General features: G+C 30.5%; 44 protein-coding genes and 1 other RNA gene (2 of these 45 running past the window's edge). 24 read left to right on the plus strand and 21 right to left on the minus strand.

The window, feature by feature from the left end; translation table 11 throughout:
• Both FVE77_RS10350 and FVE77_RS10355 read left to right on the plus strand, forming a co-directional pair.
• Nucleotides 1-2,405, plus strand: the 3' portion of a protein-coding gene (locus FVE77_RS10350) for an acetate and sugar kinases/Hsc70/actin family protein (RefSeq protein WP_026746793.1). 259 nt of this gene lie to the left of the window's left edge; the window shows 2,405 of its 2,664 coding nt (coding positions 260-2,664); the start codon falls outside the window, past its left edge; its stop codon occupies nt 2,403-2,405.
• Nucleotides 2,406-2,420: 15 nt separating this feature from the next.
• Nucleotides 2,421-3,656 (plus strand): efflux RND transporter periplasmic adaptor subunit, encoded by a 1,236-nt coding sequence (locus FVE77_RS10355; RefSeq protein ID WP_026746792.1) that lies wholly within the window; start codon nt 2,421-2,423, stop codon nt 3,654-3,656.
• Between the two features lie 67 nt (nt 3,657-3,723).
• On the opposite strand, the gene FVE77_RS10360 is transcribed toward FVE77_RS10355, so the two are convergent.
• The 9 genes from FVE77_RS10360 to FVE77_RS10400 all read right to left on the minus strand — a co-directional run bounded on the left by FVE77_RS10360 (nt 3,724) and on the right by FVE77_RS10400 (nt 15,492).
• Nucleotides 3,724-4,875, minus strand: coding sequence for a CapA family protein (locus FVE77_RS10360; RefSeq protein ID WP_026746791.1), 1,152 nt, complete (start codon nt 4,873-4,875; stop codon nt 3,724-3,726).
• 137 nt (nt 4,876-5,012) lie between these two features.
• The gene (locus tag FVE77_RS12705; protein WP_408610401.1) at nt 5,013-5,192 is read right to left on the minus strand and encodes a hypothetical protein; all 180 of its coding nucleotides are present in this window, start codon (nt 5,190-5,192) and stop codon (nt 5,013-5,015) included.
• A 149-nt stretch (nt 5,193-5,341) separates the two neighbouring features.
• Nucleotides 5,342-7,606 (minus strand): glycogen/starch/alpha-glucan family phosphorylase, encoded by a 2,265-nt coding sequence (gene glgP / locus FVE77_RS10365; protein ID WP_026746789.1) that lies wholly within the window; start codon nt 7,604-7,606, stop codon nt 5,342-5,344.
• A 1,304-nt stretch (nt 7,607-8,910) separates the two neighbouring features.
• Nucleotides 8,911-9,258: RNase P RNA component class A (gene rnpB, locus FVE77_RS10375), an RNA gene on the minus strand.
• A 41-nt stretch (nt 9,259-9,299) separates the two neighbouring features.
• On the minus strand, nt 9,300-10,226 hold the full coding sequence (locus FVE77_RS10380; protein WP_026746788.1) for a transketolase family protein: 927 nt from the start codon (nt 10,224-10,226) through the stop codon (nt 9,300-9,302).
• A gap of 178 nt (nt 10,227-10,404) precedes the next feature.
• On the minus strand, nt 10,405-11,223 hold the full coding sequence (locus FVE77_RS10385; protein WP_026746787.1) for a transketolase: 819 nt from the start codon (nt 11,221-11,223) through the stop codon (nt 10,405-10,407).
• 45 nt (nt 11,224-11,268) lie between these two features.
• The gene (locus FVE77_RS10390) at nt 11,269-12,597 is read right to left on the minus strand and encodes an MFS transporter (protein WP_026746786.1); all 1,329 of its coding nucleotides are present in this window, start codon (nt 12,595-12,597) and stop codon (nt 11,269-11,271) included.
• A 324-nt stretch (nt 12,598-12,921) separates the two neighbouring features.
• Complete coding sequence (locus tag FVE77_RS10395) at nt 12,922-13,875, minus strand: alpha/beta hydrolase (protein WP_036088182.1); 954 nt, start codon at nt 13,873-13,875, stop codon at nt 12,922-12,924.
• 165 nt (nt 13,876-14,040) lie between these two features.
• On the minus strand, nt 14,041-15,492 hold the full coding sequence (locus FVE77_RS10400) for a tRNA(Met) cytidine acetate ligase (protein ID WP_026746784.1): 1,452 nt from the start codon (nt 15,490-15,492) through the stop codon (nt 14,041-14,043).
• A gap of 177 nt (nt 15,493-15,669) precedes the next feature.
• On the opposite strand from FVE77_RS10400, the gene FVE77_RS10405 reads away from it, so the two are divergent.
• The 4 genes from FVE77_RS10405 (at nt 15,670) to FVE77_RS10420 (ending at nt 18,396) form a co-directional block, all read left to right on the plus strand.
• A complete protein-coding gene (locus FVE77_RS10405) occupies nt 15,670-16,377 on the plus strand; it encodes a type 1 glutamine amidotransferase (protein ID WP_026746783.1) in 708 nt (235 codons plus the stop codon).
• Between the two features lie 127 nt (nt 16,378-16,504).
• On the plus strand, nt 16,505-17,158 hold the full coding sequence (locus FVE77_RS10410; protein ID WP_026746782.1) for a 2'-5' RNA ligase family protein: 654 nt from the start codon (nt 16,505-16,507) through the stop codon (nt 17,156-17,158).
• A gap of 16 nt (nt 17,159-17,174) precedes the next feature.
• Nucleotides 17,175-17,483, plus strand: coding sequence for a thioredoxin family protein (locus FVE77_RS10415; RefSeq protein WP_026746781.1), 309 nt, complete (start codon nt 17,175-17,177; stop codon nt 17,481-17,483).
• A 112-nt stretch (nt 17,484-17,595) separates the two neighbouring features.
• A complete protein-coding gene (locus FVE77_RS10420; RefSeq protein ID WP_026746780.1) occupies nt 17,596-18,396 on the plus strand; it encodes a 2'-5' RNA ligase family protein in 801 nt (266 codons plus the stop codon).
• A gap of 139 nt (nt 18,397-18,535) precedes the next feature.
• Here FVE77_RS10420 and pflA read toward each other — a convergent pair whose 3' ends face one another.
• The 4 genes from pflA to sfsA all read right to left on the minus strand — a co-directional run bounded on the left by pflA (nt 18,536) and on the right by sfsA (nt 24,863).
• On the minus strand, nt 18,536-19,264 hold the full coding sequence (gene pflA, locus FVE77_RS10425; protein WP_026746779.1) for a pyruvate formate-lyase-activating protein: 729 nt from the start codon (nt 19,262-19,264) through the stop codon (nt 18,536-18,538).
• A gap of 540 nt (nt 19,265-19,804) precedes the next feature.
• On the minus strand, nt 19,805-22,036 hold the full coding sequence (gene pflB / locus FVE77_RS10430) for a formate C-acetyltransferase (RefSeq protein ID WP_026746778.1): 2,232 nt from the start codon (nt 22,034-22,036) through the stop codon (nt 19,805-19,807).
• Nucleotides 22,037-22,325: 289 nt separating this feature from the next.
• Complete coding sequence (locus FVE77_RS10435) at nt 22,326-23,759, minus strand: hypothetical protein (RefSeq protein ID WP_006806015.1); 1,434 nt, start codon at nt 23,757-23,759, stop codon at nt 22,326-22,328.
• Between the two features lie 363 nt (nt 23,760-24,122).
• Complete coding sequence (sfsA, locus tag FVE77_RS10440) at nt 24,123-24,863, minus strand: DNA/RNA nuclease SfsA (protein ID WP_026746777.1); 741 nt, start codon at nt 24,861-24,863, stop codon at nt 24,123-24,125.
• 152 nt (nt 24,864-25,015) lie between these two features.
• Between sfsA and FVE77_RS10445 the strand changes: the two genes are divergently transcribed.
• Nucleotides 25,016-25,840: an undecaprenyl-diphosphate phosphatase gene (locus FVE77_RS10445; protein ID WP_026746776.1), complete on the plus strand. Its 825-nt coding sequence runs from the start codon at nt 25,016-25,018 to the stop codon at nt 25,838-25,840.
• Nucleotides 25,841-27,364 (plus strand): coproporphyrinogen III oxidase, encoded by a 1,524-nt coding sequence (locus FVE77_RS10450; protein ID WP_026746775.1) that lies wholly within the window; start codon nt 25,841-25,843, stop codon nt 27,362-27,364.
• 110 nt (nt 27,365-27,474) lie between these two features.
• Here FVE77_RS10450 and FVE77_RS10455 read toward each other — a convergent pair whose 3' ends face one another.
• The 3 genes from FVE77_RS10455 to FVE77_RS10465 all read right to left on the minus strand — a co-directional run bounded on the left by FVE77_RS10455 (nt 27,475) and on the right by FVE77_RS10465 (nt 30,606).
• Nucleotides 27,475-27,714 (minus strand): type B 50S ribosomal protein L31, encoded by a 240-nt coding sequence (locus FVE77_RS10455; protein ID WP_026746774.1) that lies wholly within the window; start codon nt 27,712-27,714, stop codon nt 27,475-27,477.
• A gap of 134 nt (nt 27,715-27,848) precedes the next feature.
• Nucleotides 27,849-28,376 carry an anaerobic ribonucleoside-triphosphate reductase activating protein gene (gene nrdG / locus FVE77_RS10460; RefSeq protein WP_081690344.1) on the minus strand — a complete coding sequence of 176 codons (528 nt, stop codon included), beginning with the start codon at nt 28,374-28,376 and terminating at the stop codon, nt 27,849-27,851.
• Nucleotides 28,377-28,413: 37 nt separating this feature from the next.
• Entirely contained in the window at nt 28,414-30,606 is a 2,193-nt protein-coding gene (locus FVE77_RS10465) for an anaerobic ribonucleoside triphosphate reductase (protein WP_051254518.1), read from the minus strand.
• Nucleotides 30,607-31,019: 413 nt separating this feature from the next.
• Here FVE77_RS10465 and FVE77_RS10470 point away from each other — a divergent pair, with 413 nt between their 5' ends.
• The 6 genes from FVE77_RS10470 to FVE77_RS10495 all read left to right on the plus strand — a co-directional run bounded on the left by FVE77_RS10470 (nt 31,020) and on the right by FVE77_RS10495 (nt 37,011).
• Nucleotides 31,020-31,595, plus strand: a complete 576-nt coding sequence (locus FVE77_RS10470; protein ID WP_026746771.1) for a biotin transporter BioY — start codon at nt 31,020-31,022, stop codon at nt 31,593-31,595.
• 418 nt (nt 31,596-32,013) lie between these two features.
• Complete coding sequence (locus FVE77_RS10475; RefSeq protein ID WP_006806026.1) at nt 32,014-32,688, plus strand: metal-dependent transcriptional regulator; 675 nt, start codon at nt 32,014-32,016, stop codon at nt 32,686-32,688.
• A complete protein-coding gene (locus FVE77_RS10480; RefSeq protein ID WP_026746770.1) occupies nt 32,681-33,616 on the plus strand; it encodes a metal ABC transporter solute-binding protein, Zn/Mn family in 936 nt (311 codons plus the stop codon). The genes FVE77_RS10475 and FVE77_RS10480 overlap by 8 nt, the downstream gene beginning before the upstream one ends.
• Before the next feature lie 556 nt (nt 33,617-34,172).
• Nucleotides 34,173-34,949, plus strand: coding sequence for a metal ABC transporter ATP-binding protein (locus FVE77_RS10485; RefSeq protein WP_026746769.1), 777 nt, complete (start codon nt 34,173-34,175; stop codon nt 34,947-34,949).
• A 1-nt stretch (nt 34,950) separates the two neighbouring features.
• On the plus strand, nt 34,951-35,907 hold the full coding sequence (locus tag FVE77_RS10490) for a metal ABC transporter permease (RefSeq protein ID WP_026746768.1): 957 nt from the start codon (nt 34,951-34,953) through the stop codon (nt 35,905-35,907).
• Nucleotides 35,908-35,910: 3 nt separating this feature from the next.
• Nucleotides 35,911-37,011, plus strand: a complete 1,101-nt coding sequence (locus tag FVE77_RS10495; RefSeq protein WP_026746767.1) for a metal ABC transporter permease — start codon at nt 35,911-35,913, stop codon at nt 37,009-37,011.
• 37 nt (nt 37,012-37,048) lie between these two features.
• Here the strand turns inward: FVE77_RS10495 and FVE77_RS12755 are convergent, their stop codons facing one another.
• From FVE77_RS12755 to FVE77_RS10510, 4 genes are all read right to left on the minus strand, one after another.
• Entirely contained in the window at nt 37,049-37,252 is a 204-nt protein-coding gene (locus tag FVE77_RS12755) for a hypothetical protein (RefSeq protein WP_196794444.1), read from the minus strand.
• Between the two features lie 105 nt (nt 37,253-37,357).
• The gene (locus FVE77_RS12760; RefSeq protein WP_197735412.1) at nt 37,358-37,891 is read right to left on the minus strand and encodes a hypothetical protein; all 534 of its coding nucleotides are present in this window, start codon (nt 37,889-37,891) and stop codon (nt 37,358-37,360) included.
• Nucleotides 37,891-38,520, minus strand: coding sequence for a hypothetical protein (locus FVE77_RS10505; RefSeq protein ID WP_026746766.1), 630 nt, complete (start codon nt 38,518-38,520; stop codon nt 37,891-37,893). The genes FVE77_RS12760 and FVE77_RS10505 overlap by 1 nt, the downstream gene beginning before the upstream one ends.
• A gap of 269 nt (nt 38,521-38,789) precedes the next feature.
• The gene (locus FVE77_RS10510; protein WP_026746765.1) at nt 38,790-40,652 is read right to left on the minus strand and encodes a DUF4153 domain-containing protein; all 1,863 of its coding nucleotides are present in this window, start codon (nt 40,650-40,652) and stop codon (nt 38,790-38,792) included.
• An 819-nt stretch (nt 40,653-41,471) separates the two neighbouring features.
• Between FVE77_RS10510 and FVE77_RS10515 the strand changes: the two genes are divergently transcribed.
• From FVE77_RS10515 to FVE77_RS10530, 4 genes are all read left to right on the plus strand, one after another.
• On the plus strand, nt 41,472-42,053 hold the full coding sequence (locus tag FVE77_RS10515; RefSeq protein WP_026746764.1) for a helix-hairpin-helix domain-containing protein: 582 nt from the start codon (nt 41,472-41,474) through the stop codon (nt 42,051-42,053).
• Nucleotides 42,054-42,267: 214 nt separating this feature from the next.
• Nucleotides 42,268-43,143, plus strand: coding sequence for an alpha/beta hydrolase fold domain-containing protein (locus FVE77_RS10520; protein ID WP_026746763.1), 876 nt, complete (start codon nt 42,268-42,270; stop codon nt 43,141-43,143).
• 32 nt (nt 43,144-43,175) lie between these two features.
• Complete coding sequence (locus FVE77_RS10525; protein WP_081690343.1) at nt 43,176-43,877, plus strand: N-glycosylase/DNA lyase; 702 nt, start codon at nt 43,176-43,178, stop codon at nt 43,875-43,877.
• A 278-nt stretch (nt 43,878-44,155) separates the two neighbouring features.
• Nucleotides 44,156-47,122, plus strand: coding sequence for an autotransporter outer membrane beta-barrel domain-containing protein (locus FVE77_RS10530; RefSeq protein ID WP_146967928.1), 2,967 nt, complete (start codon nt 44,156-44,158; stop codon nt 47,120-47,122).
• Between the two features lie 220 nt (nt 47,123-47,342).
• On the opposite strand, the gene FVE77_RS10535 is transcribed toward FVE77_RS10530, so the two are convergent.
• Nucleotides 47,343-48,725, minus strand: coding sequence for an MATE family efflux transporter (locus tag FVE77_RS10535; protein WP_026746760.1), 1,383 nt, complete (start codon nt 48,723-48,725; stop codon nt 47,343-47,345).
• Between the two features lie 587 nt (nt 48,726-49,312).
• Here FVE77_RS10535 and guaA point away from each other — a divergent pair.
• The 6 genes from guaA to FVE77_RS10565 all read left to right on the plus strand — a co-directional run.
• Nucleotides 49,313-50,857, plus strand: coding sequence for a glutamine-hydrolyzing GMP synthase (gene guaA / locus FVE77_RS10540; RefSeq protein ID WP_026746759.1), 1,545 nt, complete (start codon nt 49,313-49,315; stop codon nt 50,855-50,857).
• Between the two features lie 101 nt (nt 50,858-50,958).
• On the plus strand, nt 50,959-52,188 hold the full coding sequence (locus FVE77_RS10545) for an AIPR family protein (RefSeq protein WP_026746758.1): 1,230 nt from the start codon (nt 50,959-50,961) through the stop codon (nt 52,186-52,188).
• Between the two features lie 111 nt (nt 52,189-52,299).
• On the plus strand, nt 52,300-52,797 hold the full coding sequence (locus FVE77_RS10550; protein WP_026746757.1) for a hypothetical protein: 498 nt from the start codon (nt 52,300-52,302) through the stop codon (nt 52,795-52,797).
• Between the two features lie 348 nt (nt 52,798-53,145).
• Nucleotides 53,146-53,589 carry a putative hemolysin gene (locus FVE77_RS10555; RefSeq protein WP_026746756.1) on the plus strand — a complete coding sequence of 148 codons (444 nt, stop codon included), beginning with the start codon at nt 53,146-53,148 and terminating at the stop codon, nt 53,587-53,589.
• Between the two features lie 222 nt (nt 53,590-53,811).
• Nucleotides 53,812-56,811, plus strand: a complete 3,000-nt coding sequence (locus tag FVE77_RS10560; RefSeq protein ID WP_026746755.1) for a S8 family serine peptidase — start codon at nt 53,812-53,814, stop codon at nt 56,809-56,811.
• A gap of 535 nt (nt 56,812-57,346) precedes the next feature.
• Nucleotides 57,347-57,671 carry the beginning of a tetratricopeptide repeat protein gene (locus tag FVE77_RS10565; protein ID WP_006806048.1) on the plus strand. It continues 716 nt past the right edge of the window, so the window shows 325 of its 1,041 coding nt (coding positions 1-325); the start codon lies at nt 57,347-57,349; the stop codon falls past the right edge of the window.

The raw sequence follows: 57,671 nt of genomic DNA on the forward strand, positions 1-57,671 counted from the left end.
CTCACAAGATTATTTTGTATAAGGAACTTAATTTGATGAGGGAAGACAATTATAAAATTGAGATTCCTGAAAATGTGAGCAGCGCAAATGTTTTTCTTATAAATGCTAATAACTACCTGTGTGGGATTTTCCAGCTGGAAAAGGATTTGAATAGCAGGAATAAGTATTTTTTAATTAGTAAAAAGGAATTTTTTAGAGTCGAAACGCTGAGAAATAATAAATTTTCATTTTTGTTCTTTAAAGAAAATGACTTGAAATTTATTCATAAGTTTTATAATTTAAAAGAAGATGAAGTGATACCGCTTTATCCATATCAGATGGACTATTATAAAGTTGAAATTGAAAATTTTATTGTGAAAAATCTGGAAACTACAAATACACCGCTTTGTATTGATTTTGGAACGGTAAATACGGCTCTTGGGGCATATCTGGATAAAAATTATGTAAAGGATTTGCCTACTAATGATATTTTGAATGGAAATGTCGTGATAGATGCTATAAATTATGTGAAATTTGACGACGGGGAGAGGCATTACCGTGAGATTTTTCCAACATTAGTTTATGTTGATGATTGCAGCGATGCTAACAATATTCAGTATTCATTTGGCTACGATGTGGTAAGAAAGCTAGAAAGAAATGACTATATTGTCAATGGCTCAATTTTTTACAGCTTGAAAAGGTGGGTGCATGAACATAATAAACTTGAGAAAATTAATGATGAGTTTGGAAATATTCTGTATGTAAAAAGAAAGGATATAATAAAGGCATATTTAAAATATGTTGTGAATCGTGCTGAATATATGTTTAAATGTAAATTTAAAAAAATTCACGCTTCCAGCCCTGTAAAATTGAAGGAGCAGTTTTTGGCGATGTTTCAGGAAATTTTTATGATGGAAAATAAATTTAATAAAAATCAGAATTCTGAAATTTCTGAAAAAAATATAATTTCAAGCGAGAAAAATTATGAATATGAAATTATTCGTGAAAATGCTATGGATGAAGCGATTGCAGTGCTGTACAATACAATTGAGATACAGATAAGGAAGGGGAGATATAAGGAGAACGAAGAATATAGTGCATTAATTATTGACTGTGGTGGCGGGACGACGGATTTGGCGGCTTGTAAATATGTGATTAGTAAGGACAAAATTTCATATTATCTGGATATAAGGACGAGCTTTGAAAACGGGGATGAGAATTTTGGTGGAAATGACTTGACTTACAGGATTATGCAGTTTTTGAAAATTGTGCTTGGGGCAAAATATTCTGAAAATAGGGTCGTTTCTATTAATGATTTGATAAAATTTGACAATGATATGATTTACAAGGTAATTGATGAGAGCGGTGTTGAGAAGATTTTTGAAAATATGAATTTGGAATATGAAAAGTATGAAAATGTAATTCCTACAAAATATTCGCAGTTTGAGAATAAAATGAGTGAAGAATATCAGAAAATACGGAATAACTTTTATATGCTATGGGAAGCAGCTGAAAATCTTAAAAAAGAATTTTTTACATCCGATGGAAGACTACGGACACGTTTTGATGTGCCTAGAAATTATGAAAAACGGAATGATATTCATATAACGCAGTTAAAAAGCTGGAAAATTCATATTTATAAAAATGGAATATTTACCACAATAACAGATTATCCAAGACATATTTTTACTATAAAGGAAATTGAAAAAATCGTGAAAGCTGATATTTACGGAATGCTCAGAAAATTTTTGAATACATATTACAAGGAAGGGCTACTTTTTGAATATTCATTAATAAAATTAAGCGGACAGTCAACGAAAATCAGTACATTTCAGGAAGTCCTAAAGGAATTTGTTCCAGGAAAAATGATTGAATACAAGGAACTGAGCCATCGTGATGATTACGAACTGAAACTGAATTGTCTGGATGGAGCTATAAAATATCTGGATTATAAGCGTTTCGGACATATAGACGTGGAAATTGTGAATGAAGTTCCACTTGTACCGTATTCTGTGTGGGTGGAAAAATACGATGGGGAAAAAGTGGAAATGATACAAACTTCACGAAAGGCTGATATTCTGATTGGACAAATTGACAAAAAGATTTCTGCTGAAGAACTAAAAATTTATGTTTATACTGCAGAAGGCGAATTGAAAAAAGAAATGATTTATAAAAATGAGGATAACTACGAAGAAATGGACGCACAGGAAATTTTGCCTGAATTTACAAATATAATTTCTCAAAATGATACCGATACAATTCAAAATAACACAGTAAGATTTTTTGTTTATACTGATTTGAACAACTGGGGATTTTTTGTCGTTCCAATCCAAAGAAAATCAGATCAGCTTTATCTTGGACGAAAGGAATATTTCCCTTATGAAGATAATTTAAGTGAAAATTCCTATTTTGACGGAAACCACTAAAAAAGGAAGAAAAAATTGAGAAAAAAAGATGAGATAATTTGGATAATGCCCGCAATTTTTATTTTTATTATTCTTTTTATGATAAAATTCTGTACTCCGAAAATTAATCAGAAATATGTTATTGAAAAAATAACACGTGAAAATCTTGAACTTTTTGTGGATATGAAAGGAACTGTTGTTGCACATAATATTACTAAAATTGGACTGGATGTGAATTTATCCGTTGATGATGTTTATTACAAGGCTGGAGATTTTGTAAAAAAGGGCGATGTAATAGTGAAATTTAGCGATTATCAGAAAAATGGATTGAATGAAAAACGTATGTTATTAGTGATTAAAAATCGGGAATTACGAAATTTGGAAAAACAAAAGGAATTGGGAGCTGATGTTAGTCAGAAAATTCAGGAATTACGTGGAGAAATATCAGGATTGGAAATTGAAATTAAAGATGAAATGAGAAATACAAGATTGGTTCAGAGAAGTGTAAGAAGTCCATTTGATGCTTACATTGTGAATATTAATGCAGTGAAAGGTGGAATTACAAACAAAAATGAGCCTATTTTGATTCTTGCTAAAAGGGAAGATTTAAAAATAGTTAGTGAAAGCGTGAAAAGTGAGAAAGTTAAAAATCTGAAAATTGGGAATGTGGCTAAAATTAATATTTTTAGGAGAGAAAATAAAAAGATTGGGGAAGAGAAATCGCTTGAAGAATTAGTTGAAATTAAAAATGATAAGAATAAGACAAAAGAGGATTCAGATTTATTTTCTGAAAAAAAAGTTATTGAAGCAGAATTATTTAAGATTAATAAAATTGGGGATATGAATGTGTTTGAATTTTTGCCAACGTTATTTAAGGATCTGTTTTTAAATGAGCAAGTAGATATTCGTGTAATTTATAGGAAAAAAGAGAATGTTCTGGCTGTTCCAAAAAAGGCTGTTATTTTTAAAAATCAGAAAAGTTATATTTATTTGATTGATAAGAATAATTTAGTTAAAGAAACAGAAGTTTTTGTTGGGATGGATAACGGAGAGAAGATTGAAATTTTTGGAATGGATATTGGAGAGAGAATGGAAATTATCGGCAATCCTGATGATAAAATTGGGAATAATGTGATTGTGGAACGAAGGAATATTAAGGATGAGGAAATTGAAAAGAAGAAAAAGTTGGAAAGGTTAGAGCGGGAAAATGAAAAGCTGGGGAATAGAATAGATGAGAATGAGAGGGAAATTATTAGACTAAAAAGAAAATAAATCAGGATGTTTTTATCCTGATTTTTAGCGATATTTTTTAAATTTATATTAAATGAAAGAAGAACTTTTAATTGTTGATTTTATTAATTTTTCCTTCTTCGCTGATAGAAAGCCCATTTCCATTTGGAAAATCAGATTTATTCAAGGAAATTATCTTTTTTATTGCTAATTTTTCTGAATCTATAAAAGGACCGAAACTTTTGTAAGTTTGTCTTACTGGAATAATTTCTCCAGAAATAAAGTCTCCTTTGTTATTTATTTTGATTTTAAAAATAGGTGCAATTCCCATTGAACCAGAAACATTTATTTTTCCAAAAGTTGCAAAATTTCCTCCACTATACGAAATAAATTTATTTTTGTACAGCTCGACAGCTCTTGTAACATGAGGGCCTTGCCCAAAGATTATGTCAGCTCCATTGTCTATCGCAAAATGGGCAAACTCATAAACATTTCCTCTATCTTCGCCATGAAAAATTTCATGTCTTTTAGTAATGTGTTCAGCATTAGCACCTTCGGCTCCACCGTGAAACATAACAATTACAATATCAACTTTTGATTTTAATTCAGAAATAAGTTTTTTTGCATAATTATAGTCATTTAGTTTTACAGTAGTTGAATTTGGAGAAAATGAAATAAATCCAAATTTTTTTCCATTTTTTTCTAAAATCGTACTTTCAGCAATATCTTTAATTCCAGAGTATTTTATTTCTAAATTATCAAGATTTTTTATAGTTTCCTTAATTCCGATTTCTCCAAAATCATTGCTATGGTTGTTGGCGATGCTCAAATAGTCGAATCCAGCCTGTTTTAAATATGTTCCATATCTTGAAGGCATACGAAAGACATAACAAACATTTGGATTATTACAGCTTTTGGGAGTTCCGCCTGTATCAAATAGTGTTCCTTCCAGATTCCCTACAGTTATGTTAGCATTTTTCAGTATATTTTGCGTATTTTCAAGAATATTGGCATCATTTTCAGGAAGCAGGTATTCAAAAGGGTAATTTGAGCCAAGCATTATATCTCCAACGCCAATTATTGTAAATTCTGTCTTTTCATCAGATTTATCATTTTTTTGAGTATTTGATTTTTTAATGTCGGTTGTTTTTTCAAAATTAATAAATTTATTCCTAAAATTTTTAAAATTGGGATTTATTATGATTATAGCAAGCATAGAAACTAAAATAATAAATAAAATTAATAATATATATTTTTTCATAAAATCCTTTCATAAATATTGTTTAGTATATTTTACCTCTATTTACCATGAAAAGCAATAAATTTAAATTTTTTCATAAAATACAATCCAAAAAATCCTGTTTTAATCACAACAATTCATTTCTCTAAAATTTTAGACTAATGTCGATTTCCATATTTGTCTTCACAGTAAACGTATCCACTTTCATCTTCATAACATCGCACACCTCTTTCGGCTCTTCTTTTATTATATGCTGCCCATTCTTTCGGGCTGAACAATTCACAGCTTACCGTAGTTATTACAAGTATTACAATTAAAAATATTTTTTTCATAAACATCAACTTCCTTACAGTTTTTTGTTTTATTATAACAAATGTTTATAATATTATAATTTCAATTGTTTTTTTTTTAGGGGATTAGAGTTTACTTTGTAATATAGATTTTTGTAAATTTAAAACGAGGATATTAAATCCTCGTCTTATAAAATTTATTTAGTTTTCCAGATTTCATTTTCATATTGTGCGATTGTTCTGTCTGATGAGAAGAATCCTGCTTTTGCTATGTTGTTTATTACTTTTTTGTACCACAAGTCTTTGTTTTCATAGTCTTTAAACATTTTTTCTTTTGTGTTGTAGTAATCTTCAAAGTCGATTAATGTCATGAACCAGTCTTTGTTTATCAATTCATTTTGAAGTCTTTCTAATCTTTCTTTATTTCCTACTTTTAATAATTTGTCTGAAGTTATGAAATCAACTACTTCTTTTATTCCATCTTGCTTGTAGTAATCTTTTGAAACATAACCTGAAGTTTCGTATAGTTTAATTATATCATCACTATTTTTTCCAAAAATGTAGATATTATCATCGCCTACAAGCTCATGAATTTCCACATTTGCTCCATCCATCGTTCCAAGAGTCAATGCTCCATTTAGCATAAATTTCATATTTCCAGTTCCACTGGCTTCTTTTGAAGCAAGCGAGATTTGCTCAGAAATATCTGTTGCTGGAATAATTTTTTCAGCTAACCCTACATTGTAGTTTTCAACTAGGTAAACATTTAAGTATTTGTTTACTTCTGGGTCGTTGTTTATTATTTCTGATAGGCAAAGTATTAAGTGGATTATGTCTTGAGCAATGATATAAGCTGGTGCAGCTTTTCCACCGAATAATACTGTTATCTTTCTTTCTGGTAATTTTCCATTTTTAATGTCTAAATATTTTTTAATTACATACAAAGCATTCATTTGTTGACGTTTGTATTCATGGAATCTCTTAATTTGAGTATCAATGATACTGTTTTCATCAATAACAATTCCTTGCGTATGCTGTAAATATTTTTTCAATTTAATTTTATTTCCATGTTTAATTTGTGATAATTTTTCATAAACATTCTTATCATCAACATATTTTAAAAGTTCTTTTAGATTTTCAGCATCTGTCAAGTATCCTGTACCAATTAATTCTTTCAAGTAATCTGCCAAGTCTTCGTTACAGCTTTCAAGCCATCTTCTGAATGTAATCCCGTTTGTCTTGTTATTAAATTTGTTTGGATAAATTTCATAAAATTCCTTAAGTTCACTATTTTTCAAGATTTCAGTATGCAAGTAAGCAACTCCGTTTACACTTGAAGAAAAATGAATATCCATATTTGCCATGTGAACTCTGTTTTGCTCATCTATAATTTGTACTTTTTCATCTGAATATTTAGCTTTTATAACTTTATCCAATTTTTTTATAATTTCAACAATGTTCGGCACAACTTCTTCCAGATAGTCTAAAGGCCATTTTTCCAATGCTTCTGCCAAAATTGTATGATTTGTGTATCCTGTCATTTTTGTTACAATTTCTGTTGCCTCTTCAAAAGAAATATTATGCTCTTCCGTCATAATACGGATTAATTCAGGGATTACCATACTTGGGTGTGTATCGTTAATTTGAACGAAGGCATAATCTGCTAAATCGTGAATATTGCTTCCTTTTTCAGTTGCTTCAGCAATAATCAATCTTGCTGCATTTGATACCATGAAATATTGTTGATAAATACGTAACAATTCCCCTTTTTTTGTACTGTCGTCAGGATACAGGAATAATGTCAGATTTTTTTCAATATTTTCTTCATCAAATGATATTCCATTTTCTATCAAATTGTAGTCAACGCTTTCAATATCAAATAAATTCAAATAGTTTTTTGTATCTTTTTCATATCCTAAAATATCAATTCTTTTTAATTTTGAATGTAAACTGAAGTTTTTGAATTTAACTTCATATCCAATGTTTGTATCTCTTAGCCAGCTTTGGTCTTCTATCCAGTAATTTGGTTCAGCTGTTTGTTCATTGTTTTTAAAAATTTGCTTAAACAGTCCGCAGTGATAGTTAAGTCCAACTCCTTCTCCATTGATTCCTAAAGTTGACATTGAATCAACAAAGCACGAAGCAAGTCTTCCAAGTCCACCGTTTCCTAATGAAGGTTCAGTTTCTACTTCTTCAATATGGCTCAAGTTTTTTCCTGCAACCTTCAATTCTTCCCTTACTTCCTTATAAATTCCCAAATTAATCAAATTATTTGATAATAATTTTCCAATTAAGAATTCTGCAGAAATATAATATATTTTCTTTTTAGATTTGTTTGCAGTTTTTTCATCTGCTCTTTCTTTAACATATTCAAGTAATTTGTAGTAAATTTCCTGATTTGTCATTTCACTTATTTGTTTTTCGTTTCTTTTTTGTAAAAAATCTGTAAAATTGTAGTTCACTATTTTAATTGTTTCCTTTCAAATTTGTTTTATAATTTTCGTTATTAAACACTTCAAAATTGGAATACTAAAAGCATTAAACTTAATAACTTCAATAGAATAGTTTTAATTCTTTGTATCCAATTTTAAAGTTGTTTTACTATGCGGGCATATTATATACCTATTTTTTTAATTTGTCAAGACATTTACGTAAATGCTTTTATAACCCTTAAAAAATGAAATCAATATCTATTTTCTTGTACTTTTATATCTAATTAAAATTAAATTATTAGAACAATTATTAAAATAAAAACATAACCTTCAAACGTAGATTTTCATTTCCAGTTTGCTAGATTATGTTTTTTTATTATAATGGTTAATATATTATGGTTATTCTATAGCAAAACTGCTTTAAATCCGAATTAAAAAGTTATGACTATTTTACTCAAACCCTAAATTTATATAATTTTTAGCAGTTTAATTTTAACCTTCTTCTTCAAAGTGCATCATATGACCATAAAAATAATCAAGTGCTTTAATTTTTCTTATTCCGCTTGGAAATAATTTACAGTTATTAAAATACCAATATCCTACTTCACCAATATACGGATCAGAACCTTCTGGCTGAGAACCTTGTGGAGTATAGTTACCTCCTTTTTTTATAAGATTTAACAGAGCTTTATTTAAGTCTGCTCTCTTTCCATCATAAATGTCAGGATGATTAACATAAGTTCTTCCTATATTTTGACATATAGAGTTTTTCCCAAATAAAGTAGTAAAATTTCCTCTAATATAAGCCCCTTAACTTTTGGTTATGTTTATATCTTTAGGGTAAGCATAAGTTGTTGTACAGGCACAAATAAAGATAAAACCTAGTAACAATTTTTTCATAACAAATCCTCCTCCTAAATTTTGATACATAACTAGTATCTTTCACTATAAAGATACCCTATTTAATACAATTGTCAAGCTATTTTTGAATTATTTTTAAAATTTTTCAAATAAAATTATTACTAGACTTTTATTTTTTTATATTTCATATTTTTATGAAACAATAACTCAGCTAAATATAAAAATAATGTTTATGTTGCTATATCTGTTGTAAAGATTTGTCAACTTTATTAATATCTAATCAATGTATATTAACACTATTCCTCGTTTAAAAATAGAAATTAAATTCTATTATAATTAATTTGATAGTTTTATTAAAGAAATCAAACTTAATTCCGTAAATTTTTTGACTTCTGCTTTTTAAACGGCAGCTAGTATAAAAAACATAAATTTACTTTCCTTAAAAAAAGAAAAACTCAGAAAATTTTCTGAGTTTCATAGGCTTTGGTATAAGCTGGATTCTGTATTCGTTAATCATTTATCTAAATCAATAATTACTTACGGATTTTAGCGAGCTACCAATCAAGCCAAGACGGGCCGCCTCTTAACAGCTTTCTGCTTGCCCTTGCTTTGGGAGGGGTTTACCTAGCTAATTTAATTCCTTAAATTACTGGTAGTCTCTTACACTGCCTTTTCACCCTTACCTGAAAGAACAGGCGGTTTATTTTCTGTGGCACTTTCCTTAGAATTTCTTCCAGCAGCCGTTAGCTGCCTCCCTTGCCCTGCAAAGTCCAGACTTTCCTCTTAAAAATAAATTTTCAAGCGATTAACTCCAAAACCTGAATTTATAATATCATTTTTTCTCTATTTTTGTCAATTTAATTTATAGATTTTTCAAAACAATTTCCACAATATCCTTCGCTCTAAGCCCATAATTCGTAAGCATAGTCTCTCCATCTGCACTTTGTCCAAAAACATCCTGTATTCCATGTTTTACAACTTTTGCAGGATGAACTTCTGACAAGTATTCTGAAACTGCGCTTCCAAGCCCTCCAATTACAGAATGTTCTTCACTTGTTACAATAAATTTACATTCTTTTGCCGATTTTAAAACTGTTTCTGTGTCTAACGGCTTTATCGTAGAAACATTTACCACTCTTGCCTTTACTCCTTTTTCTTCCAGTAATTTCGCCGCCTCAAGAGCTTCTGAAACCATAAGGCCAGTCGCTAAAATTGCCACATCGTTTCCTTCTCTCAAAGTTGCAGCTTTTCCTATTTCAAATTTATAGTTTTCATCAAATAATACTGGAATATTCAATCTTCCAAGTCTTACATATACAGGTCCATTGTATTCAGCCACCGCAAAAACCATTTTTTCCGTTTCTACTGCATCTGCCGGCGATAGCACTACCATTCCTGGAATTGCACGCATTAAAGCCACATCCTCAACTGACTGGTGTGAACCTCCATCTTCTCCTAACGAAACTCCTGCGTGAGTTGGACAAATCTTGACATTTAAATGTGGATATGCAACTGAGTTTCTAACCTGGTCAAAGGCACGTCCCGCCGCAAAATGTGCGAAAGTTGAAGCAAACGGTATTTTCCCAGTCGTTGCAATACCTGCAGCTGTTCCAATCATATCAGCCTCTGCAATCCCAACATTTATATGTCTTTCTGGAAACTCTTTTTTAAAATATGCAGTCATTGTTGATTTTGACAAGTCTGCTTCCAGTACCACCACATCTTTATTTACTTTTCCCAATTTAACTAACGCTTCTCCATAAGCCACTCTAGTTGATTTTTTTTCCATTCTCATATTCTCCTATTTTTTATTTCATTATTTTTAAAAACTTTCTCATACTATTCCACAAGCCAGGGTTAGTGCATAGCACTTTTGCCATTCTCTTTAATACACCATTATTTAAATATGTTAAAATAACTATTATTGCGAAATGAAGGGAAATGGCGATTGATTTCCCTTGCTATTATTAACTCAATTCTTCCATTGCCTTCTTGTATTCTTCATCATTTGGAGCAGCCCCGTGGAATCCAGCGTTATTTTCCATGAATGAAACCCCTTTTCCTTTTACAGTGTTTGCAACTATTACTGTCGGCTGTTCCTTAACTGTTCTTGCTGTGTCAAGAGCATTTATGATTTCTTCATAATTGTGTCCGTCAATCTCGATTACATTCCATTTGAAAGCCTTGAACTTTTCCCCAACTGGAGCGACATCCATTACATCCGAAACTTTTCCGTCAATCTGCAAGTTGTTATAGTCAACTATCGCAACTAAATTGTCAAGCTTGTAATGCGCTGCAGTCATAACTGCTTCCCAAACTTGACCTTCCTGCAATTCTCCATCTCCTAAGATTGTATAGACTCTGAAATCGTTATTGTAAATTTTTGCGCTCAAAGCCATTCCGTTTGCCGCGGACAGTCCTTGCCCAAGCGAGCCTGTTGACATTTCAACTCCAGCCAGTTTTTTCATGTCAGGATGCCCTTGAAGCGGAGAGTGCCATTTTCTAAGTGTTGGAATAAGGTTCTTCCCTTCATCTCCTAAAAATCCTTTTTCAATCAACGCCGCATATAGCGCAGGAGCGGCATGCCCTTTACTAAGAACCAGTCTGTCCCTGTTTTCCATTTTTGGATTTTCTGGGTCAATGTTCATTTCCTTCCAGTAAAGCACAGCCAGAATATCAGCAATCGAAAGTGAACCTCCCGGATGTCCTGATTTTGCCCTGTAAATCATTTCAATAATATCTTTTCTCAATGTTTTTGCCTCTTTTTGCAAATCTTCAATTTTCATAAAAACCTCCATTTTTTATTTATAAATATCAATAATTAACTAAAATTAATCCTCTTTTTTCAAATTATAGAAAAACAGCGAAACGCCAAACAGCACTAACGCCACGACAAGTGTCACTTTCACTCCAACTTCAGTTGCACCTTTCACGCCATTCTGAACATTCTGATTTCCCACAACAAGTAAAGTTGACTGAACAACTTGCTGCACTAGAAATGCCAATTTTAAAAACATTCCCTGTATTCCAAACATAAAGCCTTCCAAACTTACTTTTTTTGTTTCTGACAACTTTGCAGAAATTTCACTAAGCATTGCCTGCGGGAAAATAAAGGCTGCACCACTTAATCCTGTTCCACAAATTACAAAAAGCAAATATGCAAAAATTGAATTATTTTTATTAATAAACAATAGACCAAAAGTACCGATTATTAAAAGCAGCATATCCACAATCAATATTTTCTTGTACGAATATTTTTTCCCAAACTTATTTGTAATCGGAAAAAACAGCCCCGCCATTCCAAACAGCACAACTGATATTACAGTCAAATATTTAATATCCTTTTGCATTACAGCGCTCAAATAATATGTCAAATCTCCACGAAGTATGTTAAATCCGCAAAAGAAAAAGAAATATCCTAAAAAGTACAAAATAATTTCCTTATCCTTCAAATGTGAAATTGATTTCATAAACCCAAGCGATTCAGTCTTAGGACGATTTTGTGTAAGCTGCTTTTCCTTTAGAAAAAATATACACGCATAAATCCCCAAAACTGACAATATTGTAATCAAAATTACTGTTTTACGTATTCCAACTTCTGTATTCAGTACCCCATTTACCATTCCCAATTTTGAAATCAAAATACCCGGCAGAACCATCGCAACCCCAGTAAATATGAGCCTAAAAGTTGACTGCATTGTAGAAAGATTAAGCCTTTCTTCCTTATTTGAAGCCAAATCTGGAATTAGAGCGTTATACGGTGCCGCGACTAAAGTATATGCCGTAAAATACAGTCCTCCAACGACCGATAAATAAATAAGCGTTGCCATCTGCGAACTTTTAATTGGATAAAAATACATAACCGTAAGAATCCCAAGCGGTAATCCTCCAACTAGCATAAATATTGATCTTTTCCCAAACCGTGATTTTGAGTTATCAGATAAAAATCCCACAACGGGATCTGATACTGCATCAATAATTCTTGCAAAAATAAACGCTAGAACTAAATATTGCGGCTTTAACAGCGGAACTAAATTTTTCTCTGTTTCAGGCGGCAAATAGTAATATGACAGCCATTGATTATAAATCTGGTCAATCATAAAATATGAAACCCCAAGCCCGTAAATTATGTAACTTTTTTTCGTTAATCTTAAACTCATTAAATTTTCTACCTTTCTGTTTTTTATATTGTTTATATTATTCTCCATTTAAATATCAATTATTTAATAAATTTTGAATTATATGCTAAATTAGAACTTCTTATATTTAACATAATTTCTAATTTCCAATATTAAATTATTTTGTTTATTTTTCGCAGGATTGCTCATTGCCGCAAATCCTGCACCTATGGCTAGACTCCGACTTTTATTTATCCAACTCCGAAACTCCTCCTTCCAGTCGTCAGACAATCGTAGTTGAACAAATAAAAGCTCCGTCGATTTATAAAATACATTTTAATTATTTAGAAACATTTTTTTATAACTTTAATTTGTTAAAAACTCTTTTACTGCCTCAGCATATTCATCTTTACACTCAGGATCAGCATAAATTCTTGTGTGTGAACCTTTTTCAAAAACTTTTAGCTTGATATTTTCATTCTGTGCAAGTTCGTTATACTCTTCCATAAGCATTCCGTAAGTTGTAGCCTTGTCATTTTTAGATTGAATTATCAAAGTAGGTATTCTTTTTAGCAAATACGATAATCTAAGCTTATCAAGATGACTTCCAACTCTTAAATTAAAAATTCTTACAATAACACTTACAATAAATTTTGGAACACGACGTTTTTTTGCATCTTCCTTAATTCTCTTTCTTATATTCGAAATCGAACTGTCTAATATAAGCTTATCAATAACTATTCCTTTTTTCCGAAGCGTTTTTATATACATTTTAGATGCAATGGCGGAACCTATTCCCCCTTGTGAAAATCCATATAGCGTAAAATTATTTTTCCCAAATTTTTCATTAAGCATTTCCATTGTATGAAAAATATCCTGTCCAAAGCAGTACCCCATCTTAGTTTTAGCCACATCAGACTTTCCAGAGTTTCTCAAATCTGGAATAAAAAAATTATACTCCTTGTCAAGTCCAATATTTTTAAACATTTCCAAATATTGTAACGAAGCGAGTCTATTTACACCACGACCATGCGAAATAATCATCGTTTTTGTAGCTTCCTTATTCTCAATAAGCCATCCATAAAGCTGTATTTTCCCTGACTTATACTCAATTTCCTTAAAATTATACCCATAATCATAAGGATTTGCCTTATTATCCTCAATATTATACTTCTGTCTCAATTTTTTACTGTTATACACCTCTTCAAATGTAACTCTCGGGTATTTTTCAATCTGATTAATAAAATACCGTATCGACATATATGCTATCACAAAGAAAAATATCATAAACAGCACATTAATTGTTATTAACAATCCCATTCCTATAATCCTCTCCTATTCTTTTTATTTTTTATTTATAAAATTCATTAATATAATATTTTTTCATTTTTATCTTATTTCTGAGCAAATGTATTAACTTTTCGCTGTATAAAGATTATCATTATTCACTTTTATAATTTTTTATATTTTATTTGTTAAAACAATTCAATCTAAACAAACAATCGGATTTAACTTCTCTTTTTTGCCTAAAATTAATTCCTTTATCAGAAATCCATTCTTTTCAACTTTTATTTTTTCCAAAAAGTTTTCTTGAATTTCAAAATTTCCAGATTTTTCAATATCCTTCCAATTTACAAAGATATTTTTTTTCTGAAAATTATTTTCCATATTAAAATTTTCAATTTTATTATTTTCACGAATTTCTTTCAAATACTCCTGACCCTTTTTATTAAAGCCTAAAATTCTTACATAATTTATTTCAAAATCCATCATATCAGCTTTTATATTTAATAAAATATTCAAAATAATCCGTTCTACACGTTTATTCGATAAATTTCTAGATTTTGTATTTTTCAAAAATTCTATATATTTTTGCGAATTCAACATTGTTCCGTATATTCTAGCATAAATTTCTTCAGTTATATCATATATTTCCATTATTTTTTCTGTCAAAATCTTATATTTTACAATTTTAAAGATTTCTTCCTTTATTTTATCTCCACTAAATCTGTTATTTATCTTCCATTCCAAACTTTTAAAAATAATGTCAAATGATTTTTCTGGTAAAAATTTCTGAATTTCTTCTAGTTTTAAAAAGATTCTTTCTTCTGTTTTTACATTTTTCAAACTTTCTAAATCTATTTTTTCCCTAATATTTTGCTTTTTCTCAAAATTATAATTTTTTTTAACAATTTCTTTTGAATTTTCTACTCCTCTATCTTTTAAAAAACTACATTTTTTTTCAATAATAGAATTTTTTATTTTTTCAAAATCAAATTTTTCTTCAGAAAATTTATCCAAAATCTTTTCCAGCTCATTTCTCAAAAACGAAGCACTAGCAAACTCTTCCCTATCCTCAGAAACGTTCTCTTCATTATATTCTGAAATTTCTCTTTTTATAATATACGGTTTTATTTTAAGATTGCTATTTTCTATCTCACGCATATATTCCAGAGCCAAAATATTATTTGACTTCACAATTCCATCTAAATTATATTCCTTTAATGCCAGTCTTTGAGAAGTGCTGTAACTGTTGCCTTTTTTCATATATTCCATAAGCTTGTCCTTATAATCCTGCCTTTTCTGCAGTTCAAGCACTTTTTGCAAAACCTCAATATTTTCCTCTTCCGCTCCAAAAACCTGAATATCTATACCCAAATAATCCAAAATTTTTGTTGCCATCCTTGAAAAAATTTCCGCATTCTGAATTGAATAATAAAGTGGCAACTCCACAACTAAGTCAACTCCGCATCCTAAGCTAGCATGTGTTTTCTCCCACTTATCCAAAAACGAAATTTCTCCCCGCTGAACAAAATCTCCGCTTATCACTACTACAATCAAGACATCTTCACCAAATATCTCTTTAATTTTCCTGATTTGATACAAATGTCCATTGTGAAATGGATTATATTCAGCCACAATTCCTATTTTCAACAATTTTCTCTCCTAAAAACTTTTCTTACATTATATATATTATACCATATATCAAGATGATTTTTATAAGTTTTTTCAATTTTATTATAAAATTTCTTTAAATTTATACTTTAAAATTCCTCTATTGAAATATCTTATAGAAAATTATATAATAAACTCAAAAACTAAAGGAGAACACCAATGAAAATACACTTTATATTACACGAAGCATTTGAAGCGCCAGGAGCTTATCTTGCTTGGGCAGCACTTTCTGGACACGATATTTCCACAACAAAAGTATATCAATATGAAAAGTTGCCTGAAAATACAGATTCATTAGATTTTTTGATAGTGATGGGCGGACCGCAGAGTCCTATTGGAGATAACAGCGAGTTTCCCTATTTTGATGCAAAAGCTGAAATTGAATTAATTAGAAAGGCTGTAAAGGCAAATAAATTTGTAGTTGGAGTATGTCTTGGCGCTCAATTGCTGGGAGAAGCATTTGGTGGAAAAACAGAAAAAAGCCCTTTCCGTGAAATAGGAAATTTTCTAATTGAACTGACAAAAGACGGACTGAAAGACGATAAAATAAAGCATTTTGGAAAACAAGCTACTGTAGGGCATTGGCATAGTGATATGCCAGGATTAACAGATACTGCAAAAGTCTTGGCAGCAAGTAAAGGGTGTCCACGCCAGATTATAAAATACAGCGAAAAACATTATGGCTTTCAATGTCATCTCGAATTTACAAAAGCTCTAACTGAATTATTAATAGATTCAGATAAAACTCTTGAGCAGGATAGCCAAACTTTACCTTTTGTTCAATCTTCTCAAACAATACGTAACAATAGCTATGATGAAATGAATAATCTTCTTTATGAATTTTTATATAAACTTACAAAAAAATAAAATAAAATAAACGTATTGAAATCAGTCAAATTTAGGCTAAAATATTGTTTAAATCTTGTTTTTAAAATATTTTAAGATATAATTGTAGTAAAAGTAATTTGAAACAAAAAATTTAGGAGGTTTTATTATGAAAAAATTATTTTTTTCGATTTTTTTAATGTTTTGTATCAACGTTTTTTCCAATGTAAATTATAATGTTTTTGTAATTATGGATAACAATGCAGCTAAAAATGTGGAAAACATTTCAAAAGGGCTTAAAGATGCAGGAATTGAAAGCCTTTATTCCAAAGGATATGCAGTCCATCTGACTCTTTACCTTACAGAATATAAGCCTGAAGCACTAAAAACAATAAAGGATACTGTCAATAAGATTGCAAATCGGACAAAATCCTTTGATATAGAATTTTACAGATTAAGAAAAACTGGCGGAAACTGGTTTATGCTTGATGCTCAAAACAATGAAGCTATACAACAGCTTGCAGATGAAATAACAGTCAGCTTAAACAAATATCGTGCAAAGGACGCAAAAGTTCCCGACTGGGCAAAATCTATTCCTGAAAAAGTAAAATCCTTTAATTTGTACGGCTCTCCAAACGTATTTACAAGTTTTGATCCGCACATAACTTTACTTACTCCAGAAGATTCAGCAAAAATAGATGCATTTACTTCAAAATATGATTTTAAACCTTTCAAATCTAAAGTCATTGGTATAGGAATCGCTCAAGTTGACGATTTGGGGCAAGCAAAAAATATAATTTATTCGGTAAAATTTAAAAAATAAAAAAGGAAAAAATTCTATGAAAAAACTTGAAAATTATGAACAAATACTTAATAAAATAAAAGAAGAAGAATATTTTTTATTATACGTTTCAATGAATAATTGCAGCGTTTGTCAGGTTGATATGCCAAAAGTTGAGAAAATTGTTAATGAACAAAATTTCCCCGCTTATTATATCAAAGCATCTGAAATTCCTGAAGCTGTTGGGCAATTAAGTCTATTTTCAGTCCCAGTAGTTATTCTATTTTATAAAGGCAGAGAGATACACAGACAAGCTAAAATTATTGATTTTGACGAATTAAATTATAGAATTGAACAGATTATATAAAAAATAATCAAAGCTAACTAAAATATTTATTAAACATTGTTTTTAGATTTTTTTAAGGTATAATGATAATAAATAAAAGTAATCTAAAATAGAAATTCCAGGAGGCTTTATTATGATAAAAAAAATATTTTTTTTAGCTTTCATACTACTTTGTTTTAATATTTTTTCCAATGCCGATTACAGTACTTCTAATGACGAGGCTAACGTTTCTGCTTCAGATCAAAATTTTAATAATCTAGACATTGGTTCAGTATTCTTAATTATTATTGTAGGAGCAATCTTATTTGAATATTTTGGTTCCAATTCCAGTTCAAATGAAAATTATAACGTTTTCATAATTATGGATAATCGTGCAACTAAAAATATTAAAAATATTTCAAAAAAATTAGAGGAAAATGCAATTGAAAACCTTTATACACAAGGATATGTTATACATGTAACATTATATCTTACAAAATATGAAAAAAATTCTCTATATAAAATCAAGGAAACTGTCGAGAAAATTGCAAGCCAGACAAAATCGTTTGATATGGAATTTTACAAGTTAGAAAAAACAGAAAGAAAAACGCTTGCAGTTTATGCCAAAAATAATCAAAATATTCAGCAGCTTGCAGATGAAATTACAGTCAACCTAACTAAATACCGTAAGAAAGACATAAAAACGCCTGAGTGGGTAAAATACTTTCCTGAAAAAGAAAAATTGTTCAATTTATATGGCTCTCCGGATGTGTTTATAAACTTTAATCCGCATGTAACCTTGCTTACTCAGGAAAATTCATCCAAAATAAATTCATTTATCTCAAATTATACTTTTACTCCCTTCAAAACTAAAGCAATTAGTATAGGAATTGGTAAGGCAAATAACTCAGGGCATACAAAAGAGATAATTTATTCACAAAGTTTAACCGGCTAATTGAAATATGCTCAAACTCCTTTTTTACATAAAATTTAATGTAAGTTACCGAATAAAAGAGCTGGAAAAATAATTAAAATAAATCAAAAGGGAATCATTTCTAACTTTTAACAAAAAACTAGAACCAATTCCCTTAATTTTATTTACCTAGTAATTTTAACCCATAAGATCTAAAAATTCCTTCAGCTTTTTCAACTAATTCTCTCGTTGGTGTTGGAGTGTCTTTCAGTTTATATTCTTTCCCAACTTTTTCCCATTTATACTGCCCCATTTGGTGAAATGGCAAAACATCTACTCTTTCCACATTCTTTAACTGGGAAGTAAACTTTGCCCACTCATGTAAATCATTTTCATCATCAGAATATCCAGGAACTAACACATATCTTAGCCAAGTCGGCTTATTAATCTCATTCAAATATTTTGCAAATTTTAATGTATTATCAAGCTCCACTGAAGTCAATATTTTATATTTTTCAGGATTTATGTGCTTAATATCAAGCAGAACCATATCAACAAGCTCAAGCACCTGTTTTGCCTTATCAGAGAAAATATATCCGGATGTATCAAGTGCCGTTTGAATCCCATTTTCACGACAAAGCTTAAACAGCTCCATCAAAAATTCAGGCTGCATTAAAGGTTCTCCTCCAGAAACTGTAACTCCTCCAGTCTTTATAAATCCTTTTACTTTCAAAATCTCCTTCATAACTTCCTGTGCAGTCATTACCATTTTTTTATCTTTAATTTCCCAAGTATCAACATTATGGCAATACAGACATCTAAGCGGACACCCCTGTAAAAATAGCACAAATCTAATTCCTGGCCCATCTTTAGTCCCAAATGATTCAAACGAATGTATATACCCTTTCACTTCCATATCAATTTCTCTCTTTCTTTTTTTATTCAATAAATTATTCGATAACTTAAACTTTATTTTATACTAAACCTCGTTTAAAAATGAGAATAAATTTTTATAATAGGATTCTCCAATAGCTAATTCATAACTATTCAATTTTTTTATTTTTCATTTTCGTAGGATTGCTCATTGCCGCAAATCCTACAACCTATGGCTAGTCTACGACATTTTCCTGCACTGACAAAAAACTCGCTATGCTCAAACAGTTTTGCCAGCACAGAAAAATGCTCCGACGGATTAGTTCGTGTTAGATTCTATTTAAAAAACGAAAATTATATCTTAAATTATTTGAAAATACTAGATTTATATCCTTTATTAGAAAAATTTATAATAAATTCGTTATTTAAATGGGTTTTAGTATTAAACGGAGTTTAGTATAAATTATCATATAATAGAAAAGAATGCCGCATAACTCATATTTTATGAAACTATGCGACATTTCTCATATTAGTTGAAAATTATCGGTTAATTTTCAGATTTTTTATCAATTTTAAATTACATTTTATTTGATATTGTTCTGTTAATTACATCTAATTGTTGTTCTTTAGTCAATTTAACGAAGTTTACTGCATATCCAGAAACTCTGATTGTTAATTGAGGATAATTTTCAGGATGTTCCATTGCATCTTCCAACAATTCTCTTCCGAATACGTTTACATTCAAGTGATGTCCTGTTTGATTGAAATATCCATCCATTAATCCAACTAGGTTAGTTTGTTTTTCATTTGAATTTTTACCTAATGTTTCTGGTGTAATTGCGAATGTGTAAGAAATTCCATCGTTTGCATCTTCAAATGGGATTTTGGCTACTGACGCAAGTGAAGCAACAGCTCCTCTTGTATCTCTTCCATGCATAGGGTTTGCTCCTGGTCCAAATGGTGCTCCAGCTCTTCTTCCATCAGGAGTATTTCCTGTTTTCTTACCATATACTACGTTTGAAGTAATTGTTAATACAGATTGTGTAGGAGTTGCATCTCTGTACATTTTATGAGTTCTTAATTTGTTCATAAATCTTCTTGTAATGTCTACTGCAAACTGATCTGTCGCATCGTCATTATTTCCGAATGGAACATAATCTTTTTCATTGATATAATCAACTGCATCCCCTTCTTCATCTCTTACAACTTTTACTTTACCATATTTAATAGCTGCCAATGAATCTGCAATAATTGATAATCCTGCAATTCCAAATGCTTCTGTTCTTCTGATATGAACATCATGCAATGCCATTTCTAATGCTTCATAAGAATATTTATCATGCATATAGTGAATAATATTCAATGATTTAACATAAGTTGAAGCTAACCAGTCTAATACTTTATCAAGTTTTTCCCATACTTCATCAAATTCAAGATATTCGCTCTTAATTGGCTCAAATTGTCCTTCTGGAGTTACTTGTATTTTTAATTTTTCATCTTTTCCACCATTAATTGCATATAATAATGCTTTTGGCAAGTTTACTCTTGCTCCAAAGAATTGCATTTGGTGTCCGATAGTCATTGGAGATACGCAGCATGCGATTCCATAGTCATTACCAAATTGTGGTCTCATAATATCGTCATTTTCATATTGTACTGATGATGTATCAATTGATACTTTAGCACAGAATTTTTTCCAAGTTTCAGGTAATTGTTCACTCCATAAAACTGTTAAGTTTGGTTCAGGCGAAGTTCCCATGTTGTACAATGTATGTAAAATTCTGAATGAGTTCTTAGTAACTAATGATCTTCCATCTTCTCCGATACCACCGATTGATTCAGTTACCCAAACTGGATCTCCTGAGAATAATGCATCGTATTCAGGTGTTCTTAAGAATCTGATTATTCTTAATTTCATAACAAAGTGATCCATTATTTCCTGAGCTTCTTTTTCAGTCAAAGTTCCTTCTTGCAAATCCCTTTCCAAGAAAATATCTAGGAATGTAGAAGTTCTTCCAATACTCATTGCAGCTCCATTTTGATCTTTTGTAGCGGCTAAGTATGCAAAGTATAACCATTGTACTGCTTCTTTACCATTAGTTGCAGGTTGTGAAATATCAAACCCATAAGCTTCAGCCATTCTTTTTAATGCATGTAATGCTTTAATTTGTTCAAAAATTTCTTCTCTAAGTCTTATTACATCTTCTGTCATTTCAGCAGGATCCATATTTTTCAATTGATCTTGTCTGTCAGCAATCAGTCTGTCCACTCCATAAAGTGCAACTCTTCTGTAATCTCCAATAATTCTTCCACGTCCGTAAGCATCAGGAAGTCCAGTTATAATACCAGTTTTTCTTGCTTTTCTGATTTGATCAGTGTATGCTGAGAAAACCCCATCATTATGAGTTTTTCTATATTTAGTAAAAATTTCTTCTGTTTCAGGATCTAATTTGTACCCAAATGCTTCCAAACTGTTTTTTACCATTCTCAATCCACCATTTGGGAAAATTGCTCTTTTTAAAGGAGCGTCAGTTTGCAATCCTACGATTTGTTCCAAATCCTTATTGATGTATCCTGCTCCATAAGCGTCAATTTGTGAAGGTATTTTAGTTTCTGCATCATAAATACCTTTTTCCCTTTCTACCTTGAATTTTTCTGAAAGACTTTTCCACAATTCAGTAGTAGCTTCTGTTGGTCCTTCCAAAAAGCTGTCATCTCCCAAGTACTCAGTGTAATTTAATCTGATAAATTCTGTAACATCAATGTTGTTTTGCCAGTTTCCTTCTTTAAATCCTCTCCATGCATTCATTATTTAACAACACATCCTTTCAATTTTTTTTATTTACTTACTTTGTTTTGTAATCGTTATAATATTGTTCTCACTCTATATGTTATTATACCTCAAAAAATTTTCAAAAGCAAACATATTTTATAAAAATTTTTAATATTTTTTTTCAAACAAAAATCTATAAAACTTCTGATAAATAGTGAAAAAAATAACTTGTTATATTCAGAGGGTTTATAATATTTTTTTATATTTTGTTTTATAAACATAAACAACCTCTTTAATTTTATTTTTTATAAAAATTATATATATTTTAACGTTTTGTTTTTTTAGGAAATATTTTTCGTTCTTTTTTTAATTCCAGATATTTTATCATTGCTGTTCTCAAGTATATCATCTGTACCAAGAAATTTGCTCTGTTTTTCAAGGCTCCTCTCTCCTTCTCCACTTCAAAATGATATATTGGGGTATCTGAAAAATTTTTTATCACATTTATAAATTTTGAACTAGAAATCAGTAAAATTTGTTCATATCGTCCATTCCTTCTTGTCAGAAGCTTTTTAAAATTTTTGAGATGTTCTGCTTTTAATATTATCAGAAAATTAAATATTTTTTTGATTCTTCCAAACGCTTTCATAATTTCATCCTCTTCCAGGTCAAATATTATAAGTGTTGGAATTTTTGGAACTTTATCCACATGAACATATTTTTTTATAATCTGTTTTCCAAAAAGATTTTCATCTTCAAAATTTATTGATGTTTCGGCAATATCATAAACCTTTATTTTACCTTCCTGCCTGAATTTTTCCATTTTCAACTTTTCCATCCCTGCAGGTTTTACGTTCTTTTCAATCAGCAGCTGGTCATTTATAGCAGTTATTAGATTGTCTACATTTTTTCTTTTTTTGTGCAGCTTTTTATAAAATATTGTTACAAGTTTTGAGCTTACTTCCACCTTTCCTTTTTTAAAAATTTTATCCATCATTGTAAAAAATTCTTCATTTTCATTATTTTTCTTTACATTGTATCTGCTTTTTATTTCTTCGTTCCTTACATTCAAAAGAAAGTAGGTAAGCATTGCATATTTTTCATTTACTGAGACTATATCCGTAAATTTCTCTATGTATGAAAAAATTATTTTTTTTATATATCTTATATTTTTTATTCCCAGCACCTCTTCAGCAATTTTAAAATAAAGATTCTCCTGATAGGTGCTTTTTCCTAGATGGTTCCTTTCAGTCCTTCTGGACAGCATTTCCCTCAGATAGCTTTCCTTCAGCTCCTTAAAATCATATCCTCTTTCTTCAAATAGCCTTTCTATATTTCTTGATTTTTCATATTCAGAATACTTTATCCCAAATATTTTCAGCACCTGCCTTAAATCATTTTGTATATTTCTGTTGTTTTCCTGAATTCTTCTTATGTTCTTATTGAACTTGTAAATATTCAGTTTTTCGTTTCCAAAGAGCAGAATCAGCGTAATAAGTTCCCTACGGAACGTCATTTTCATATTTATTTCCCTGTCTTCTATCCTGAACATGTCCTCATTATATTTCCCAAAGTAGAAGAGATGATTTTTATCCTTGTGTATTATGTCGTTGTTGTTTTCAAGCAAAAAATTATTTAAGTTGTCAAGCGTGTAATCCAAATTTTTAAAGCTGTATTTTTCTTCGATATGTTTTCTGTCAGCAATTTTAAAATTTAATATTTCACGTAACAAATCGCTTTCATTAAAATCAATTTTCACTACCTATTTTCACCCCATAATCGTTATTTGCCCTGCAATAGTGATTATTGCGAGCGTTTTCATAATAACAATTATGAGTTTATTTTTTTAGATTACATTTCTGATTTTCTGAATTATTAAAAACAGCCTGTAAATATTAAGTTTTCAACGATTATATAAAATTAATTTAAAATTAAATTATGGGTTAAGTATAATATGAATAACATTATCTAATCATGGTTTTTTCTGATTTAATTACGATTTTTTCACTAAAAAGATATTAATTTTTTTGATTAAAATGTCTTGAAGAAATGTTTTAACTTGTAAATTAAGTAAAGGGAAAAAACTTTTTTCGTTCTCTCCCTTCTGAAAATATCTATATTTCTAAAATATTCTTTTAGCCACTTCTATATTTTTCACAAAACACACTTTTCCATCTTTCCTGTACTCCAAAAGCATTGGATAAATTTCCACTCCATTTTTTATCGCTTCGTAAAAAGCTTCTGAAAATTCCCTGTCGATAATATGTTCAGGTGCAAAAATTTCTGATTTTCTAAAAATCAAAATAAAGACAGCCGTCCTAAATCCCTCTTTTTTAAGTTCTATGAGCTTCTTCAGATGTTTTAAGGCACGCACGGAAGGGGAGCCAGGAAATTGAGCAGTTTTTCCATTTACCAAAGTACAGCCTTTCACTTCGACATAAATTTTATCTTTTTCAGTTTCCAGGTAAAAATCAAGTTTACTATTATTATGCTTAATTTCAGGCTTTATATACAAAAGCTTTCCAAATGGGGAAATTTGTGCATTGTTAAATATAGATTCTGTAATGTAGCGATGAAAAGCTGTATTAATAAGTATAATTTCTCCATGAACCTTTACTGCGATTACATCCCATCTAGTTTTTCGGTTCTCATTATTAGCCTTTTTTATAAGCAGTTCAGCCCCGTCAATCAATAATTCTGTTAGCCTGCCTGTATCATGCAAATGAGCAAAATCTTCTCCAGAATAATCTTCATTTTTACAGTTGCTTTTAAATTCAAATCTAACTGTAAATCGAGTAACCCTTTCTTTGAAATTTACGATTTTATCGTAATTTATTGTATAAAGAATTTTATTTTTTTTCATTTGTCTTTCCTCTTTAAGTAGTTATGATTTTAGAATATCATATTTAAAATAAATAAACAAGAAAATTTTATGACTATTAATAAAGTAAAAAATATGTGATATAATAAATGATAATTTAAAAAATAGGTTTAATAAAAAGAAAGGAAAATATTATGTTTGCAGATATTATTAAAGTATTTATTTTAAGCCTTGTGGAAGGGCTTACAGAATTTATACCTGTCAGCAGTACAGGGCATATGATTATTGTAGATCAGTTTTTGCAACTTTCACAAAATGAGGAGTTTGCCAACGCATTCAAGATAATTATACAGTTAGGGGCGATTTTATCGGTAGTTGTGTATTATTGGAAAAGAATTTTTCCATTTGCAAAAGGGCTTAGCAAGAGTCAAAGAGCAGATATTATTCAAATGTGGATAAAAATAGTAATTGCAGTGCTTCCTGCAGTTGTGCTGGGACTTCTTTTTGATGATATTATTGACAAAGTACTGTTTAATTCGGTAGTTGTGGCAGTAATGTTGGTTATTTATGGAGTTATACTTATTTGGCTTGAATCTAGGAAGAAAAAGGAAGGCGGAATTACTTCAATTACTCAGATGTCAGTAAAAACTGCGATTGGAGTAGGGCTGTTTCAGTGTCTTGCGATGATTCCTGGAACTTCGAGATCGGCTGCTACAATTATTGGTGGAGTTTTGCTTGGATTAAATAGAGTTTTAGCAACGGAATTTTCATTTTTTCTTGCGATTCCGACAATGCTTGGGGCGACACTTTTAAAACTAGTGAAACTTGGTACAGCTTTAAGTGGATATGAATGGTTTTTAATTGCATTAGGTTTTGTGCTGTCATTTGTATTTGCATATGCTGTGATAAAAGTATTTATGAATTACATTAAAAAGCATGATTTCAAGATATTTGGATATTATCGGATTGTTCTTGGGATAGTTGTGCTGTTATTATACTTTATGGGAGCTATAAAATAGATGATAAGAGCGAATATTGAGATTAATCAGAATAAACTTGAGGAATTTATACGTGTGCTTTTACCTGAGCATTATGATATTCTTTCGGAAAATAGTGAAAATGATGTGGAAATTAGTGTTAATTTTAGAAAAAATCAAAATGTGGAAAACTTTGACAATAATTGTGGAAAACTAAAAGATTCAGAAAGTGATAACACAGAAAGAATTACTGTAAATACAGTATTAATTGATAATAAAAATAGAAAAATTTTAAAAGAAGTAACATTTTCACATAAGAAAGTCAATGAAGAATATTTTGATCAGGCAGAAGTTATGGCAAAAAGTTCCTTGATGAAACTTTTTGATAAAAAAAATGAATATAAATGGGGTATTTTAATAGGAGTACGTCCTACAAAGATTGTAGGGCGTTTTTTAAAGATGGGGTTATCTTATAATGAAATTAACGAAATATTGGAAAAAATATATCTTGTAAGCAATGAAAAAAGAAATCTTCTGCTAGACATTGTAAAACGTCAAGAGCCATATCTGGACAAAGAAACAATCGGAATTTATATCGGAATTGCCTTTTGCCCTACAAAATGCTCATACTGTTCATTCCCAGCCTATCTGCTACGTGGGAAATATGCAGAGCGATATGATGAATACATAGAGTCAATTTACCACGAAATCCGTGAAATCGGACAATTAACGCAGGAACTTGATTTAAAAATCAACACAATTTATATTGGTGGAGGAACACCTTCAATCTTAACGGCAGAAGAAATTGACAAATTGCTAGAAACTGTAAAAGAAAACTATAATTTGAATTATTTAAAGGAATTTACATTTGAAGCAGGAAGAATTGATACGCTGGATGAAGAAAAATTAGCTATTATCAAAAACTATGGAATAAATAAAATTAGTATAAATCCGCAGTCTTTTAATGAAAAAACTTTAAAACTTGTAAATCGTTATCACGACAGGGAACAGTTTGATAATGTTTACAAACTTGCTAAAAATTATGGATTGGAAATAAATATGGACTTGATTTTAGGCTTGCCACGTGAAACTACAGAAGATATTTTGTATACAATGGAAGAAATTTCCAAATACGATATGGAAAATCTGACAATTCATAATCTAGCAATAAAAAATGCAAGTCGTCTTAACAAAGAAAATTATATTCATGAAGACATATTAGATTATGAAAAAATTTACGAAAAAATCGAAAATGTAACTAAAAATAAAGAGCTTTTTCCATATTATATGTATCGCCAGAAAAATAGCTTTCAATGGGGAGAAAATCTAGGATATTCACTAAATGGAAGCGAGTCGATTTATAATATAGAAATGATTGAGGAAAATAAGACAATTATTGGAATTGGAGCTGGAGCTATTACGAAACTTATCTGGTTTGATGAAGAAAAAAATCGAGATAATATAAAAAGGCTCGTAAATCCTAAAGATCCGCTGGTGTGGATGAATGAGCTGGAAGATCGGCTGGAACAGAAAAAATCTGAAATTAAGACATTGTTTAGCAAATAATGCTAATAAGGAGATAGCTACGAAAGTTTTTCTCCTTTTTTTCTTCAAAATAAAAATTGGAAAAATAAAAAACAGAGAATGAACTGCTCCCTGTTTCTAATATTTTTAAATTATAAGTTGTATTTTTTCTTAAATTTATCAACTCTTCCAGTTTCATCAACAAATTTAGATTTTCCAGTGTAGAATGGATGAGAAGTTGAACTTGTTGCAACTTTTATTACTGGATATTCCTGTCCTTCAAAAGTTGTTGTTTCTTTAGAAGTTTTTGTAGATTTTCCTAAGAATTTTTCTCCGTTGCTTGTATCTTCAAACACTATGAATCCGTATGATGGATGTAAATCTTTCTTCATGATATTTATGCTCCTTTCTATTTATAACTATAATTATTTTCAATATTTCATATAATAATATCATATTTTTCTTTAATTTTCAAGTGTCTTGGATTGGAATTTTTAACAGCCACTTTTTTATTCATAAATATTTTTCATTTTATAAAAAAATCTTCTTTTTTTATGATTCTCTGATTACTGCTTCCTCTAAACTTTAAATTAGGATCATACAGTTCTTTCACAAATCGCCCATCCACCAAAACATCGACATGCTCAAGACATTTTCTCCGAAGTTCGTCTTCTAGCACTTGCTCCAGCGTATAGCCAGTATAAAGCCAAATATTTTTTTTCGTTTTTTCCTTCAAAAATTTCAGCACTTTTAACATATCCACTGGATTAAAAAGTGGATCTCCTCCACTTATTGTGATGCCATCAAGTAATGTATTTTCATTTATTTCTTTGGCAATTTCTTCTAATTTTTCATAAGTTAGGAGATTCCCGTGCTTTGGATTCCACGAATATTCGTTGTGGCAACCAGGACAGGCGTGGGAACAGCCAGCAAAATAAAGTGAATAACGAAGTCCAACACCGTCAACAATCGTCTCTTTATAAGTCATTAAGAGTCTTAATGTAAAATCATTTTTCAAATTTTTTTCTGATGCCTTAACTTTGACTTTGCCCACTTTATTTTACCTCTTTCTCACAAATCTCAAAATTATCCTATCTTACTCCGTGTTTTACCCTGTCGTGCTCTTCAGCTTGCTTTGCACTGTTCCAGCTATCTAAATCTCCTGTGAGATACCCTGTTATTCTTCTGATTCTGGAAATATTATGGCTTTTGCAAATTGGACATTCATCATAAATTATCGCTTCGGTTCCGCAATCTCTACATCTGTCAACAGGGTGGTTTATCGATCCGTAGCCAATTCCTGTATCTTTCATTACTTTTACAATTTTTAGCATAACACCCATATTTTTACGAGCTTCCCCGTCCAGTTCCACATAAGTAATATGCCCACCTTTTGTTAATTTATGAAACGGTGCCTCTTTCCTTATTTTATCAAAAAGACTGATTTCTTTTTTTACGTCAATATGGAATGAATTTACGTAATAATCCCTGTCCGTGACATTTTTGATTACTCCAAAATCATTTTTATCAATACGTAAAAATCTTCCCGCCAGACTTTCTGCTGGAGTTGCTAAAATCGAATAGTTCAAATTATACTTGTCCCTAAACTCATCTGCAACTGTTCCCATTTTTTCAATCGTGTTGTAAAGCACTTTATAGGCAATTTCGCTTGTTCCGTGTTCTGCATCAAATAAAGCATACATTGCGTTTGCTCCACCTACAAATCCTATCGAAAGTGAACCTGAGTTTATCGCTTCTGCCACTTCCTCGTTCCCGTCTTTTAGACCAAGTCCCTTCCACAGATTGTTGCTTCTCATAAATGGAAATTGTTTTGCCAAAGCTGTTTTTTGGAAATTATAACGCTCGTAAAGCTGTTCTCCTGCAAGATAAGTCAGTTCCAATACTCTTTTTTGGAATTCCTTTGTCAGTAATTCTATTTTTTTATTATTTTTTTCTTCCTCATTTGCAAATTTTTTAGCTTTTTCCATTTCCGCAATTTCATTTTCTACATTTTTTCTTGTTAAAATGGCAACTCTAGGAAAATTTATGCTCGTAAATGATAAATTTCCACGTCCAAGACTGCTCTTTTCACCATTTATGTTTTCAAAGACACGTGTACGGCAACCCATTGTTGCAATTTCATATTTATATTTTTCAGGATCGTCTATTCTCCATTTTTCATGTTTATTAAATTCTGAATCTAGAAATACAAAGTTCGGAAACAGTCTTCTGCTGGAAGTTTCACAGGACAACAGCAATAAATCAAAATTTGGCGCTTCAAACTTTATTTTTTTATCTTCCAGTTCATTTTCATAAGAAATTTTTTGATTTTTTACACTTTCCAGTGCCACATCAAAATCACTTTGAGCTAAATTATAATCATTTTCAGTGTAATTAAGTCCTTCCTTCACTTTAAAAATCTGTATTGGGAAAATTGGAGTTTCATTTTTTCCAAGCCCGCTAGATGTCGCCTTTAACAGTTCACGAATTACCATTCGCCCTTCTTCTGAAGTGTCTGTTCCATAATTTATAGAAGAAAATACGACTTGATTCCCTCCACGTGAGTGCATTGTATTTAGATTGTGTAAAAATCCTTCCATTGCCTGATAAGTTTCATTTTTAGTATCTTCATACGCTTCCACCAGTAATTTTATCAAATCATTTTTATTTATTTCAAAATATTCTTCAAGCAATTTTATTTCATTTTCATTACATTTAATTGATGAAATATTTTTTAGCAGAAATTCTTTTGCATTATTTTCAAATTCTTTTGTAATTTCTACTCCATTTCTAATTTCAGCAAAACTCAAGATTCTTCTTTTTAAGTGTCGTCTAAATGATTTTAACACACCTTTTGCCATGTAAAAATCAAATGCGGGTATTGCCTGTCCGCCATGCTGCTCGTTCTGGTTTGTCTGAAAAATAATTGTAGCAAGAGTGGCATAAGTAGAAATGCTCTGTGCTTCCCGAATATATCCATGCTTAGTATAAAACCCCTTTTCAAACATATCTGCCAAGTCATACTGCAAACAAGTCGTAGTCTTACTGGAATAAAAATCCAAATCGTGAATATGAATAAAGCCTTTTTCATGAGCTTCCTTGAATTTTGGAGATACCAAATTTTCCAAAGCATAGATCTTTGACACTTCACTTGCAAACTTCATCATTTGTCCAGCTGGAGTCATTGAAGACATATTGGCATTCTCATTACATGTGTCATTGCTCTCAACATTCACTATCCCTGCTATTATATTTTTCAAATTTTCTGTCAATTGTGGTTGCATTTCTATTCCTCCCTCATTTTCTGTACCCAGTTTCCTATCTCTAAAAATTTACAAGCCATCAATTCCCAGTCCCCTTCTCATTATCAATAATTCAAACGTATTTTTAACAAAAAACACTATATATAGTTTCGATAACATAATGATAACACAATATTTTGTGTTTTTCAAGTTTCATAAAAAATATATATAATTCCATAATTAGCCATTTTTATAAATTATTTTCGTTTTCACTCCCCTTGTTTTGGATAAAAAAAATTTATTTATTTTCCTTTAATCATATATTGCATAGATTATTTATTCCCTCTTCAATTTAAAATTTATTTATTTTGAAAAATAAAAAAAATGATTTTATTGACTTTTGATATTACAAGTGTTACAATATTGTATATAAATAAAAATATGGAGGTTTTCTTATGAAACAGAATGCACTAATTAACAGCATTGTTAAAATTGAAACAAAAGAAAAGGAAATTTTGAGAAATATTCTTTTAGTATTTGGTGGAACTGTGTTTTTATCTATACTGGCACAAATCTTAATTCCATTAAAACCTGTACCAATTACTCTTGGATCATTTGCAGTTACATTAATAGGACTGTTATACGGTAGAAAATTAGCAACAGCAACTATTCTTTCATATGTAGCAGCTGGTACAGTGGGGATTCCTGTTTTTGCCAACTTTAAAACAGGTGTACTATTTTCACCAAGTGGCGGATATGTTTTCGGATATATTGTTGCTGCAATATTTCTAGGATATTTGGCTGACAAGGGGTTTACAAAATCTTATGCAAAAACAATTTTAGCATTAATAATTGCCAATGTAATTATTTATGCATTAGGAATATTGCAATTATCGTTATTTGTACCTAACAAAGACGTATTTAAATTAGGGGTTTATCCTTTCTTAATAGGAGATACTCTAAAAATGTTGGTAGTTGCCTCTTTAGTTCCAACATTATGGAAATTTGTTCCTAAAAATGATAAACAATAAAATTTTAAATACTATAAATTCCCATTTTTATAAAAAATTTAGATGGGAATTTTTTTATGTAACTAAGGTTACGCTGTAATTCTAAAAAAATATTATACAATATGAGCGGAGAAAAATTAATTTGAATTGATTTAGAAGAGTTGTATATAAAACAGTTTATTATAACAGCTTCTGTCAAACCTTTCAAACAAAGTACATTTTTTAATATTCAGATAAAAATTCTAATATTATTAAATGTACTTTTTATTTTTATGTTCAAATTAATTTTAATTAGCGTGATATTAAAGCTTCTGGGTGCATTGTCTAAAAAAATTATTAAAGAAGTCTTGACAATCAAGGTGTTTAGTGGTAACATTATAACGTTATTAGGTTAGCCTAATTTATAAATTAGGTCAAACTAAAAAAGGAAGGAGTTGGGATGAGCAGAAGTATAGAAGATTATTTAAAAGGAATATACACTTTGAAAAAAAAGAAGGAATATTCTAATAAAAAACTTGCAGAATATTTAAATATATCTCCAGCTTCAGTCAGCGAAATGATAAAAAAGCTGGTAAATGATGATTATTTAACTATTGACAAAAAAACAGTAAAACTTACTGAAAAGGGGAATAAATTTGCACTTGATATTATACGTAAACATAGGGTTTGGGAAGTTTTTTTATTTGAAAGGCTAGGATATGATAAAGAGGAAGTACATAAGGAAGCAGAAATTTTGGAGCATGTAACAAGCAATAAGTTACTTCAAAAACTGGAAAAATTCTTATTTTACCCTAAAGAATGTCCACATGGCAGTCCAATTTTCTATGATGTAAAAAACTTCAATGAAGAAAATATTATAAAATTGTCTGAAGCTGAGGAAGATGACGAAGTTGTTATATTAAGTGTCGAAGATAATATCGAATTATATGATTATCTACGAGATTTGAATATAAATTTAAAGGAAGAATATATTGTCGACAAAAAGGATCCGTTTGATGGGCCAATATATTTAAAAAGTAAAGCAGATCATGAAAAAGCAGTAGCTTTTAATGCAGCAACTATGATTAAAGTTTACAAAAAAAATGAAGACACGGAGGAAATAGATTATGAGTAAAAATAATATACTTAGAAAATTAAATTTAGTAATTGCAGTATGTGTGGCAATGATGCTACTAATATCTTGTGGGAAAAGTGGGGCTTCGTCAGATAAAAAAATAAAAGTTACCACAACAACGACAATGCTTACTGACCTTGTAAAAACAATTGGTGGAGATAAAGTCGAAGTTACAGGACTTATGGGAGAAGGAGTAGATCCGCATTTATACAGTGCCAGTGCAGGAGATATTGAAAAACTTGGAAATGCTGACATTATAGTCTATGGTGGATTACATTTGGAAGGTAAAATGACAGAAATTTTTGAAAAATTAACTTCTCAAAACAAAAATATATTAAATGTTGGAGAGAAACTGGATAAAAGTAAAATTCATCTAGTTGACCAAAATACTCCTGATCCGCATGTATGGTTCAATACAGAATTATGGGAAAAGGAAGCTGAGGCAGTAGAAGCTGAATTAAGTAAATTTGATCCTAAAAATAGTGAATATTACAAAGAAAACCTAAAAAAATATAAAGCTGAACTAAATGAACTTACAACTTATGTAAAAACAAGAATTAAGGAAATTCCTGAAAAAAGCAGAGTTCTTGTAACAGCTCACGATGCATTTAACTACTTTGGAGAACAATTTGGACTAGAAGTAAAAGCAATACAAGGTGTTTCTACAGATTCTGAAACTGGTACAAAAAATATAAGCGACTTAGCTAATTTCATTGTTCAAAGAAATATAAAAGCAATATTTGTAGAATCTTCTGTTCCGAAAAAAAGTATAGAAGCACTTCAGGAAGCAGTAAAAGCTAAAGGAAAAGAAGTTAAAATAGGTGGAGAATTGTACTCAGACTCATTAGGAGATGAAGCACACAACTCTGAAACTTATATTAAAACAGTTAAAGCAAACGCCGATACCATTGTAAATGCTTTAAAATAAAGATAGTAATTATTTTTTACTGACAAGGTTGTAAAGAATCGAATTTTATTTCTAAGGATTCAAATTAAATTTTTTTTTGAGTTCTATAAAAAAATTTTTGTTAATGAAGATTTTTTCTATATTTTTCATGTTTTTTCTTTTTTAAACGTAAAGGGGATCAGTCGCCATCCCCTTTACAATCCTGGCTCGTCTAAGTATTTTTTGATTTAATTACAATAATTAATTTAATAAAAATAAATATTAAGCAAAATTTGTTAAAGAAAAAAGAACTGTTTAAGCTAAATTAAAAATGTCGTGATTTTTTGGAAATAAAATTGATTGTTTGAGCGAAGTCTCACGTAGCGAGTTTCAATTTTGTTTTCAAAAAATGCTTAGACAAGCGGGGATGCAAGGGTATGGCGATTGATACCCTTGCTATAATTAAAGAAATAACATAAAAAATTAAAGGAAAATATTTATTAACAACGATTTATTTTATAAAAAGACAAAATTAGACATTAAATAAAAATAAATTTGCACAAAAGAATAGTTTTACAATTTAGGAAAAGGAGGAAAGATGAATCAAAATGTTTCTGATGATATTATTATAAAAGTTGAAGATTTGACGATAGCTTATGAAGATAAACCTGTTTTATGGGATATTGAACTTGGGATAAAAAAAGGCATTCTTATGGCTATTGTTGGACCGAATGGTGCGGGGAAATCGACTTTGATTAAGGCTATGCTTGATTTGATAAAGCCTATTACTGGAGAAGTTAGGTTTTATGATGAAAAATATAGCAAAGTACGTGATAAAATAGCGTATGTGCCTCAAAGAGGTAGTGTTGACTGGGATTTTCCTACTACTGTGTTTGATGTTGTGGAAATGGGGCGTTACGGGAAAGTTGGATGGTTAAAGAAAGTTAGAAAAATTGATAAGGAAAAGACTAAGGAAGCTATTCACAAAGTGGAAATGGATGAGTTTTCAGACAGGCAGATAAGCCAGTTGTCTGGTGGACAGCAACAAAGGGTATTTTTGGCAAGAGCCTTAGTGCAGGATGCAGAAATATACTTTATGGATGAGCCTTTTCAAGGTGTTGACAGCAAAACTGAAAAATCTATTGTAAATATTCTAAAAAAATTACGGAATGAGAAAAAGACTGTAATCGTTGTTCATCATGATTTACAAACGGTAAAAGATTATTTTGACTATGTGACGTTTATAAATGTTTCTGTTATAGCTTCCGGCCCTGTAGAGGAAATTTTTACTCCTGAAAATATTGAAAAAACATATAAAAGTAAAAAATTAACTCAAGATAATAAAAATTATCTTGAAATCGAAAAGGAGGATTAAAATGAATATATTAAATCTTCTTGTTTCTGATCATACTTTTAGGACAGTTGCACTTGGCTGTTCATTACTTGGAATGGTTTCTGGAATACTTGGATGTTTTGCCGTTTTACGAAAGCAAAGTTTATTGGGAGATGCAGTTTCTCATGCTTCACTTCCCGGAGTTTGTTTGGCTTTTTTATTTACAAACGTGAAAAATACAGAAGTTTTGCTGTTGGGTGCTTTGATAACAGGAATTGTATGTATTGGATTGATTCAACTAATTCAAAATTATACAAAAATAAAATTTGATAGTGCTTTGGCATTGATTTTATCGGTATTTTTTGGATTAGGGTTAGTTTTGCTTTCTTATTTGAATAAATTGCCGGGTGCAAATAAATCGGGATTAAATAAATTTATTTTTGGACAAGCATCGACATTTATTAAAAGAGATGTAAATATTATTCTCATTACAGGGATTGTTCTTCTAATTATAATTATTCTTTTCTGGAAGGAATTTAAAATTGTTTCATTTGACTCTGATTTTGCTAAAACATTGGGATTTCCAAGCAAGAAAATCGAAATATTAATTTCCATATTGATTGTAACTACTGTAATAATAGGTATTCAGGCGGCAGGAGTAATATTAATAAGTGCAATGCTTATTTCTCCAGCAGTTGCGGCACGGCAATGGACAGACAAACTTTCAATTATGGTAATTTTGGCAGCTTTTTTTGGTGGAATATCAGGTTTGCTTGGAACTTTGATAAGTATAAGTGAAAGCAATTTGCCAACTGGACCTGTTATCGTTATAATTATAAGTATAATCGTAGTTATCAGTATTCTTTTTTCAAATAAAAGAGGTATTGTATTTAAAATTATAAGAAATCAGAAAAGAAAAAAAGAATTTAAAGAAAAACTTGAAAAGAAAAAAACTGAATTAAGTAGTTTAAAAATAAATAATCTGGAAAGGGGGAAATAAGTTATGGGTTTTTCATTGGAAATACAGCTTATCGCAATAATGGTTGCAAGTGCCTGCTCAATCTTGGGAACATTTCTAGTTTTAAAAAGTATGGCGATGGTTTCAGATGCGATAACGCATACTATTTTGCTTGGAATTGTAGTTGCATTTTTTGCAGTTCATGATTTGAATTCCCCGTTGTTAATAGTAGGTGCAGGAATAGTTGGCGTTTTAACAGTTTACCTTGTGGAACTTCTTAATTCAACAAGGCTTGTTAAGGAAGATTCTGCAATTGGGGTGGTGTTTCCATTGTTATTCAGTATTGCTGTAATTTTAATCTCAAAGTATGCTGGAAATGTACATTTGGATGTTGATTCAGTATTATTGGGAGAATTGGCATTTGCTCCATTTAATAGGGTAGAAATATTTGGTTTTAGTGTTGCTAAAGGGCTCGTTACGACTTTTGTAATATTTTTAATAAACTTATCTTTTGTCGTTATTTTTTTCAAGGAATTAAAAATTTCGGTATTTGATAAAGCTCTTGCAATAACTCTTGGAATGAAGCCAATATTAATTCATTACATTCTAATGTCACTTGTGTCGATGACGGCAGTAGCATCATTTGAGGCAGTAGGTTCAATATTGGTAGTTGCATTTATGATTGGTCCTCCAATTACAGCGTATTTATTAACAGATAAGCTAAAAGTAATGATAGGATTGAGTATTATTCTGGGAGCTGTGGCAAGTATTATTGGATTTCATTTTGCAAGATTTTTTGATATTTCAATTGCAGGAAGTATAGCAGTTGCAATTGGTATAATTTTCCTTTTAACATTGATATTTTCTCCAAAGAAAGGATTAATTTTCACAATAAGTCGAAAAAAATCTCAAAAAATGGCATTTTCTGTCAGAATTTTGCTAATCCATTTATCAAACCACGTAAATACAAAACAGGAAAAAGATGAATGCGGAATTGACACTATTGACAATCATTTACGTTGGAATAAAGGATTTTTGAATAAAGTTATTGGAAAAGCTAAAAAGGAAAAGTACATTTATGTTGATGGCACAGTTTATAAACTTTCTGAAAAGGGAGAAAAATATTTACAGTTAAATAATAAATAATAATTAATTGTCAGTCTTTGTATTAAGGCTGATTTTTTTATTTAGAAGCATACAAAGGATTGGCTTTCCTGACTTTATCGCCATAAATTTGCTTTAATACAAAAAAAGCATTTTTAACATCCTCTGGAATATCAATGTGAGCTGTATAGCCAGCTCCTTTAGGCCCATATCCATTTTCATCATCTGTAAGCCTCGCAATTTCACCCATTAGCAAAGTTATGTATCTGTCAATGTCCCACATTCCAAATATGTAGTTTTCAAAGCATAGTTTTTCATCTTTAACACAAACTTTGGCTGAATAGGTTGCAAAATTAATAATTTTTATATTTTCTGAAAGGTATTTTTTTTAAATTGCTTCCATTCGCAGCTGCATTGTGGCATCTTGGGAAATTATTATATTTTTAAAAGTTATATTTTTTTCTTTTAGTAATTTTAGTAAATTTGTAATGTTCTTTCCACAGTTTGTGGAGTGAATCTCGAGAAAATCAAGTTGTAAATTATACTTGTGTTTTAAATAATTTCTAAAAATTTCAGCTTCAGAAATTTCGGATAAAATGGAATTTTTATCAGAATCTGGATATAATTTATAAAACTGTTCTTCCAATGAGGCTGTTGTATGTCCTCTTCCTCCAACAATAACATATTTTTTAGCAACATCATTTTTCATAGCATTTCCCAAAATATCCCCCCCAGCCAAAATAGAACCGCCAAAAAGCACCATCACATCCGCTTTTTCAACTCCATATTTTTTCATCAGTTCAAAAGCCGTTAATTCATCAATATCTCTCTTTCCACAAAAATTTCCTAATACATTGATACAATTTGCAATTTCATATTCGCTAATTTTCTTATCCATTACAATTTTACCCTGCCTTTTCATCAGTTTATTTCTATCAGATTTTTTAACTTTTCTTTTGCCTCTTCTACAATATATAACTTATTCCCATTTTTGATAACTTCTTCATATAATTTTCTTGCTTCTTCCATCTCGCCTGCTTTTGACTTATAGTTTGCCAATAAATGCTTAATTACCAAAACCTGACGTTTAACACTTAGCTTTTTTAATGTTTCTGATAAAATTTCTATCATTTTTGTGCTATCATTTTCATAAAATAAAATTCCATTTAAAAATTCAATCATAGCATTTGTTTCATCAAGTCCTTTTTTAGTTTTAAATTTCTCCATCATTTTTAAAACTTTTTCTTTGTAAATCACTATTGCCTCTTCTTTTCTTTCGAGTCCATGCAATAACAGCGCTTCATTATAATAATACAGGATTTTATCTTGTTCCCTGAATAATGATTTTTTAGATAAATCTATATCCTTTAAATTTTGATACGCTTCTTCTACTTTTCCTAGTGAAGAATATCCCGCACAAAGATTCAGTTTCATATAATTTCTATATCGCTTATTTTTATTTCTGTCGTATTCATTTTGGGTAATTTCTATAAATTTTTCAGGATCAAGTTCGTTATCTAAAATATTTATATATTTTTTATAATAATACATAAGCAATTTTTTATCTAATCTCAATACTTGAATCAATATTAATATGGTAATTAAAATATAACTATAAACAGTGTATTGGAAATATAATAAAAAAACAAATATAATTAATAATACAAATGTTATAAAAGAAATGTTTATTAATATAAGTTTTCTTCTTATTGTCATTTTTCTCCTTTTCCAAAAAATCGGAACCAAACTTATAACTTTTAAATCAACTCTGTCTTTATTTTAAGAAAGATTCCGATTTTTTATTTTTCATTTTTTAGTAATTATTTTTTCTCAGAAAACATAAAATCAAATTCATAATTCATATCTGTCATTTTCCCATCTTTTATTTCTTCATAAATACTTTGTAATGAAATTTTGTAACTTATATTTCCTGCTGTTCCAATATATTCAAAGTCTTTTTGAGGAACTTTGTATTCTTCATCTTGACTTCCTATATTTTCGAGTTTCAAAGTTTTTAATTTTGCTGATACTTGCTTTATTATATCTTCGTAATTAAATTTCGCAAGTTCTGTACCATTTTTAGAACTTATTGTTATTATTTTATTTAGAATGACAACTTTGTATTTATCAGATTCATTTGTCTGAGTAGATGATTCTCCCCAGTCTTTTCGGTAATGAATGACATTATCATAGCCATTTGTTTCCAAAATAGCCGAAATATTTTCATTTGTCTTTAAGTTATATGTAATTACTTTTCTTTCATCATAACTTTCTCTGTCATCATCATCTTCAATACCATAAGAATAATACTCTCTCCAAGAATCTTTAATTCCCAAATCCTTTTCCAAATCATGAGAAGTTTGATAGATTTTTCCAGCAGAATTTTTTAATCCAAGATTTTTAACCGATGAGCTTTGTCTAGTAGATATATAGTCAATCGCTGTATAAAGTTCATTTCCTTGTCTATTAGTCAAGTTTTGTGTAATTTTGGAAACTTTTCCATCTTTTAAAGCTCCATATTTTACAAGCATTCTCTTCAGTCTTTGACTTTGACTGTAAACACTCACTTTTTCTGCACTAAATGGAGTATAAACAGCAATTATTAAACAAATAATCAAACTTACAAAAACTCCTGTCACTTTTGATTTTCTTATGTATAAAATCATGCAGAAAAATAGCCAGAATATGAGAAGAAGCACATAATATCGGTTTTCTGTAATTCCATACTGGTAAATTCTTTGAAAAATTGCAAACAGTGAAGCAAAAATTAAAGGTATAGAAAAATATGGAAAATATTTTTTAAAATTACCTAAAAATTTGTCATTTTTAGCAAGTGGGGTTATCAAAATGATAATAATAAGGCTAAACGCTGTGTACCAAAGGACAAGATGAGAAATTAGCCCCTTTGGTAATTTCATAGATATAACTACAGTTGCAAGATAAACATATAAAATCCCAGTATAAATAATAATTAGCGGAGTAATTACAAATTTTATCAGCATTTTTAAAATATACGGAAAATCATAACTTTCCAAATTATCATTAGGCTTTTTCAACAACGATAAGAAAAGCGATACTCCCAGAACATCAAATACAAACACCCACGAATACATATAAAATCTTAAAACAAAGCCATAAAACATCTCAAACCCAAACAATGCAGTAATTGTCACTAAAATTAATGAAATTCCGATATAAAGCACAGTTGCAAAAATTAATGATACAACAAAATTTACAAACACAGACTGCAAATATTTTTCCTTATTTTCATTTTTTAAAATAGGCACTAAAAGAAAAATTAATATTGAAACAGGTAATAACATCCAAAATCCGATTTCAAAATTATAAACAACAAAACTCAGAACATAAGCTCCAAACCCAATAATAACAGTTAAAACTGTATAAATAGTTCTAATTATCCATTTTTTTCTTTCTTCAAAATATTGTTCCCTAATAACTTCAAACATCGCAGTTAAAAAAATACCAAGCACAAAGCATTTATTTATCTCCATCAAGCTTGAAGAAACAACAGAAAGCTTTTCATAATTAAGATTCTCAAGTTCTGTAGTCAAAACAACTAATCCAAAAACCATTAACGTAAAAACAACCGTCACTCTAAATCTATCAGCCCCTCCCTTAAAATATCCAAATAACTTCTTAAATTTTTCTGTAATTTTTCCCATTAATAAACACCTCTTATCATAATTTTTGATTTTACTATTTAGTTTTTATATTATAATATCATATTTTAGTTAAAAAAAAATGAGAAATTTATTTTAGTTTCTTTTTTCTACTTCAAAAAACTCAGCAAAGTTATTTTCTAAATTTTTTTAGATTTTTTTTAAGTATAAAGGGGATCAATCGCCATCCCCTTTATAATCCTGGCTCGTCTAAGCATTTTTTTGAAATAAAATTGAAACTCGCTTATTAAAAAGTTATTACTAACTCTTAAATTGATTATAACTTAAATGTTTTGAAAAAGCTCAAACAGTCAATTTCATTCCAAAAAAATCACGACAATTTTTAGTATAATTACAAAAGATAATCTTATTAAAATAAATTTCAAGCAAAATTTCGTTAGAAGAAAAATAGCTGTTTGAGCTTTTGGAACAAATTTTAAATTAGATAAGATTGTTTGAATTAAAATTATTTATATTCAAAAGCGAGTTCTATTTTTCTTCTATAAGAAAGTTTTGCGTAAAGCGGGGGTTGTAAGGGCATGGCGACTGATGCCCTTACGTCAAAAAAGATTTAGAATTATAAATAAAAAAATAATAATTAATTAAAATACTCTAAAAAATAAGTGATTAAGAAAATAACTTAATTAAATAGATAAAAATTTTGTTTAATGGTTACAGAATGATAAAATTCAAATTTTAATTTTTTTATCTATTAAATAACAAGTCAATGTGATATAATTTGTCATAAAATATAAGTTATTTTATTTAAGTGGCAGATTTGGGGGAAATTTCAATTATAATATAATCAAAAGGGGGATTATTATGAAAATAAAATATGTCATCATTTTTGTAATGCTGTTAATTGCGGGAAATTTTTTAAGACTTTTAATCGAGGAGAAAAATATTCCTGAAATTGAAATTAGTAAGGAAAAAAATTATAAAAAGGAAAAGGCTAAAAAAGATACAGATTTAACAAAAAGTAATGTTAAATTTGATATTAATAATATTGAATACAAGGATTTGCTAAAATTAGGAATTAATAAAAATAAGGCTGAAAAATTTGTAAAATATAGGGATGAAGTTGGTATTATTAAAGATGTTAATGAAGTAAAAAATATTTCAGGATTTGGAAAATCTGGATTGGAAATTGCACAAAAATTTTTGTTTGTGGATAATGAAAAAATTCAGGATTCAACCAAAAATTATGGACGTGAAATTACGAAATATAACATTAACAAGTTAAATGAAAAAGAATTAAAAAAAATAGGATTTACAAATAAGGAAATAAAAAAATTACTTCCTGAAATTGAAAAAAGTAACATAAAATCAAATATCGATTTAGAAAAGATTATTGGAAAAGAGCGTTATGCAGAAATTGAAGATAAAATAAAATTTATGGAATAAAAATAAAGTTACTGAATTTGAAATAAACAATCTGCCACTTATTAAATAATCTAATTTATATTAATTTTATTTGAACAACTTTCAAAATAACAGCTTTTTCATTTAATTGCTTAGATTAATTTTCAGCTTTAAAACAGGCTCTGAAAAAAAACAGCATAAATTTAAAAAATAAGAAAGGAGTTTGATTATTTTTCTTAAAAAATAAAATGAAAAAATGAGTTTATTATCAGATATTGCAGTACCAATCGCAAAATTGGTGAATATGAAAAAATATAAAGAGAAGGATTTTCTAAATCCACGAAGAGATACAGATTTTTTGAATAAAAAGAATTTTGACAAAACGCTTATTCTTGAGGAACAGTTTATTGATGAATACCAAGTTTTGACAGTTTTTTCAGAAGAAAGCTATAATAAGCATGTTGTTTTCCTACATGGCGGGGCTTACGTAATGCGTGCGGTCAAGGCTCACAAAAATATTATTGAAAAATTAGTCAAGAATTTTCATTTAAAAGTTACGTTTATCGACTACCCGCTTGCTCCTGAGAACACTGTTGACAAAGCACATAAAGTAGTAATGGATGCTTATAGACAAATAACCAGCAAATACAAAAATGATGAATTTTATCTGTTTGGCGATTCTTCTGGCGGAGGCTTGGCACTTGCATTTTTACAGCTATTGAAAAATAAGGAAGATTTGCCATTTCCAAAGAAAACTGCATTAATGTCACCTTGGGTCGATGTTTCAATGACAAATGAAGAAATACCTGAATTTGCAGAAAAAGATCCTCTCTTGCCACTGAATGGGCTTGTTATAACAGGAAAACAGTTTGCAGGAGAACTGGATGTGAAAAATCCTATGATTTCGCCAATTTATGGAAATATGGATAATCTTGGAGAAATTTTTCTAATTTTCGGAACAAATGAAATTTTATATCCTGATTGCTTAAAATTAAGTGATTTGATGGAAGTTGCAATCGGAACAAGTGTAGAAATAAAAATTGGAGAAAATTTGTGCCACGACTGGATTTTGGCACCTCTCAAGGAATCAGAAGAAACTATTGATGAAATCGGAAATTTTTTTCTGAAATAAAATAAAAAATAATAAAACGAGGAATTTTAATTATGCCTGAAAAAAAACAAAAAAAGAATATAGAAAACAATGAAATTAGTAAAAAAATTGATAAGGAAAAGCACGAAGAAATTCTTAAAATTTATAAAGAAATAAAAAAAGGTATCGGAAAAGCTATAGAAGGCTATAAAAAGGCTTGGAAAGGTACAGAAAAAGAAGTATTTGCAGAAATGGCATTTTGTATTCTGACACCTCAGTCAAAAGCAAAAAATGCTTGGCAAGCCATTACAACTTTGGTGGAAAATGGACTGCTTTACAATGGGAAGCCTGAAGAAATCGTCGATTTCCTAAATATTGTCAGATTTAAGAATAATAAATCACGTTATTTAGTAGAATTGCGGGAACTGATGACAAAAGATGGAAAATTACAGCCAAAAAAAATATTATCAGAAATTGGCGATACTTTTGAAAAAAGAAAATGGATTTTGAAAAATATTAAAGGAATGGGATTAAAAGAGGCAAATCACGTATTACGAAATCTTGGATTTGGAGAAAATATTGCTATTTTAGATAGACACATTCTAAGAAATCTTAAATCACTTAATGTAATTAGTGAAATTCCTAAAACAATAACAGAAAAAAAATACTATGAAATTGAGAAAAAAATGCGAGAATATTCTAATTTTTCAAAAATAAAAATGGATGAGCTGGACTTAGTTTTATGGTACAAGGAAGCTGGCGAAATTTTTAAATAAAATTTTTAATTCATAGTGAAAATTTCTAAAAAATATGATAGAATACTTTTGAAAATCTATTATAATTACAAATTAAATAATTTGAAAGCTAACTCGCAGTATTTCTATTGCTGGTTTACACTTTAAATTTGAATTTTAAAGTTATAATAATTTTAGTAATTTTCAACTTTTTTAATATTATTTCAATAATAAAGGAAGTTAAATAATTTTTGATAACAGCGAACTTGAATAACATATAAAATTTAAAAATCTAAAAATATTGAAAAGGAGAAATTATCATGTCCAAAAATCTTAATCAGATTAACAATGGAATAAAGGAAGTCTTAAAAAAATACAATTTTAAAAAAAGTTCAATCCTTGTAGGAATGGCAGCCTTCATTATAAGCTGTGGAGGCGGAGGGGGCGGAGGTGTTGGAACTACAACGACTAATCCTACACCAACGAACCCATCAACTCCTGTTGCAACCCCTATTGCACCGTCAAATCCTGCACCCGTAACAAACAGACCTACTGTAACTGCACCAACGGTATCAGCGATAAGATGGAATGACACGGGACTTAGCTATGACCGCAGTAATCCACATAACGACTCAAATACGGCAATTACAGGAACAGGAGTAAAAATAGGGATTATTGATGCGGGATTTGAAAATTCAGAATTTGCATCAGATCTTACTGAAAAATTTGGAACTAGAATGACAAAACTTACAGTTCCAGATTTTACTGCCACGTCTACAGAAAGCGATGATCACGGAATAATTGTAGCCGCATTGGCGGCAGGAGGAACCGAAGGGATTGCAAAGAGAGCTTCTGTTTATGCGATTGATGCTGGAAATCACACTTCAGACGGAACACATCCTGAACCGTCGCTGGAAATGTATCAGGCACTAAAAAATAAGGGAGTTACCATTTATAACCAGTCATTCGGAATTGACTCAGTAGTAACAGATTTTAATACATCAAGAACTTCAACTCATTATTATGGGCATCAGATAGGGAGCGATATGCTTGAATTCTATAAAGATGAAGTTAATAACGGCTCGCTGTTTGTCTGGGCCGCAGGAAATGATTCATCAGATACCCAGCCTACTCTTGAAGGCGGACTTCCATTCTTTGAAACAAGTTTAAAAAAAGGATGGTTAAATGTAGTAGCGCTGACTTCAAGGGAAGAATCAAGATTAGGGGATACTGACTGGAGCAATCTTACACCGCTATCTCCTGCAGGAGTCGCGAGAATGTGGACTGTAACAGCAGTAGGAGATCAGACTTTCACAATAAGGGGAAGAAACTTTGTAGGTGGAGGTTCTTCATTTGCAGCGCCACTTGTAACAGGAACTGCCGCTCTAATCAAGGAAAAATACCCATGGATGGACGCAAGCCTTATAAGACAGACTATACTGTCAACAGCTACAGACATTGGAGAACGAGGGGTTGATTCTGTTTATGGATGGGGACTCTTAAATATTGACAAGGCATTAAAAGGTCCTTCCCTCTTTGACAGCCAGCTTGCGCTTGGACCAAGTGTAGTTGTAAATATTCCAAGCGGAGTATACACTTTCTCAAATGATATTTCTGGAAATGCCGGACTGGAAAAAAATGGAGCTGGAGAACTTATCCTGTCAGGAAACTCAACTTTCCTTGGGGATACAAATGTAAATGCAGGAAGATTAAGAGTGAACGGTACTTATGTATCATCACTGAATGTACGGAAACAGGCAACGCTTTCAACAAATAATGCCAAAATACATAACAATATAACAAATGACGGAACTCTTGAAAACAGCGGATCGACACAAATTGACGGAAACTATGAATCACTTGAAAATTCAAGAGTTGTAGCTGATTTGAACTCAAACCTTCATGTAACAGGAAAAGTCAGCCTAAATAATTCAAAACTCGAAGTAAAGCCTGAAGAAAATGGCGAAAGAAAATATATCACTGCCAATGGGACAAATCAGGATGTAATCACATCGGACAACAAAATTGAAGGTGGCTTTGAAACTGTTGACACTGATGAAATGTTAAATGCCGAAATCAACCAGAATGAAAATTCTGTATCTACAAAGATAAGCAGAAAAAATGTCCTTGAGTATGCAGAAAAAATCGCAGAATCTGATGAAATGCAGAAAAATACTGCTCAAAACTTGGAGACTGCCTTCCAGAACCTGGACGAAAACATTGAAAACGGCACTGCCGGGAATGTTGCGCAGTTTGAAAGAAAGGCTGCCAAGCTCCAGTCTCTGAACCATTCAAACAGAGCTGCAGTCCTAGACAGCCTATCCGGGCAAATCTATGCTTCTGCACAGGCTCTTACTTTCCAGCATTCACAAACTGTGAACAAGGACTTGTCAAACAGACTGGTTATGCTTGGAACCCTTGACAATCCTGGAGATAATTTTGGACTGTGGATTTCCGGGCTGGGGGCTAACGGTACGCTGAAGCAGGACGGATACGGCAAGGGGGACACTAAAGTATCTGGAGGGCAGGCTGGAGTTGACAGGCAATTTGGCGAAAACCTGATTCTAGGTACTGCATTGTCCTACTCAAAGGCTAACGTTAAGTTTAACAGATATGGCGGTAAATCTGATGCCAGTAACTTCGGAGTTTCATTGTATGGAAGATTAGGAAACAAAAATATTCCATTCTACTTGCAAGGGCGTCTTGGAATTGGATTTGTTGACAGTGATGTTGAAAGGGACATTATTTTAAGCTCCAATGACTATACAAGGGCTAAAATTAGCCATAACGATAAAGTTTACTCCGGATATTTAGAAACAGGATATGACATTAAAAATGGTAATGGCGACTTCGTTGTAACACCATTTGCGGGACTAACTCACGATACAGTTGTAAGAGGGTCGTTCTCGGAAGAAAAGAGCCAGTTTGGACTGACTGCCGGCAAGAAGAACTACAACCAGACAGCCGCACTGCTTGGAGTAAGGGTCGGAAAAGCTGTAAACTGGAACGGAGGAAGCAAGACTACATTCCAGGGCTATGTAACACATCAGAGAGCATTCAATGAGCAGGACTTGAGCTTTGATGCAAGATATACAGGACTGCCTGGAGCAACATTCAAGGTAAAAGGTATCGGGCTTGCTAAAAATAAAACTTGGGCAGGAGTTGGAGCATTGACTGAAGTGAATTCCAAATTTGGATGGTATGTAAACTATGACGGCTCTGTTGACAGCGGAAAGGGCAAAGGGAACAACAATGTGTTTACTACAGGGCTTAGATTTAACTTCTAGCGTAATTTTTTACCAGGATAGTCATTTTAAATAAAATACAGAAGAAGTTGTAGCATTCAGACTTTGTTACAACTTTTTTTATTTTTCTTCCAATATTTTTAGTAAAAATTTATTTTCCCCTAATCATATATTCTGTAAATTTCAACCCAGCCTTTCCACATTTCCAATCGCATTTAATTACCCAGTCTAAAATTTTTCAGAAATATAAGCATTTTCTTTTTTATTTATGTCGTTTAATTTTTCTTTTCATAATCTCATTTTGATAAAGTTTTTTCAGATAAAAAATTGTCAAAATTCCAGCTACAATTTCTGCCATTGGAAAAGCAATCCAAACTCCGTTAATTCCCATTATTCCAGCAAGTAAATATGAAAGTGGAAGAATAACAATTAATTGACGAATTAATGAAACAATAAGGCTAAATATACCTTTACCCAAAGCTTGAAATGTTCCACTTGAAACAATCGAAAATGGTGCTATCAAAAACGCAAAACTAATTATTCTAAGTGCAGGAATCCCAATCGAAAGCATGTTATCTGAAGCATCAAACAATTTAAGAATTGGAACAGGCAAAGTTTGACAAAGAACAAATCCAGCAAACATAATACCAAATGCATAAATATTTGCCAATTTTACAGCTTTCAAAAGCCTTTTTATTTTCCCAGCACCATAATTGTACGAAACAATTGAAATAACCGAATTGTTTAGCCCAAAAACTGGTAAAACAACAAAACTTTGCAACTTAAAATAAACTCCAAGTACAGCCGTCGCTGTCGTTGAAAATGAAGCCAAAAGATTATTTAACTGAAATATCATAAACGACGCTGCAGACTGCATAACTATTGATGGAAAACCAATTTCATAAATATTCGCAATCGTCTTAAAATGCACCGCGAACTTTTTGATAGCAAAACGAACTTCGTGATTTTTCTTAATATTAAAATACAAAGCCATTAGCATTGCAACAGTCTGCCCAAAAATCGTAGCCACAGCCGCACCAATAATTCCCATTTTTGGAAATCCTAAAAGTCCAAAAATAAAAATCGGATCAAATATAATATTTATAATCGCCCCTGTACTTTGGGTAATCATCGTATAAATCGTTTTCCCCGACGCAATCAGCATTCTCTCAAAAGTAATTTCCAAAATAATTGAAAAGGCAAAAATCGAACAAATGCTCAAATACTGAATGCCATAAGTCTCAATAAGTCCTGAAGCCTTTTGAAACTCAAAATAAAATTTCGCAAAAAATAGCCCAAAAATAGCAAACAAAATGGAATTCAAAATTCCTAAAAATATCCCATTATGCACAACCCGTGTTACACCTTTTTCATCTTTTGCTCCCAAATATCTCGCAATCAAAGCCGTTATCCCTACACCAACTCCAGTCCCCGCCGAAATCATCAGATTCTGAGCAGGAAACGACATTGAAACTGCAGTAAGTGCCTCTTCATTAATTCTAGCCACAAAAAGACTGTCCACAATATTATAAAATGCCTGTACAAACATCGAAGTAATAAGTGGCAGCGACATATTAATTATAAGTTTATTAATTGGCATTATCCCCATCTTATTCTCTAATTTCACTTTTTTTGCAATATCCATAAAAAATGTTCCTTTCTAAAATTTTTCATTATCATTAAAATTTTTTTTAAGTTTTCTCTTAATTATAAAAGTCTAATTTTTTTATTTCAAAAGTTTTTACATTTATTATATCTTATAAATTCACAAAATTCAATATTTTCATTTTTTAACGAGATTTAGTATCAGATTAGTTTATTTAATAACAGTTTTTCCTATTTTTATTATGTTTTTTCCTTATTTTTCGCAGGATTGCTCATTGCCGCAAATCCTTATCTTGCAATAAATGTTTATCCTGATAATTAAAATTGCAGCAAGATTGCTACGCAATACCTATGGCTAGACTCTGACTTTTATTTTATTTAACCTTATGAAATTAAAATAACTGCTATTGTGAAAAAGGGCATGGCGTCTGATGACATTACGTTAAAAAAACTAAATATAAATGAAATCCAAGAAATAATCATTATTAACCAAAATAACCTTATTGAATAATTGAATAATGAGAATTAAATTTTATAAAAATATATAGAAAAAACTTAAAAATAATGCTAAAATATTTACATAAAATTATGTTTTATAAAAGAAAATTTAATAGATAGAGGTGGAAAGTGAAAGAGAAAATTATTATTATCGATTTTGGTTCACAGTATAGCCAATTAATTGCCAGAAGAATTAGGGAGATGGAAGTTTATTGTGAAATTGTACCTTTAATTGATATTGAAAAAATAAAAAATGGAGAAGAAAAGGTAAAAGGTATCATCTTTTCAGGAGGTCCTGCCTCAGTTTATGAAAAAGGTGCTCCAACTGTAAATCCTGAAGTATTTAACTTAAATCTTCCTATTTTGGGCATTTGCTATGGAATGCAACTAATCACACACTTAAACGGTGGAAAAGTTGAAAAGGCAGATTCAAGAGAGTTCGGAAAAGCTGTACTAGAAGTAGAAAATAACGATAATCCTTTGTTTACAGGAGTAAAAAAATCTTCTAACATCTGGATGAGCCACAACGACCACATCACAGAATTGCCAACAGGCTTTGAAATTATTGCAAAAACTGATTCATCAATCGCCGCAATTACAAACAACAATGGAATTTATGCACTTCAATTCCATCCAGAAGTAGTCCATTCTGAATGTGGAATACAAATTTTGGAAAATTTTGTATTTAATATCTGTAAATGCGAAAGAAACTGGAAAATTTCAAGTTTTATTGCTGAAAAAACAAAATTCATCAAGGAAACTGTTGGAGATGAACACGTACTGCTTGCCCTTTCTGGAGGAGTGGATTCATCAGTTGCCGCAGTTCTGATTAACAATGCAATCGGACACCAGCTTACTTGTATGTTCGTAGATACTGGTCTTCTAAGAAAAGATGAAGGAAAAAAAGTTTTAGAATATTACAAGGAGCATTTTGACTTAAACATTGTTTTTGTTGACGCAAAAGACAGATTTTTAAATAAATTAAAAGGCGTAGACGAGCCTGAAGCTAAGAGAAAAATCATCGGAAATGAATTTATCGAAGTCTTTAACGAAGAAATTAGAAAACTTAAAGGACAGGAAGGTGCAAAATTCCTAGCACAAGGAACAATTTATCCTGATGTTATTGAATCACAGTCCATAAAAGGCCCTTCCCACACAATAAAATCTCACCATAACGTAGGAGGATTGCCAGAAGACTTGCAATTTGAGTTACTTGAACCTTTAAAAGAATTATTTAAAGATGAAGTAAGAAAAGTAGGACACGAACTTGGACTGCCTGACACAATTATAAAAAGACACCCCTTCCCAGGCCCAGGACTTGGAATCAGAGTTATTGGAGACGTAACTCCTGACAAAGTAAAAATCCTTCAAGAAGCCGATGACATCTTCATCACAGAACTAATGGAAAAAGGACTTTACGACAAAGTAGATCAAGCATTCGTAACATTATTACCTGTAAAAACTGTCGGAGTTATGGGCGATCAAAGAACTTATGAATACGTAGCAGCTATTCGTTCAGTAAATACCATCGACTTCATGACTGCTACTTGGAGCAAACTTCCATACGAATTTCTAGAAGAAGTATCAAACAAGATTATAAACAAAGTGAACGGGATTAATAGAATCGTGTATGACATCTCTTCTAAGCCACCGGGGACTATTGAGTGGGAGTAGTATTAATATAATAAATAATTATAAAATAAAAATTCAATAAATATAATGTTAAATTTTATTAAGGATACTAAAAAAGCGATTATAAATTAGGAGAAAATGAAATGATAAGGTATGAAACACTGATTCGAATACTAGATGAATTGAGAAAAGAAGCACCTAAAGAATATAAAAAATACCATCCAGAAGAAAATAATTTTGAAAAATTAAATGAAGCAAGATCTAAAGCATTTATTCATTTATTTTTAAAAGGCATGTATGGAATCGAAAAATTTCATGATAGAGAATCTTTTATTACAGATGGTTCTTATGACGGTGGAATAGATGCATACTATATAGATAAGGAAACAAAAGAAATCATTTTTATTCAATCTAAATTTAGAACCAATGAAAATAATTTTGAAAACAAAGAAATAACTTATGATGAACTGCTTTCAATGGATATAAATAGAATTATTAGTGGAGAAATAACTGACGAAAGAGGAAATACTTATAATACTAAAATTTCTAAAATGCAGGAAGAAATTAATAAAATTCATGATATAGGAAGATATAATTATAAAATTATAATACTCGCAAACTTAAAAGAAAAAACGAATGTATATTTAAAAAAATTAACAGGTGGATTTCCTACTGATATTTTTAATTTTGAAAAATGCTATAAACAATTAGTTTTCCCTGTAATTTCTGGATGTTTTTTTAATGCTGAAGAAATTCGAATTAACTTATCACTTGTTCATAAAGATGGAAATGAAGGTAGAATAGGATATACAGTTAATACCGAATTAAGCGATTGTAAAATTTTGGTTACTTTTATTCCGCTTATTGAAATTGCTAAAATTTTATATAAATATAAAAACTCAGTTTTAAAATATAATCCACGAGGTTTTTTAGGATTAAAAAATAATCAAGTTAATCCTCAAATTGCTGATACCGTAAAAAATAAATCAACTAATGAGTTTGCTCTATTTAATAATGGTATAACTATTTTATCAGATTATACCGAAATAAATTCTCAAGTGGCAAAAAAGGATAGAGCACAACTTATTATAATGAATCCTCAAATTATAAATGGAGGCCAAACTGCATTTACACTATCATCTTTATATGAAGAATGTATTCAAAACAATGACTTCACTATGTTTGACGAAAAAGAAGTATTGGTAAAAATAATTACATTTATTGAAGATGATCAAGATAATGAAGATATTGAAACTATCAAACAAAAAAAATTAAAACTGATTGAAAATCTATCACATGCTACGAATGAACAATCTGTTATCAGTGAAAAGAATCGTAGATCAAACGAAGCATTGTTAGTGAGTTATCAATAAGATATTTATAATAATTTCGGTTTATTTTTAAATAGAAAAGAAGGTGAATTTTATGAAGGACAAAATAAAAAATACATTTCTAAAAAACAAATAATTGATCTTGCAAATTTTATGAGAATTGCTGTAAGTATAAGTGGTGATGCAAAAAAAGCAAGACAAAGTAGTGATACAATATTATTTAGAAAAAATAATTTTAAACAGTATTTTAAAGAAAAAGATGATTATAAAAAATATATGTATGGGTATTATTGCTACCAATACTTATTAGATATTGAAAAAAAAGAAGAAAACTATGGAATGGATAAATATGGAAATGCGTTACGCTATGGTAAATATGCAGTTGTTAGTGTAGTATCTAAAAGTTTCATAAAAGATTTAGATATAAAAGAATATGAATCTGTTATTAAAGAGAAAACAGATATAATTATTAATAAATGGTTAGATTTTGAAAACGAAATTGTTGAAAAACCAGAAAATGAAACTTATTTTTATAAATATCAAGAAAAAGAAGATACTAAGACTGTATATAATTTTGATGGATATTATAAAGGAAAAACAATTAATCAAGATTTACAAAATTTTAATTTTAATGTAAACTATCAAGAATAGTTAATAAAAAAATATTGAGTCATATTATTAGTGTTCAACTTGATCTTTTCAATAAGTGTATAAAATTCTTAAGTAATAATATTAATATCGAACTTTGTTTATTATCTTATTTTTTGTTATTTTAATAACTTCATCGTATCTCTAAATTTATATAGTTATTAAAAATCTAGTAATAAAAATATAATCTGGTTTTCTTGTAGAGCAAAAAAATTTATGTAGTATATCAAAAGTATATTATAAAATCTATAATTTCTATTTTTTAAGCAAAAAATAATAATAAATACAAAGGAAACAAATTTTTTTGTGATATAAATAGTTGATATATTAAAATAAAAAGGAGAATTAGAAATGAAAAATTTGAAAATTGTTATAGCTGCAGTAATGGTTATGTTATCTGTTATCGGTATGGCAAGAACTGTGAGAAAGAATAGAAATCACAATAATAGCAATTCTGCATCGCCTGTGGTGAGTACGCCAAACCCTGCTTCAGAATTTTGCCAAAAACAAGGAGGACAATCTATCAATGTTAAAGGCAAAAAAGGTGAATACGGAGTCTGTAAGCTAAAAGACGGAACAGCTGTCGAAGAATGGGAGTATTACAGACAAAATAACACTACTAGAGATTTTGAAAAACAAGTTATTGGAACACCAAATCCTGCCGCAAAATTCTGTGTAGATAAAGGTGGAAAATCTGTTACTGTTAAAGACAGCAATGGTAACGAAAAAGGTATATGCAAATTCAGAAATGGTACGCAAATTGATGAATGGGATTACTACAGACAAAATCATTAATAACCTTAAACTCTAGAATACTACTTATAAAAAATGGCAAATTTTTTGATTTGTCATTTTTTATTGTCAATACTGTAGAAAAAATATCAATATTTTACACAGATATGAAAAAATTGATATAAAAAATAATTATATTTAAAAGTTTTTCCTAATTTTATATGCTATAATTATAACGAATAAAAAATTAATTATAAACAAATAAGATACAAAGGAGAAATAAATATGAAAAAGATTTTACTGTTAGCTAGTCTTATCACGGCTTTATCAAGCTGTGGAGGCGGCGGAGGTGGAGGCGGTTCTTCACAAACAGGTTCTGCCACTCCTGTTCCAACACCAAGCCAGCCTGGCAGTAATACTAATAATCAGGCACAAAATCCAAATTTACCAAATAATATTGGTCAAACACAAAATAACCCATCCCAATCGGGATCTAATAACAATAACTCTTCTACAAGCCAAGTTCCTAAAAACACGGATTTTACTGGGAGAGGCGTTAGTGTAGCAGTTTTAGATAGCGATTTTCTATCATCTGATGTTCATACTAACCAATTATACAACAAGAGAAGTTATATTGACGAAATAATAGACAGGGAATTTAAAGATAGATTTATTAAAGAGCCGATAGTTACTAATGCAGCTTATTTAAGTAAAAGCAATCATGGAATTCTTGTAGCTTCTATTTTAGGTGGGAATAGCGGTACTGGTGCGACTGGGGCAAAAATCCATGGTGTAAGCGTTAGTCAAGGAAGCGGTTTTTATTTAGATATAGATAAATATCTAGATCTTCAAAATAAAGGTGTCAGAATATACAGCCACTCTTTTGGAACCCAGCAAATATTAGGAGAATTTAACTTCAATAATTTTAGGGAACCATTTAGAATATATTTAAGAAAGCTTGGCGAAACAATTGCTCTATCAGAAAACGATAACAGAGTTAACAATTTAATAAATTTTTACAGAAATGCGGTAGACCAAGATTCATTGTTTATTTGGGCTGCAGGTAATAGACGTGCTGATGGAACAACTATGGATGAAGCAAGTATTCAAGCAGGGTTGCCTTATTATGTATCTGGACTTTATAAAGGATGGATTGCTGTAATGGGAGTGCGTCCTGATGGAACTGAATATAATCCTCTTTTAGCAAGAGCAGGAAGAGCAATGTGGTGGACTGTAGCTGCAAATGGAGAATGCGGATTGCCAGGATGTACAGAATACGGTTCATCTTTTGCTACTCCAAAAGTATCAGCTGCCGCAGCTAAATTAAAAGAGAAATTCCCTTGGATGACAGGGCATGAAATACAGCAGACAATATTAACAACTGCAACAGATTTGGGACAACCAGGAGTAGATGAAATATTTGGATGGGGTCTTTTAAACGAAGAAAAAGCATTAAAAGGACCTGCTAAATTCAGTAGAGAACTACTCGTAGGAGAAAGAGCCGCAAATGCTGGATTGAGTGGACAATTTAATGCTAATGTTGGAGATAATATAACTTCAAAATTTGAAAATAACATTACAGGTTTAGGAGGACTTAAAAAATCTGGTAATGGTATATTAATATTATCTGGAAATAATGATTATCAAGGAGCTACTACTATAGAAGGCGGAATTTTAGAAATACAAAAAGAAAATGGATCGCCAATAACTATAAAATCAGGCGGAACTTTAGTAACTACTCCTACAACTGTGATTGGATTGAGAAATTACAGCGGAAACCTATCGCCAGTAAATGTTAAAAATGAAGGCGGAACTTTGGAAAATAGAGGCTCTGGAGCCGTTATAACAGGAGATTACACTGCAACTGCCAGTTCTGTAACAAAAGCAGAAATAGGGACAAAACTTACAGTAAGAGGGGCTGTAAACTTAAATGGAGGAAATACAACTTTACAAACATTAAGCAATGGAAAGTACATCACCGCAAAAACTATGTCTTCGGCTGTAATTGAAGCTGAAAAAGGGATTAATGGAAATTTTGACAGAGTGGAAACTCCTGAATTGATAAATGGGGCTGTGGAAACTTCAGATAATAAAATAAATGTAAAATTAAGCAGAAAAAATATGGTGGAATATGTAGAAAAAATCGCAGAATCTGATGAAATGCAGAAAAATACTGCTCAAAACTTGGAGACTGCCTTCCAGAACTTGGACGAAAACATTGAAAACGGCACTGCCGGAAATGTTGCACAGTTTGAAAGAAAGGCCGCCAAGCTCCAGTCTCTCAACCATTCAAACAGAGCCGCAGTCCTAGACAGCCTATCTGGGCAAATCTATGCTTCTGCACAGGCTCTTACTTTCCAGCATTCACAAACTGTAAATAAAGACTTGTCAAATAGATTAGTTATGCTTGGTACTCTTGACAATGTTGGAGATAATTTTGGACTATGGATTTCTGGATTGGGAGCTAATGGTACATTAAAACAAGATGGATACGGTAAGGGAGACACTAAAGTATTTGGTGGACAAGTTGGAGTTGATAGGCAATTTGGTGAAAACCTGATTCTAGGTACTGCATTGTCCTACTCAAAGGCTAACGTTAAGTTTAACAGATATGGCGGTAAATCTGATGCCAGCAACTTCGGAGTTTCATTGTATGGAAGATTAGGAAACAAAAATATTCCATTCTACTTGCAAGGACGTCTTGGAATTGGATTTGTTGACAGTGATGTTGAAAGGGACATTATTTTAAGCTCTAATGACTATACAAGGGCTAAAATTAACCATAACGATAAAGTTTACTCCGGATACCTAGAAACAGGATACGACATTAAAAATGGTAATGGCGACTTCGTTGTAACACCATTTGCGGGACTGACGCATGATACAGTCGTAAGAGGGTCGTTCTCGGAAGAAAAGAGCCAGTTTGGACTGACTGCTGACAAGAAGAACTATAACCAGACATCCGCACTGCTTGGAGTTAGAATTGGAAAAGCTGTAAACTGGAACGGAGGAAGCAAGACTACATTCCAGGGCTATGTAACACATCAGAGAGCTTTCAATGATCAGGATTTAAGTTTTGATGCAAGATATACAGGACTGCCGGGGGCAACATTCAAGGTAAAAGGAATAGGGCTTGCTAAAAATAAAACTTGGGCAGGAGTTGGAGCATTGACTGAAGTGAATTCCAAATTCGGATGGTATGTAAACTATGACGGCTCTGTTGACAGCGGAAAGGGCAAAGGGAACAGCAATGTGTTTACTACAGGGCTTAGATTTAACTTCTAGCGTAATTTTTTACCAGGATAGTCATTTTAAATAAAATACAGAAGAAGTTGTAGCATTCAGACTTTGTTACAACTTTTTTTATTTTTCTTCCAATATTTTTAATAAAAATTTATTTCCTCTAAACATATATTTTATAAATTTCAACCCAGCCTTTCCAAATTTCCAATCGCATTTAATTACCCAGTCTAAAATTTTTCAGAAATATAAGCATTTTTTAATTAAAGAAATTTAGTAAAATGTCATAATTAATATTGCGATTTTGAGAATAAAAAAACAAACTCACAAAATTTTTTTTATTTTTCTGAAATAATATGACAAATATAAAAAAATATAGTATAATATAATAATGTAATAATTTTAAATTTAAACTCCAAACTTTGAATAATATAACAATTCTAATTTAAAATAAAAGCAGAAGATTAAGCTGAATGGTCAATTCATTACTTTTAAATATTTTTATTTCTATTTTTAAGCATATTGACTATAAATTTGGAGACAATAAAAAATAAATATTGAAAAATAGGAGGTTTATGTTATGGAAAATATCGAATTTGAAAATTTCGATAATATTGAAAATGATGATTCTGGACGAATGTATGAAATGGGGAAAAATTACTATGACAGCGGTTCCGACATACTTGCTGAAAAATACTTGAAGGAAGCTGCCAAAGGCGGTAACAGAAAGGCCTTTCTCTTGCTTGCTGATATTTATCTGAAATATGATAAACTAAATCTGGCAGAAAAATATTTAAAGAAAATCGCTGACGGCGGAGATTTTGAACTGCAGGATAAACTCGGAACTGTTTATAAAAGAAAGGCAAACTTTGAGCTGGCAGAGTACTATTATAAACAGGCTATAA

The organism is Leptotrichia hofstadii, assembly GCF_007990525.1.
Classification (GTDB): Bacteria; Fusobacteriota; Fusobacteriia; order Fusobacteriales; family Leptotrichiaceae; genus Leptotrichia; species Leptotrichia hofstadii.

What these genes read in the sequence shown, in the direction of transcription:
- FVE77_RS10360 (WP_026746791.1), bottom strand. Translation starts at nt 4,875, where the DNA reads ATGAAAAAATATATATTATTAATTTTATTTATTATTTTAGTTTCTATG.
- FVE77_RS12705 (WP_408610401.1), bottom strand. Translation starts at nt 5,192, where the DNA reads ATGTTTATGAAAAAAATATTTTTAATTGTAATACTTGTAATAACTACG.
- FVE77_RS10380 (WP_026746788.1), bottom strand. Translation starts at nt 10,226, where the DNA reads ATGGAAAAAAAATCAACTAGAGTGGCTTATGGAGAAGCGTTAGTTAAA.
- FVE77_RS10385 (WP_026746787.1), bottom strand. Translation starts at nt 11,223, where the DNA reads ATGAAAATTGAAGATTTGCAAAAAGAGGCAAAAACATTGAGAAAAGAT.
- FVE77_RS10390 (WP_026746786.1), bottom strand. Translation starts at nt 12,597, where the DNA reads ATGAGTTTAAGATTAACGAAAAAAAGTTACATAATTTACGGGCTTGGG.
- FVE77_RS10395 (WP_036088182.1), bottom strand. Translation starts at nt 13,875, where the DNA reads ATGGGATTGTTAATAACAATTAATGTGCTGTTTATGATATTTTTCTTT.
- FVE77_RS10405 (WP_026746783.1), top strand. Translation starts at nt 15,670, where the DNA reads ATGAAAATACACTTTATATTACACGAAGCATTTGAAGCGCCAGGAGCT.
- FVE77_RS10410 (WP_026746782.1), top strand. Translation starts at nt 16,505, where the DNA reads ATGAAAAAATTATTTTTTTCGATTTTTTTAATGTTTTGTATCAACGTT.
- FVE77_RS10415 (WP_026746781.1), top strand. Translation starts at nt 17,175, where the DNA reads ATGAAAAAACTTGAAAATTATGAACAAATACTTAATAAAATAAAAGAA.
- FVE77_RS10420 (WP_026746780.1), top strand. Translation starts at nt 17,596, where the DNA reads ATGATAAAAAAAATATTTTTTTTAGCTTTCATACTACTTTGTTTTAAT.
- pflB (WP_026746778.1), bottom strand. Translation starts at nt 22,036, where the DNA reads ATGAATGCATGGAGAGGATTTAAAGAAGGAAACTGGCAAAACAACATT.
- sfsA (WP_026746777.1), bottom strand. Translation starts at nt 24,863, where the DNA reads ATGAAAAAAAATAAAATTCTTTATACAATAAATTACGATAAAATCGTA.
- FVE77_RS10445 (WP_026746776.1), top strand. Translation starts at nt 25,016, where the DNA reads ATGTTTGCAGATATTATTAAAGTATTTATTTTAAGCCTTGTGGAAGGG.
- FVE77_RS10450 (WP_026746775.1), top strand. Translation starts at nt 25,841, where the DNA reads ATGATAAGAGCGAATATTGAGATTAATCAGAATAAACTTGAGGAATTT.
- FVE77_RS10455 (WP_026746774.1), bottom strand. Translation starts at nt 27,714, where the DNA reads ATGAAGAAAGATTTACATCCATCATACGGATTCATAGTGTTTGAAGAT.
- FVE77_RS10465 (WP_051254518.1), bottom strand. Translation starts at nt 30,606, where the DNA reads ATGCAACCACAATTGACAGAAAATTTGAAAAATATAATAGCAGGGATA.
- FVE77_RS10470 (WP_026746771.1), top strand. Translation starts at nt 31,020, where the DNA reads ATGAAACAGAATGCACTAATTAACAGCATTGTTAAAATTGAAACAAAA.
- FVE77_RS10475 (WP_006806026.1), top strand. Translation starts at nt 32,014, where the DNA reads ATGAGCAGAAGTATAGAAGATTATTTAAAAGGAATATACACTTTGAAA.
- FVE77_RS10480 (WP_026746770.1), top strand. Translation starts at nt 32,681, where the DNA reads ATGAGTAAAAATAATATACTTAGAAAATTAAATTTAGTAATTGCAGTA.
- FVE77_RS10485 (WP_026746769.1), top strand. Translation starts at nt 34,173, where the DNA reads ATGAATCAAAATGTTTCTGATGATATTATTATAAAAGTTGAAGATTTG.
- FVE77_RS10490 (WP_026746768.1), top strand. Translation starts at nt 34,951, where the DNA reads ATGAATATATTAAATCTTCTTGTTTCTGATCATACTTTTAGGACAGTT.
- FVE77_RS10495 (WP_026746767.1), top strand. Translation starts at nt 35,911, where the DNA reads ATGGGTTTTTCATTGGAAATACAGCTTATCGCAATAATGGTTGCAAGT.
- FVE77_RS12755 (WP_196794444.1), bottom strand. Translation starts at nt 37,252, where the DNA reads ATGTGGGACATTGACAGATACATAACTTTGCTAATGGGTGAAATTGCG.
- FVE77_RS12760 (WP_197735412.1), bottom strand. Translation starts at nt 37,891, where the DNA reads ATGAAAAGGCAGGGTAAAATTGTAATGGATAAGAAAATTAGCGAATAT.
- FVE77_RS10505 (WP_026746766.1), bottom strand. Translation starts at nt 38,520, where the DNA reads ATGTATTATTATAAAAAATATATAAATATTTTAGATAACGAACTTGAT.
- FVE77_RS10510 (WP_026746765.1), bottom strand. Translation starts at nt 40,652, where the DNA reads ATGGGAAAAATTACAGAAAAATTTAAGAAGTTATTTGGATATTTTAAG.
- FVE77_RS10515 (WP_026746764.1), top strand. Translation starts at nt 41,472, where the DNA reads ATGAAAATAAAATATGTCATCATTTTTGTAATGCTGTTAATTGCGGGA.
- FVE77_RS10520 (WP_026746763.1), top strand. Translation starts at nt 42,268, where the DNA reads ATGAGTTTATTATCAGATATTGCAGTACCAATCGCAAAATTGGTGAAT.
- FVE77_RS10525 (WP_081690343.1), top strand. Translation starts at nt 43,176, where the DNA reads ATGCCTGAAAAAAAACAAAAAAAGAATATAGAAAACAATGAAATTAGT.
- FVE77_RS10530 (WP_146967928.1), top strand. Translation starts at nt 44,156, where the DNA reads ATGTCCAAAAATCTTAATCAGATTAACAATGGAATAAAGGAAGTCTTA.
- FVE77_RS10535 (WP_026746760.1), bottom strand. Translation starts at nt 48,725, where the DNA reads ATGGATATTGCAAAAAAAGTGAAATTAGAGAATAAGATGGGGATAATG.
- FVE77_RS10545 (WP_026746758.1), top strand. Translation starts at nt 50,959, where the DNA reads ATGATAAGGTATGAAACACTGATTCGAATACTAGATGAATTGAGAAAA.
- FVE77_RS10550 (WP_026746757.1), top strand. Translation starts at nt 52,300, where the DNA reads ATGAGAATTGCTGTAAGTATAAGTGGTGATGCAAAAAAAGCAAGACAA.
- FVE77_RS10555 (WP_026746756.1), top strand. Translation starts at nt 53,146, where the DNA reads ATGAAAAATTTGAAAATTGTTATAGCTGCAGTAATGGTTATGTTATCT.
- FVE77_RS10560 (WP_026746755.1), top strand. Translation starts at nt 53,812, where the DNA reads ATGAAAAAGATTTTACTGTTAGCTAGTCTTATCACGGCTTTATCAAGC.